General features: G+C 48.9%; 54 protein-coding genes (2 of these 54 only partly in view). 38 read left to right on the top strand and 16 right to left on the bottom strand.

The window, feature by feature from the left end:
* The 7 genes in view from KW060_RS11660 to KW060_RS11630 are tightly spaced (at most 28 nt apart) and all read left to right on the top strand, a layout consistent with a single transcriptional unit that may run on beyond the window.
* A protein-coding gene (locus tag KW060_RS11660; protein WP_249037122.1) for a baseplate hub domain-containing protein crosses the window boundary here: on the top strand, positions 1-819 show its 3' portion. The gene continues 789 nt to the left of window position 1, outside the view; the window shows 819 of its 1,608 coding nt (coding positions 790-1,608); the start codon falls outside the window, past its left edge; it ends in the stop codon at positions 817-819.
* On the top strand, positions 809-1,231 hold the full coding sequence (locus tag KW060_RS11655) for a C40 family peptidase (RefSeq protein WP_274757269.1): 423 nt from the start codon (positions 809-811) through the stop codon (positions 1,229-1,231). The genes KW060_RS11660 and KW060_RS11655 overlap by 11 nt, the downstream gene beginning before the upstream one ends.
* Positions 1,231-4,716 (top strand): phage tail protein, encoded by a 3,486-nt coding sequence (locus KW060_RS11650; protein WP_249037123.1) that lies wholly within the window; start codon positions 1,231-1,233, stop codon positions 4,714-4,716. The genes KW060_RS11655 and KW060_RS11650 overlap by 1 nt, the downstream gene beginning before the upstream one ends.
* Entirely contained in the window at positions 4,717-6,012 is a 1,296-nt protein-coding gene (locus tag KW060_RS11645; protein ID WP_249037124.1) for a hypothetical protein, read from the top strand.
* A 28-nt stretch (positions 6,013-6,040) separates the two neighbouring features.
* Positions 6,041-6,331 (top strand): DUF6127 family protein, encoded by a 291-nt coding sequence (locus KW060_RS11640; RefSeq protein ID WP_249037125.1) that lies wholly within the window; start codon positions 6,041-6,043, stop codon positions 6,329-6,331.
* Positions 6,331-6,735, top strand: a complete 405-nt coding sequence (locus KW060_RS11635) for a M15 family metallopeptidase domain-containing protein (protein ID WP_249037126.1) — start codon at positions 6,331-6,333, stop codon at positions 6,733-6,735. Before KW060_RS11640 ends, KW060_RS11635 begins: the two co-directional genes overlap by 1 nt.
* Positions 6,728-7,150, top strand: coding sequence for a 3TM-type holin (locus KW060_RS11630; RefSeq protein WP_249037127.1), 423 nt, complete (start codon positions 6,728-6,730; stop codon positions 7,148-7,150). Before KW060_RS11635 ends, KW060_RS11630 begins: the two co-directional genes overlap by 8 nt.
* Before the next feature lie 22 nt (positions 7,151-7,172).
* Here the strand turns inward: KW060_RS11630 and KW060_RS11625 are convergent, their stop codons facing one another.
* The 11 genes from KW060_RS11625 to KW060_RS11575 all read right to left on the bottom strand — a co-directional run bounded on the left by KW060_RS11625 (position 7,173) and on the right by KW060_RS11575 (position 28,466).
* Positions 7,173-12,674 (bottom strand): DUF4011 domain-containing protein, encoded by a 5,502-nt coding sequence (locus tag KW060_RS11625; protein WP_249037128.1) that lies wholly within the window; start codon positions 12,672-12,674, stop codon positions 7,173-7,175.
* A 101-nt stretch (positions 12,675-12,775) separates the two neighbouring features.
* A complete protein-coding gene (locus KW060_RS11620; RefSeq protein ID WP_249037129.1) occupies positions 12,776-15,877 on the bottom strand; it encodes an HsdR family type I site-specific deoxyribonuclease in 3,102 nt (1,033 codons plus the stop codon).
* Positions 15,874-17,022, bottom strand: coding sequence for a restriction endonuclease subunit S (locus KW060_RS11615; RefSeq protein WP_249037130.1), 1,149 nt, complete (start codon positions 17,020-17,022; stop codon positions 15,874-15,876). The genes KW060_RS11620 and KW060_RS11615 overlap by 4 nt, the downstream gene beginning before the upstream one ends.
* Positions 17,019-18,566: a type I restriction-modification system subunit M gene (locus KW060_RS11610; protein WP_249037131.1), complete on the bottom strand. Its 1,548-nt coding sequence runs from the start codon at positions 18,564-18,566 to the stop codon at positions 17,019-17,021. Before KW060_RS11610 ends, KW060_RS11615 begins: the two co-directional genes overlap by 4 nt.
* 70 nt (positions 18,567-18,636) lie before the next feature.
* Positions 18,637-19,542 carry a WYL domain-containing protein gene (locus KW060_RS11605; RefSeq protein ID WP_476704315.1) on the bottom strand — a complete coding sequence of 302 codons (906 nt, stop codon included), beginning with the start codon at positions 19,540-19,542 and terminating at the stop codon, positions 18,637-18,639.
* Positions 19,543-19,675: 133 nt separating this feature from the next.
* Complete coding sequence (locus KW060_RS11600; protein ID WP_249037133.1) at positions 19,676-21,079, bottom strand: tyrosine-type recombinase/integrase; 1,404 nt, start codon at positions 21,077-21,079, stop codon at positions 19,676-19,678.
* Between the two features lie 540 nt (positions 21,080-21,619).
* The gene (locus KW060_RS11595; RefSeq protein WP_249037134.1) at positions 21,620-23,515 is read right to left on the bottom strand and encodes a DUF7017 domain-containing protein; all 1,896 of its coding nucleotides are present in this window, start codon (positions 23,513-23,515) and stop codon (positions 21,620-21,622) included.
* Positions 23,515-26,322 (bottom strand): ATP-dependent DNA helicase, encoded by a 2,808-nt coding sequence (locus KW060_RS11590; protein ID WP_249037135.1) that lies wholly within the window; start codon positions 26,320-26,322, stop codon positions 23,515-23,517. The genes KW060_RS11595 and KW060_RS11590 overlap by 1 nt, the downstream gene beginning before the upstream one ends.
* A 117-nt stretch (positions 26,323-26,439) precedes the next feature.
* Positions 26,440-27,117, bottom strand: a complete 678-nt coding sequence (locus KW060_RS11585; protein WP_249037136.1) for a thermonuclease family protein — start codon at positions 27,115-27,117, stop codon at positions 26,440-26,442.
* The gene (locus KW060_RS11580) at positions 27,114-27,797 is read right to left on the bottom strand and encodes a hypothetical protein (RefSeq protein ID WP_249037137.1); all 684 of its coding nucleotides are present in this window, start codon (positions 27,795-27,797) and stop codon (positions 27,114-27,116) included. Before KW060_RS11580 ends, KW060_RS11585 begins: the two co-directional genes overlap by 4 nt.
* Positions 27,798-28,466: an XRE family transcriptional regulator gene (locus tag KW060_RS11575; RefSeq protein WP_249037138.1), complete on the bottom strand. Its 669-nt coding sequence runs from the start codon at positions 28,464-28,466 to the stop codon at positions 27,798-27,800. It abuts the gene before it with no gap.
* A gap of 69 nt (positions 28,467-28,535) precedes the next feature.
* Between KW060_RS11575 and KW060_RS11570 the strand changes: the two genes are divergently transcribed.
* The 12 genes from KW060_RS11570 to KW060_RS11515 all read left to right on the top strand — a co-directional run bounded on the left by KW060_RS11570 (position 28,536) and on the right by KW060_RS11515 (position 39,133).
* Positions 28,536-29,273: a hypothetical protein gene (locus KW060_RS11570; RefSeq protein WP_274757268.1), complete on the top strand. Its 738-nt coding sequence runs from the start codon at positions 28,536-28,538 to the stop codon at positions 29,271-29,273.
* Positions 29,274-29,467: 194 nt separating this feature from the next.
* Positions 29,468-29,683 (top strand): helix-turn-helix transcriptional regulator, encoded by a 216-nt coding sequence (locus tag KW060_RS11565; protein WP_274757267.1) that lies wholly within the window; start codon positions 29,468-29,470, stop codon positions 29,681-29,683.
* On the top strand, positions 29,680-30,555 hold the full coding sequence (locus tag KW060_RS11560) for an ATP-binding protein (RefSeq protein WP_274757266.1): 876 nt from the start codon (positions 29,680-29,682) through the stop codon (positions 30,553-30,555). Before KW060_RS11565 ends, KW060_RS11560 begins: the two co-directional genes overlap by 4 nt.
* A 2-nt stretch (positions 30,556-30,557) precedes the next feature.
* Complete coding sequence (locus tag KW060_RS11555; RefSeq protein ID WP_249037179.1) at positions 30,558-31,130, top strand: hypothetical protein; 573 nt, start codon at positions 30,558-30,560, stop codon at positions 31,128-31,130.
* A gap of 9 nt (positions 31,131-31,139) precedes the next feature.
* Positions 31,140-32,807, top strand: a complete 1,668-nt coding sequence (locus KW060_RS11550; RefSeq protein ID WP_249037178.1) for a DEAD/DEAH box helicase — start codon at positions 31,140-31,142, stop codon at positions 32,805-32,807.
* 179 nt (positions 32,808-32,986) lie between these two features.
* The gene (locus KW060_RS11545) at positions 32,987-33,190 is read left to right on the top strand and encodes a DUF6511 domain-containing protein (RefSeq protein WP_274757265.1); all 204 of its coding nucleotides are present in this window, start codon (positions 32,987-32,989) and stop codon (positions 33,188-33,190) included.
* Positions 33,190-33,945, top strand: coding sequence for a hypothetical protein (locus tag KW060_RS11540; RefSeq protein ID WP_274757264.1), 756 nt, complete (start codon positions 33,190-33,192; stop codon positions 33,943-33,945). Before KW060_RS11545 ends, KW060_RS11540 begins: the two co-directional genes overlap by 1 nt.
* Complete coding sequence (locus KW060_RS11535; protein ID WP_274757263.1) at positions 33,945-36,116, top strand: AAA family ATPase; 2,172 nt, start codon at positions 33,945-33,947, stop codon at positions 36,114-36,116. Before KW060_RS11540 ends, KW060_RS11535 begins: the two co-directional genes overlap by 1 nt.
* Positions 36,117-36,448: 332 nt before the next feature.
* On the top strand, positions 36,449-36,913 hold the full coding sequence (locus KW060_RS15970; protein WP_420833192.1) for a RuvC family protein: 465 nt from the start codon (positions 36,449-36,451) through the stop codon (positions 36,911-36,913).
* Positions 36,910-37,182: a DUF6378 domain-containing protein gene (locus KW060_RS11525; RefSeq protein WP_249037168.1), complete on the top strand. Its 273-nt coding sequence runs from the start codon at positions 36,910-36,912 to the stop codon at positions 37,180-37,182. Before KW060_RS15970 ends, KW060_RS11525 begins: the two co-directional genes overlap by 4 nt.
* On the top strand, positions 37,179-37,616 hold the full coding sequence (locus KW060_RS11520; protein ID WP_249037167.1) for a DUF6362 family protein: 438 nt from the start codon (positions 37,179-37,181) through the stop codon (positions 37,614-37,616). Before KW060_RS11525 ends, KW060_RS11520 begins: the two co-directional genes overlap by 4 nt.
* A 269-nt stretch (positions 37,617-37,885) precedes the next feature.
* The gene (locus KW060_RS11515) at positions 37,886-39,133 is read left to right on the top strand and encodes a site-specific DNA-methyltransferase (RefSeq protein WP_274757262.1); all 1,248 of its coding nucleotides are present in this window, start codon (positions 37,886-37,888) and stop codon (positions 39,131-39,133) included.
* Positions 39,134-39,217: 84 nt separating this feature from the next.
* Here the strand turns inward: KW060_RS11515 and KW060_RS11510 are convergent, their stop codons facing one another.
* Positions 39,218-39,430 (bottom strand): hypothetical protein, encoded by a 213-nt coding sequence (locus tag KW060_RS11510; protein WP_249037152.1) that lies wholly within the window; start codon positions 39,428-39,430, stop codon positions 39,218-39,220.
* A 76-nt stretch (positions 39,431-39,506) separates the two neighbouring features.
* On the opposite strand from KW060_RS11510, the gene KW060_RS11505 reads away from it, so the two are divergent.
* The 3 genes from KW060_RS11505 to gpW are packed head-to-tail and all read left to right on the top strand — an operon-like array spanning position 39,507 to position 42,246.
* Positions 39,507-40,037, top strand: coding sequence for an elements of external origin (locus tag KW060_RS11505; RefSeq protein ID WP_274757261.1), 531 nt, complete (start codon positions 39,507-39,509; stop codon positions 40,035-40,037).
* The gene (locus KW060_RS11500) at positions 39,982-42,009 is read left to right on the top strand and encodes a phage terminase large subunit family protein (RefSeq protein ID WP_274757260.1); all 2,028 of its coding nucleotides are present in this window, start codon (positions 39,982-39,984) and stop codon (positions 42,007-42,009) included. Before KW060_RS11505 ends, KW060_RS11500 begins: the two co-directional genes overlap by 56 nt.
* A 9-nt stretch (positions 42,010-42,018) precedes the next feature.
* A complete protein-coding gene (gpW, locus tag KW060_RS11495) occupies positions 42,019-42,246 on the top strand; it encodes a gpW family head-tail joining protein (protein ID WP_249037155.1) in 228 nt (75 codons plus the stop codon).
* Here the strand turns inward: gpW and KW060_RS11490 are convergent.
* Together KW060_RS11490 and KW060_RS11485 are read right to left on the bottom strand one after the other, a co-directional pair.
* Positions 42,243-42,521 carry a type II toxin-antitoxin system RelE/ParE family toxin gene (locus KW060_RS11490; RefSeq protein WP_249037156.1) on the bottom strand — a complete coding sequence of 93 codons (279 nt, stop codon included), beginning with the start codon at positions 42,519-42,521 and terminating at the stop codon, positions 42,243-42,245. The genes gpW and KW060_RS11490 overlap by 4 nt on opposite strands.
* 3 nt (positions 42,522-42,524) lie before the next feature.
* Complete coding sequence (locus KW060_RS11485; protein ID WP_249037157.1) at positions 42,525-42,737, bottom strand: ParD-like family protein; 213 nt, start codon at positions 42,735-42,737, stop codon at positions 42,525-42,527.
* Between the two features lie 56 nt (positions 42,738-42,793).
* Here KW060_RS11485 and KW060_RS11480 point away from each other — a divergent pair, with 56 nt between their 5' ends.
* From KW060_RS11480 to KW060_RS11420, 13 genes are all read left to right on the top strand, one after another.
* Positions 42,794-44,314, top strand: a complete 1,521-nt coding sequence (locus KW060_RS11480) for a phage portal protein (protein ID WP_274757259.1) — start codon at positions 42,794-42,796, stop codon at positions 44,312-44,314.
* Positions 44,265-45,491 carry a S49 family peptidase gene (locus KW060_RS11475; protein WP_338050534.1) on the top strand — a complete coding sequence of 409 codons (1,227 nt, stop codon included), beginning with the start codon at positions 44,265-44,267 and terminating at the stop codon, positions 45,489-45,491. Before KW060_RS11480 ends, KW060_RS11475 begins: the two co-directional genes overlap by 50 nt.
* 17 nt (positions 45,492-45,508) lie before the next feature.
* Positions 45,509-45,892 (top strand): head decoration protein, encoded by a 384-nt coding sequence (locus KW060_RS11470; protein ID WP_274757258.1) that lies wholly within the window; start codon positions 45,509-45,511, stop codon positions 45,890-45,892.
* Positions 45,893-45,895: 3 nt separating this feature from the next.
* Positions 45,896-46,930 (top strand): major capsid protein, encoded by a 1,035-nt coding sequence (locus tag KW060_RS11465; RefSeq protein WP_274757257.1) that lies wholly within the window; start codon positions 45,896-45,898, stop codon positions 46,928-46,930.
* An 11-nt stretch (positions 46,931-46,941) separates the two neighbouring features.
* Positions 46,942-47,268 carry a hypothetical protein gene (locus KW060_RS11460; protein ID WP_249037181.1) on the top strand — a complete coding sequence of 109 codons (327 nt, stop codon included), beginning with the start codon at positions 46,942-46,944 and terminating at the stop codon, positions 47,266-47,268.
* Positions 47,265-47,573, top strand: coding sequence for a head-tail joining protein (locus tag KW060_RS11455; RefSeq protein WP_249037182.1), 309 nt, complete (start codon positions 47,265-47,267; stop codon positions 47,571-47,573). The genes KW060_RS11460 and KW060_RS11455 overlap by 4 nt, the downstream gene beginning before the upstream one ends.
* The gene (locus tag KW060_RS11450) at positions 47,570-48,229 is read left to right on the top strand and encodes a DUF6441 family protein (protein ID WP_274757256.1); all 660 of its coding nucleotides are present in this window, start codon (positions 47,570-47,572) and stop codon (positions 48,227-48,229) included. The genes KW060_RS11455 and KW060_RS11450 overlap by 4 nt, the downstream gene beginning before the upstream one ends.
* Positions 48,230-48,246: 17 nt before the next feature.
* Entirely contained in the window at positions 48,247-48,681 is a 435-nt protein-coding gene (locus tag KW060_RS11445) for a hypothetical protein (RefSeq protein WP_249037199.1), read from the top strand.
* An 11-nt stretch (positions 48,682-48,692) separates the two neighbouring features.
* Complete coding sequence (locus tag KW060_RS11440; protein WP_274757255.1) at positions 48,693-49,637, top strand: phage tail tube protein; 945 nt, start codon at positions 48,693-48,695, stop codon at positions 49,635-49,637.
* A gap of 110 nt (positions 49,638-49,747) precedes the next feature.
* Positions 49,748-50,269 carry a hypothetical protein gene (locus KW060_RS11435; RefSeq protein WP_249037067.1) on the top strand — a complete coding sequence of 174 codons (522 nt, stop codon included), beginning with the start codon at positions 49,748-49,750 and terminating at the stop codon, positions 50,267-50,269.
* 32 nt (positions 50,270-50,301) lie between these two features.
* Positions 50,302-50,496: a hypothetical protein gene (locus tag KW060_RS11430; protein ID WP_249037066.1), complete on the top strand. Its 195-nt coding sequence runs from the start codon at positions 50,302-50,304 to the stop codon at positions 50,494-50,496.
* 24 nt (positions 50,497-50,520) lie between these two features.
* A complete protein-coding gene (locus KW060_RS11425; protein WP_249037065.1) occupies positions 50,521-53,343 on the top strand; it encodes a phage tail tape measure C-terminal domain-containing protein in 2,823 nt (940 codons plus the stop codon).
* Positions 53,344-53,351: 8 nt separating this feature from the next.
* A complete protein-coding gene (locus KW060_RS11420) occupies positions 53,352-53,954 on the top strand; it encodes a DUF2460 domain-containing protein (protein WP_249037064.1) in 603 nt (200 codons plus the stop codon).
* A 1-nt stretch (position 53,955) separates the two neighbouring features.
* On the opposite strand, the gene KW060_RS11415 is transcribed toward KW060_RS11420, so the two are convergent.
* Positions 53,956-54,456 (bottom strand): GNAT family N-acetyltransferase, encoded by a 501-nt coding sequence (locus KW060_RS11415; protein WP_274757254.1) that lies wholly within the window; start codon positions 54,454-54,456, stop codon positions 53,956-53,958.
* Entirely contained in the window at positions 54,453-54,743 is a 291-nt protein-coding gene (locus KW060_RS11410) for a type II toxin-antitoxin system TacA family antitoxin (protein WP_274757253.1), read from the bottom strand. The genes KW060_RS11415 and KW060_RS11410 overlap by 4 nt, the downstream gene beginning before the upstream one ends.
* Before the next feature lie 59 nt (positions 54,744-54,802).
* Between KW060_RS11410 and KW060_RS11405 the strand changes: the two genes are divergently transcribed.
* The 3 genes in view from KW060_RS11405 to KW060_RS11395 are tightly spaced (each overlapping or abutting the next) and all read left to right on the top strand, a layout consistent with a single transcriptional unit that may run on beyond the window.
* Positions 54,803-56,410, top strand: coding sequence for a DUF2163 domain-containing protein (locus KW060_RS11405; RefSeq protein ID WP_249037061.1), 1,608 nt, complete (start codon positions 54,803-54,805; stop codon positions 56,408-56,410).
* Positions 56,400-56,822: a C40 family peptidase gene (locus KW060_RS11400; protein WP_274757252.1), complete on the top strand. Its 423-nt coding sequence runs from the start codon at positions 56,400-56,402 to the stop codon at positions 56,820-56,822. Before KW060_RS11405 ends, KW060_RS11400 begins: the two co-directional genes overlap by 11 nt.
* Positions 56,822-57,671: the 5' end (the start) of a phage tail protein gene (locus tag KW060_RS11395; RefSeq protein ID WP_274757251.1), read on the top strand. 2,636 nt of this gene lie beyond the right edge of the window; the window shows 850 of its 3,486 coding nt (coding positions 1-850); the start codon lies at positions 56,822-56,824; its stop codon lies beyond the right edge, outside the window. The genes KW060_RS11400 and KW060_RS11395 overlap by 1 nt, the downstream gene beginning before the upstream one ends.

The raw sequence follows: 57,671 nt of genomic DNA, 5'->3' as shown, positions 1-57,671 counted from the left end.
ACCATTGACGAGGCCAAGATTGACGCACTTGCCTATGAGCTGGATGTCTCCATTGCCCGGGGTAATAGTTATGACAGTGATATGGGGCGGGTGGTTGTTGAATTGTTGGATGCATCTGATCAGCTTGTCTCGACCATTCTGGATACGGGCTTTGAAGTTATTTTGCCAACAGGTAGCTGGGAGCTTAGGCAGGCCCTTGCCGTGACTATACCGGCAACAGCGCGGAAGATTAAAGTGTCTCTGTTGCATCAACGCGGGGCGGGTACCCAGTCTAATGCTGCCTTTGACGCACTGAGCATACTTGCGCGGGATATGACCGAAGGTTTGAGTTCCAGTGCGGATTTTGAAAATCGGGTTTATCGCTGTGTGACCGCAGGTGTGACGGCCACCACCCAGCCTGCCTTTGATATTATTGTTGGCACTCAAACCACAGACGGCACAGCCATCTTTGAAGCGGAAGAAGCATGGTTCCGAGGCGGTGAGATTTTAAGCCTCAGCGATGCGCGTCAGGTAAACATTTCTCTCGCTGACCCGAGAGCCGATAATAGCTGGTTTGCAGGCGGGCTGCTTGTCTGGGAAAGCGGCTCCAACAAAGGTCGTGCTTCCGAAGTGAAATCCTTTGATCCGGTAACGGGCGATCTGTCCTTTTTTATCCCGCAGCCCTTTATGCCAGAGATCGGTGATCGGTTCCGTATGGCTCCGGGGTGTGACAAGCGTTTTGCCACCTGCCGGGACAAGTTTGCAAATGTCTTAAACTTCCGGGGAGAGCCTTATCTGCCCGGCCAAGATGAATTGATGAGATACCCCGATGCAAAATAGAGACGATATTATTATGGCTGCCCGCAGTTGGCTTGGCAGGCCGTGGCGACATCAGGGACGCTCATCAACCGGGATTGACTGTGCTGGGCTTGTGGTTCTGGTTGCCCGCTCCCTTGGTCTTGCTGACCATGATGTAAGCGGTTATCGGCGCACACCTCATGCCGGGCGTTTTGTTGCAGCTTTCCGTGAGGCCATGGAAGAGATCAGGATCGCGGACCTAAAGACAGGCGACGTGATCCTTTTTGCAGACGGCACCAGTCCCTGTCATGTGGCCTTTTATGCGGCGGGTGAAGACCAGCCTCGGATCATCCATGCGCACGCCTTACGGCGCAAAGTCGTTGAAGAAATTTACACAGCGGATTGGCAGAAGAAGGCCATCCATGCCTTTCGTTTTTATGGAGTAGCAGACTAATGGCCATATTGGTTGCAGCAGGCGGAGCCGCCCTTGGTTCTGCCATTGGCATTGGGGCCAGTGCCGGATGGCTCATTGGTGCGGCTGCAGGTAGTCTTTTGTTTCCAACGAAAGGTCCCAATATCACACAGGAAGGTCCCCGGCTTGGGGATTTGACAGTGACAGGCTCCGCCTATGGCTCTCCCATCGCCGTTGGTTATGGGACTGTGCGTATGGCAGGCCAGATGATCTGGTCGTCAGGTATTCGGGAACAGAAGAATGTTTCTACCACGCGCACTGGCGGTAAAGGTGGCGGCGGTGGATCACAGACCAGTGTCACCTATAGCTATTTTGCAAGCTTTGCCCTTGGTTTCGCTCAAGGCGTGGCAGAAGATGTGCTGCGGCTCTGGGCTGACGGCAAATTGATCTTTGATAAGACAGGCACAGGAGATCGAACTAAAAAGGATGGGCTTAACTTTCGCTTTTATCCCGGGGACGAACACCAACTGCCAGACCCTTTGATGGAAAGTGATCTGGGGGCTGCCAATACGCCTGCTCATCGCGGGCTTTGCTATCTGGTCTTTGAGGATCTGGCGCTTGCTGATTTTGGCAACCGTATTCCCAATATCACTGCCGAGATTACCTTTAAGAAAACAAACCTGCAGCCTTATCAGCTGTTGGACTTTATCACGACAGGGGAAGGCGCTCCCCTTGATAGTTACCAGATTGATGAACTGGCCATCGATAGGGATCGCGCTGTTGGTTATTTTGTCGATAGCAGCAGTAACCCGTCGCTAGCGGGCATTCGCCGGTTTAACCTGCAAACTATGAAGGAAGACCGCCAGGTTCTGATGTCGGATGTGACATCCACTGAACCCAATAATTTTCCTTCACGCCTATTTGCTGGGCGAGATGGTCATATTTATCTGGTGACGGGTTCCAGCAATAGCAGACCTATTTTGCGGATTGATCCGAATTCTATGCGCGAGGTTGGACGGTTCGGGTTTCTTTCAACGGGTCTCAGCAATAGCACCAGTCGCTTTGTGGCAGGCAGTTGGCTTGCCATGATCAGCGCTTATGGGGCCACGGGCCGTGAAGATTTTTTGCTCACAGGATCTGTCTTTGATGATGTGGGACTGCTCCGCGCCAAAGATATGGCTTATGTTTGGGGTAGCGGACAATCGGTGGCGGATGCCCGGGTGCGAGGGTTGGTCTCAGGCATTGTGGCAGAAGGTTACGGTGATGGTTGGATACTCTCAAGCCACACAAGCACCAATCATACGGGGTTGGCGCTTTATCGCCTGCGGGTTCAAACAGGTGCGAGTTATGAAAGCCTGATGGGTCAAAGCATTGGTGTAATGTTTGAAGAAATGGTGCGCTTTAGCCCTGCGGATATTGAAGCTGGTGCGACTGGCTTTTATGGAACAGCAGGAGGTCTCACCTATGATGCCAGTGACGATAGCGTCATTTTCCAGTGCCGCATCTCGAACAGTGGATCTGGCGGGAATATCTATACGATCAAATGGCGCGAAGCTCTGGGTATCGTCTGGAAAACTATTGTCCCTCATCAGATCAATTATGAGGGGCCGGGTTTTAACGGCTCTTATGTTTCAAACAGCCGTTGGGCTTTGATGCGCAGTAGCCGTGTCATTGAACTTGATACCCGCACCGGCGAGATCATCCTCGATGAATCATGGCCATTAAGCGAAAGCGGTGCCCAATATTTTGATGGGGCCAATGAAACCATTCTTGTGCGCTCCACATCCGGCTGGGCCAAGCTTTATCTGGGGCGCGGCGGCGGTGACGGTGATCCCCTTGCTTCCATCGTTGAGGACCTATGCTTGAAGGCGGGCTTTGGTCTGGCTGATATTGAAACCACTGCGCTCACTGGGAGTGTGCCGGGATATGTACTTGGCCGCCAAACCACCATCAGAGGGGCGCTTGAGCCGCTTGCCAGCACCTTCTTCTTTGATGTGGTGGAAAGCGACAATCTCCTCAAATTCATCCCAAGAGGCAACCCTTCCGCGCTCACAGTGTCCGGTGACGAACTGGGTGCTGTTGAAGAAGAGCCTGCACTGCGTCTTTCTGAAACCCGTATTCAGGCTATTGAATTGCCGGGTCGGGTATCGGTACTTTATATGGATAAGGCGCGGGACTATGTGCAAGGCACAGCAGCCGCAAAGCGTATTCAAAATCCGGTGGCAACCACAAGCTCGGATAATCAAGTCAGTCTGGATCTGCCCATGGTTTTGAAAGCTGGGAGTGCCAAGCAAGTGGCTGAGAAAACCCTCTATGCCAACTGGGTGGAACGATCCCGCTATGAGGCCGCCTTTGACCAGAAATATCTGGGCCTTGATCCAGCTGACGTGATCACCATCGAGCTTGCAAACGGCTCGCGCTTTCCAAGCCGCATTGAACGGCTGGATATAGGCGGGGATTATAGCATAAAGCTCAAGCTGATTGCTTCTGAGCCTGCCACTTATGTATCAGATGTGGTTGCGGATAGCGGGCAGATCATCCAGCAGCAAATTGCCAGCAATCGCTTCACGGAGCTTATTTTACTCACTATACCTTTGCTGCAGGATACGGATGATTTAGGCGGGACAGGTTCCCGCCTTTATTATTTGATGGGCAGTCCTCTGGAAAACCCATGGACGGGCGGCAGTCTTTATAAAAGCGCTGACGAGCTGACCTGGGATCAGGTAGGACGCAGTCTTTATGAGATGGCTTATGGGGTGCTCGCCGCACCCCTTGAGGTGCCCACATCTCCATTTGCGACCGATGAGGTGAACAGTCTCAAGATCTATATGACCAGCGGCGCAGATCGCCTTGAGAGCATCACCCAAGCAGAAATGTTAAGTGGTGCTAATGGTGCCGTTATCATCCCGGAAAGCGGCGGGACTGAGATTGTCCAGTTTAGGGACGTGACCCTGCAGGGGGATGGTTCCTATTTGCTCACCGGCTTGCTTCGCGGCAGGCGCGGCACAGACGCTGAGATTGCAACACATGCAGTGGGCAGCAAGTTTGTGCTGCTGGACAGGGAAAGCATTCAAGCGCTCAGTCTTGCCCTTGGTGAGGTGGGTGTATCCCGTTCATGGCGAGCAGTGGGTTTTGGAGCGCTTTTTGATGAGACAGAACTGCACCGTTTTAGCGCTGCAGGTAATGACCTCAAGCCTTATGCCCCGGTTCATGTGACAGGCAATCGGGATGGTGGCGGTAATCTCTCTATGAGCTGGCAGCGCCGCACCCGTCTTGGCGGTGACTGGCGTGATGGCACAGGTGTTGTCCCCTTGGGCGAAACATCTGAGGGTTATGAAGTGGATATTTTATCCGCTGATGGCCTGTCGGTCGTTCGCACCCTTGATGGGCTTACAAGTGAGACAGCCAGTTATTCAGCCAGTGATCAAATAGCGGATTTTGGGATGGCTCAGGCCAGCCTTCAAATCCGGGTCTATCAACTTTCAGAAACAATCGGGCGGGGTTTTCCTGCCAAAGCGGAGGTGTAAATGTCATCCCCCAATCTTGCTATTCCCCATATTGCAGCAGGCCAAAACCAGAAAGAGGTTACAGCCAATGATGCTTTCAACAAGATCGATGGGCGTATCACGTCCACGCTTGGTAAAAGCTGGCAGGCTGGTGATAGTCTAACCTGGACATTGACCACAGAAGAGTTCCAAAGCAATGCCCGCTTTTATGCGGATGGGACGCCGGACGGTGATATAACCCTCAGCATTCCGTCAGTGCGAGCGCCGTTCCTTTGTCGTAATGCTACAAGCGTCAATATGCTGGTGACCACGGGCAGTGGAACAGCAACGGTAACGCTAGCCCCAGGTGATCATGCGCTTATATACGCCACGGGGGCCAACACGCTTTATGTGGTGGGGCAAACGGGTGATGCGGCATCGGCGCTCGTTGATCTCACGGACGTGACTGCGCCGTCTCCGGTCAGTGGTGACTTCCTGCGCTTTGATGGAACAAGCTGGTCAAACCAATCAGCAGGCATTTACAGCCGTACGCTATTGCCGTTCAAGGGAGCGTTGCTCAGGCTAAACAGCAATTATGTCATCCCGAGTACGGGCGCTTATGCGGCGATCCCATGGGAGGCCGCATCCTATGATACCGATAGCTTTTGGGATGGCGGTACGCCCAGCCGTTTGACAGTGCCTGCAGGTGTGACCCGAGTGCGTTTGACGGCAAATCTGGAATGGCAAACCTCACCAACCAATCAACTCATTGAGATCAGAAAAAATGGTACCTCTGTCCTTGGCGGAGGTTCCTTCATTGTGCGGGGCGACAGCGGTTACAGCAATCAGATGCGCAATATCACAAGCGCGGTGATGGAGGTGATGGCAGGCGATTATTTTGAGCTGATGGTCTATGTGGGATCGTCAGCCGAGGTGAAAAACCTGGACCGCACTTGGATCTGCCTTGAGGTTGTCGAAACCACAGATCAACAGGCACCGTCGCTAGATGTTGCTTTTGCAAAAACAGGCACCCCATCAGCAGAGGAACTACTGCACAGTCAGATATTCACCCGCGCCGCAGTCTTACCAATCGGACTGACTGGATCACAGGCTTATGCTGATATTACAGCCACGGCAGCGACCTCTCTGGACCTTCAAAAGAACGGCGTGTCCTTTGGCAGTATCGACTTTGCCATTGGCAGCAATGTTGGGACCTTCACAAATGCTAGTGAGGTGAGCTTTGCCGCAGGCGACAGGATCAGTGTGATTGCACCAAACCCGGCAGACGCCACGCTGGCTGATCTGACCATTGCCCTGAGCGCGGCGCTCGGCACCTAAACTCAATACACCAAATAAGGAAAAGACTATGACACCACCTGATCATGAGGGCGGGCATATCGTCATGCCCGAAGAAGACTTTGAAGCATTGCTTGAGCGTGCAGCCCGTAAGGGAGCCTTACAGGCCCTCAAGAATGTTGGGCTCGACGGCGAAGATGCTGCCGACGACATTCATGAACTTCGCTCGCTCTTAAGCGCCCTGCGCCTTGCTAAACGCACAGCATGGGCAACGGCAGTCAGGTTAATCACCACAGGACTGTTGCTCGCCTTGATGGCGGGGGTGGCGATCAAATTTAAACTTTTTGGAGGAGGTTCATAATGCCCGCCTTTTCCGAGAAATCGTTGAATAACCTTGCCACCTGCCACTCACTCTTGCAGCGGGTTTTTCATGAGGTGATCCGAGAGTTTGATTGCACCATCCTTGAAGGGCATCGTGACAAGGCCCGCCAGAACCAGATGGTCGCTGAAGGTAAAAGTCAGGTCGGTTGGCCAAACGGGAAGCATAATGCAGTTCCGTCTCTGGCCGTGGATGTGGCGGCCTATCCCATCAATTGGAATGACAGGGAGCGCCAGACATTGTTTGCGGGCTATGTAATTGGCCTAGCCAGATCTATGGGTATCAATTTGCGCTGGGGCGGTGACTGGGACCGGGATACAGAAGTCCGGGACAATAATTTTGATGATCTGGTTCACTTTGAATTGGTGGAGGTGACAGATGCTTAAAAAACTATTCGGGTCTATCATCGGTGGCGGCGTCATCACTGCAGCAGAAGGGGTCGCCAATGTCATCGACCGTTTTGTTGAAACCGACGAAGAAAAACAGGCAGCGCAGATTATAAAAGCCAAATTGATGATGCAGCCGAGCCTCGCCCAAATCGAACTTAACAAGATTGAAGCCGGTCACAGATCCATATTTGTTGCGGGGTGGCGACCTTTCATCGGCTGGGTGTGTGGTTTTGCGTTACTGTGGCATTTTATATTGTTTGATCTGCTCAGCTGGATAACGGTTAACTTCTTCCCGCATGTGACTGAGCTGCCGGAGCTGACAGGCACAGAAACATTGGTCACTGTGCTGCTGTCTCTGCTGGGGCTTGGAGCTATGCGAACAGTTGAGAAGTTTGGGGGGAAGGCGAAATAGTTCATTCAACCTTGTAATTTAATTATTTTGTCGAGGTGATTTTCAATATTTGGGCATTCCTCTTTTGGCCACCAATCCACACTTCGACATCCTCTCCTTCCATTGCGCCAAGGACAGCCTCTCCTAGAGGTTCATCAATATGAACAATTCTTTTTGACGGTATGTTTTCTGTGTCACTTAATGTGATTTCAAATTCACTTTTCGTGCCTTCCAAGTATTTCACCAAAACTTTGTCACCAATCTTTGCAGCTCCTTCATCTATATCATTAGATGAATTTTGAGGTGGCGTTGGGTTTGGTAGTTTTGCCTGTGAAATTATTTGGGACTTTTGTTTAGCGTTCGATGAAAATTGTTTTTCCCTAGTTGAAGAAACTGCTTTCTTTGTCTTTGAGGCATCTACTTTTGATGTCGCAGGCTTTACAAACTTATTCTCATTTTCCTTAAGGTATTTTAGCCTCTTTAATACAACTTCACGCAATTTACTGACTTCAGATTGAGCGTCGCTAAACCAATCGGTAGACCAAATTCTATGAAAGTGCCAACCTAAACCTTCAAGCACTTCTTGTCTCAAACGGTCTCTATCACGAGCGGACTTTGAAGAATGATATGTGGCCCCATCACACTCTACTCCCAGTATGAAGCCATGAGGCCACTCTGGATGCTTAACACCTATGTCAATAAAGTAACCTGCAACACCCACTTGAGGAACAGGTTCACAACCAATAGATTTTAACTGTTCAATAACATGAATTTCAAAATCTGAATCTGGTTCCTTATTTGTTTGACTTCCAGCATGGAGTACGCCTGTTGCCGAATACTCGAGCCAGCGCTTCAACATGTATACCCCTTGATTACCATCTTCCTCTGCTTTGATGTCACTACTTTTCATTGATGAAAATGTAACAATTTGTTCCTTGGCTCTTGAGAAGAGAACATTCAATCGCCTTTTTCCTGCCACTCCATTGATAGGACCAAATCTCTGCATTACAGGCCCGCCAATTTTTTCCGGACCATAAACTGTGCCGATAAATATGACATCTCTTTCATCCCCCTGAACGTTCTCTAGGTTTTTAATGAAAAAAGATTCAAGTCCCTCATTTTGTTCATCCCACTTGTCTAGGTAACGTGCGGCTTTTATGTCATCCTTCAGTGCATATTCAAATTCTTCTTGAATTAGGTCTCTTTGTTTTTGATTTAAAGTTACCACACCGAGGGATCGCTCTGGGGAGTGGCGCATAAACTTGATTATTTGATCAACCATTACTTTGGCTTCATCAGCGTTAGTTCCTGATGAATAACGACCTTCCACTGCTACAAGTTTAACACCCATATTAATGGCATCTTCAGATGCAGATGGAAAAACGATGAGGTCATCGTTATAAACATGATGATTAGAGAACGCGATAAGTCCAGAATGCCTTGAGCGATAGTGCCAGCGTAGGCGGCGAGCAGGCCTGAAAGCAGAATTTGCCATTTCGAGAATTGATTCCTCAGTTACACTTTCATCTTCATCAGCATCTTCATCTTCGAATATTTTATGAAAAAAGCTTGTTGGTGGTAATTGATTTGTGTCACCTACTACCATTGCTTTTTTACCTCTAAGAATGGCTCCAACAGCATCCTCAGGCGTCATTTGAGATGCTTCATCGATAATTACCAGATCAAAATCAATAGCCCCTTGCTGTATGTATTGAGCAACAGCTAAGGGAGACATCATCCAACAAGGTTTAAGCTCAATCAGAGCTTTTCCAGCCCTCTTCGTAAGGTCTCTTACAGGAACATATCGCCTCGTCTTGCTAATTTCATTGTGTATCAATGAATACTCTGTCCAAGTTGACTTGCGACCAGAACCAATGCCCATCGGAGGGTATGATGAATTAAATATTTTATTGCGCAAATGTTGCTTAGATAAATTGATCAATTCTCTATCAATTTTTGCTATTTTTGAGCGCAAGTCATCAAGTTTAATGCCGTTGAATTGTGCAAGTGTGTCACCGTAAGAAGAGTAAACGCTTTTTGCCAATGACCGAGATATGATTGATCTCATAATTTTAGCAAAATCTTTGAATCCGTTTTCGCTATCCATAAGTTGGTCAATGATTATATCGTATTTGTGGTCCCTCAACTTTTCGATACTTGAATGCAGGTTAGAATAGATTATCAAACCCTCTTTATCTTCTGAGGCCTTTTCAAGAAACTCTGCTGTTTCAAGAAGTCCATTTTCTTGCATAAAGCAATCTGTATCTATGCCTGTGAGTTCTGATAGGTTATTGATACTATTTTCAGATTCTGCTTCTAGGTGAACTAATTTCTCTAGATTTTTGTGAAGTTCCTTGTAATTTTTGTCGTCGATCGAATGTTGTATGATTTCTCTATTCTCGGAACTAGTAGCAAGCATAGACTCTGCTAGCTTTAGTTCAGATTCGATTTCTTGAGATTCGAACTCAAAGCCTTTAAATTGTTCTCTAAGAATGTCTTTTATTTCATGGTTGTTATTGATGGAATCAATAGAATCTTGAGTTTTTTCGAGTTCCTTTGTTATTTTTGTTAGCCAGCTGGTGTTAGCAATCTTTTTGTATTTAATAAAATTTGACAACTCTTCTATTTCACTAGCTATCGCATCGAAATCTACTAGTTTGTTGTCAATTAATTTTAACTCTTTCTCAGCTTCACTATATGTGGAATTGAGGTTTTTTCTAATATCAGCATCAAGCTCCACCTTTGGAAAAGATAGTAATATATCAAGATCTCCATCCTTAAGGAACTTTCTTAAGCTAATATTGTCTCCGCCGGAGAAACTTTCATCTACATGCTTATAATAGTTGAAAATTTTCTCTATGGCTTGGAAGTCGGTATCTAAACCAGCATATTTGACTCCCATAAGCCCTATTAGCTGATGGTCCTTTTCAAATTTTTCTTTTTCAGCCAACCATTCAGATAACTCTTTTAACTTTGTAGAAGCTCTTACTTTATCAAAATCTTTGTCCTTGGAATGCGAGACGTAAAAACGCTTTGATCTTCTGAAGTCGGAAGATAAAAAGGAAAATATGCCGCTAGATTCAATTATCGCAGCGTGGTCGGATATGTCCGAATAGCTTGGTAGAGCATTTGTCGAAATATTTTGTTCTAATTCTACCTTTTTTTCACGTAACTGATTTGCTCTTTCAAGCCCCTTCTGGAAAATAGTAAAGGCAGAAGGGTCAGAAAATGTGTTGTTTCTAAGTGACAGTGTTTCTCGTGATGTTGAATGAATGTGATCGCAGGCATCTAATATTGAATTTAGGCTCCAGCTTTTACTCTCTGGGAGCAATTTTACCATAGGCCCTACAAACTCGATAATTGCCTTGTAATTGATTTTTTGGTTTTCATTTTCTTCACGAGTTTTTTTGATTTGTTCATAAGAAACGCCAGGAGTTGAAATTTTATCTACTAGCTTGGTCAGTGTCTTTAGTTCCTCAATGCGCGATGACTTTAGAGGTTTTTCAAGGTTAGATTCTAGAGAGTTAATTTCGGATTGAATTATGTTACATTGTTCTATGTAGTTTTTGACTAACGAAAGAGCTTGATTGTTTAATATGCGCTTTAAAAGTGGTAAGTTCATTTCCTCAATAGTGGATAGGTGGTTAGTAAAAATGGAAATGATATCTTCTGCTTGGCATACAGGTAAATCTTCATCCACCCGATAACTTGGCAATTCTTGACGAATAAGGAGCAAGCTCTGAAAAAGTTCTGCAGTAGTTTTTGAGCGTTCAAGAATTTCTTCTGTTATAAAAGGGTCGATGTTGACAATAGTTGACTTTTTCCAATAAATGTCTGCTCCTGATGCCGTCGCCCATGCTTCTTCAATATGGGTGCATATTTCTTCGATTTCCTCGATTTTTTCATGCGTAAATTGTTCTGTATTTTTGAATGTTATTGATTGAAGTTGTTTGGGAAGGGATCGAAGAGTTTCATTGGTAGCTATTGATTTCCCAAGTATGTCATACACAGTTAGGCCTGTGTTTCCATGTTCGGTAGCAATCACATCAATATAAGAAGAAATTTCTGAACGAAGTTTTCGAAATTCGGCAACTTTAGACTCGTAGTTATATGGGGCTTCTCCTGATTCCATTTCCACTCGGTCGCGCAATGAGTTAATCACTTGCTCTTTAGTGGATCGACTTGCCTGAAGAGAAAGTAAAAATTCTCCTAAGCCTACGGCCTCTAACCGTGATTTCACTACGTCAAGAGCAGCCATTTTTTCGGCAACGAAAAGGACTTTTTTGCCGTCTGCCAAAGCGGCTGCAATCGTATTAACAATAGTTTGGGATTTGCCCGAACCTGGTGGACCTTCGACAGCTAGATTTTTGCCATCCGCTACATCAACGATTGCACTAAATTGTGAGGAATCAGCGTCTCTTACTAAATAAGGAACTTTCTTTTCAATATGAGGAGCATCTACCTCATATTCTTCCCCAAAAGGTGATTCTCCAGCTTGTACTGGTGTGCCTCCAAATAATTCAGCAATAACCTCATGATTGTCATAACGGCCAGAATTTGTATCTAGGTCATGGTACATTGCCATGCGAGCTGAGGGAAAAACACCGACTGCAATTTGTCGTCTTACTCTCCATCCTAAGTTTTTGGGTGAAAGTTCTGCTATTTCTTTCAGATAGCTTTCAATAGTATTGCCATTCAACTCAGGTAACTCGATGCCAAAATCAATTCGTAATTTTTCAGCTAGAACGGTGTTTATTTCAGCTTCATCCCCTATGCCGTTTATCCAAAACTCAAGCCCGTCTTTCGTTTTGTTACGTTTGAGCTCTACAGGAAGGAGAACTAATGGTGAATACGATGTTTTACTAACTTTTGCTTCAGTCCATTCTAAAAAGCCAAATGCAATATGTAATACATTAATGCCAGTCTCCTGCACCCAGGTCCTGCATTTGGTCATGAGCGCGTTCATTCGACGCTCTAGAATGTCGGGTAATAGTAGTGTTTGAATGTCGGCATCAGTATGTCGCCCATCTTCATGTAGAACACTAGGATCAGGCAATTCATATGATGGTGAAATTCCATTGTTAATGGCATGTTGCGATAGAGAGAGGTCAGATGAAGTTTGTCTAACTGGCATATTTAGAGTTTCTCTAACTCTATCTTTTAAATCTCTCTCTGCGCGAAAACTATCCTCAATATATGTGTCACTATTTTGATCGATGTTTTCTAAGAAAGTAATATAGACTTCATCTGTTAAACGCGCATCGGAAAGAGCGTTTTGAAATTCCCTAGTTTGTTCATCTTTAGGGTCATCCTCCAAGGCAGGTAAAGGAGAGAGACGCATGCTTTTCCCAGACGAAATATCATCAAAAACGTTACCAGGAAGCTCATCTACAACGCGAACAATAGCATTAGATCGCGTGGAGAAACGGGTGGATAAGAGAGGGTTTCTGCGACTTAAATCAAGCAGCTTAGGTCGTAAATTTTCAATCTTTGAACGAATCAATGATAGAAATTCATCATTCTTCTTTTGATCACCATCAGGCATTTTGCGACCCCCCGTATACTGAATTATTGCTTGCCTTAACCTCGTGGTGTACAGGCCTTCTCTTTACAATGGTTTTCCTACATGTATCGTGGAAAAACTTTCTATATTTCACCGCCAACCCCTTTAAACTTTTCAACAAAGGCAGCAATTTTCTGAAAAACATTCTGCTTCTTGGTCAAATATTGAGGATTTAAAGGACTCATTTTCGGCAAAAGTGCATTCAACTCTGTCCCATTTTCACTGGCGTATTCTCTTTTGATCGAAGTGGTTAAATATCGCTTGGCAGCGTCACTATTTAAATTCTCATCATTGATGAGTGCTTCGGCTTCACGCTTTTGCTCAGCTTGAGCAAATGTGAAAAAGGCGTCAATGACGGTGGCTTTATCACCAATTCCATCAAGGTCGGTTTGATTGATAAAGTCGACAAGAAGGCTTTCTTTAGCCCTGTTGCCAAGGCTGGCACGAATAACCCGACGCACCTCATCGACCAATTCTGATTTGTTTTTGGTTTTCTTGTTTTTTTCAAAAATTAGTTCAAGGATATAATCCAGATTAATTTCCTGAGATTTAAGTAGGTCAACCTCAAAGACAACATCATCCCAATCAATAGTGGCTTGATCCTTCTCGTCAGCAGCTTTCTCCCGGCGAAGCCAATCACGAATATCGTTATAAGAGGACCGATAATCTTGTACCTTGCGATCGGCAGGTAATTTAATAGCCTGAAGTGCTGATAACTCATCATCACTTAGATGGTGCTCTTCTTGAAATGCTTTAAGGGCGTCCGCGTCTGTGGCATCCACATCCTGAAGAGCCTTGAGACTGGCAAATTCATCATAGTTTTGCAGTACATTTTCAACGCGTAGATATTCCCCGAAAAGTTTAGCAAAGGCTTTTTTGTCTGCCTCTTTTACTATTTCTTCAGGGTTCGGGAACCTTTCTTCCAGCTCCTTTACAACTTCAATAAAACCTCTCCGAGCTTCACCTGTAGCATTGTCCGTGAAGCCGTCCATATATTCTTTATAGCTTTTTTCCAGCACCACGTTTTTTGTGTTTCTGTCACCAAATAGGGTAATGGCATCAATGGTTGCTGTCTCAAGATCGCGGAATGTCACAATGTTGCCAAAGGTCTTGGTGGCATCATAAATGCGGTTAGTGCGCGAGAATGCCTGCATTAACCCGTGATAGCGAAGGTTTTTATCTACAAACAAAGTGTTCATAGTTGGGGCGTCAAAACCAGTCAGGAACATACCGACCACAATGAGTAAATCAATTTCTTTTGTCTTAACCCGTTTAGCCAAATCGCGGTAGTAGTTCTGGAACCCGTTACTGTCGACGCTGAAGTTGGTCTTAAAAAATCCGTTATAATCTTTGATCGCAGCGCTCAAGAACTCCTTTGCACTACTGTTCATCGCTGAGACATCAAAGCTTTCATCCGGGATTGCACCGACAGAATCTTGTTCCTCATTCGCTGCAAAAGAAAAGATCGTAGCAATTTTTAAAGGCTTTTCACTCTCAGCCTGCAAATTATTAAGGGTCTCATAGTATGACTTTGCAGCGTCTACACTGCTGACAGCAAACATGGCATTAAAGCCGTTATTGCCACCATGCAATCTGTGCGTTTTCTGCCTGAAGTTAGTCAGAATATACTGTGATATTTCGTTGATGCGTTCTGGATGCAATAAGGCTAATTTGTTCTCAGCCGCACTTAGTTTTTGAAGGTCTTGCTCAGTTTCAATAGCCTTAAATTGTGGGCGCACATCATTATAGTCGACCTTGAACTTCAACACCTTCTCATCGCGAATGGCATCCGTTATCACATAGGAATGCAGCTCACGCCCAAAGACGCTTGCTGTTGTCTCTGAGCCCAGTGCATTTTGCGGGAAGATAGGTGTACCTGTGAAGCCAAACTGGTAATAGCGCTTGAAGTTCTTTTGAAGGTTCTTTTGTGCTTCACCAAACTGGCTTCTGTGGCATTCATCAAAGATAAACACGACCTGTTTGTTGTAGATGGCTAAGTCACCTTCGCTTTTCATCAGGTTATTAAGCTTTTGGATGGTGGTGACGATAATTTTGTTGTCTTGCTTTTCAATGTTGCGCTTTAAGCCTGCAGTACTGTCAGACCCATTCACGCTATCAGGTGAAAATCGCTGATATTCCTTCATTGTCTGAAAATCGAGGTCTTTACGGTCCACAACAAAGAAAACCTTGTCGATAAAGTCTAATTCTGTGGCCAGTCGTGCCGCCTTAAAGCTGGTGAGCGTTTTCCCTGATCCAGTGGTGTGCCAGATATAACCGCCACTTTCTGGCTTGCTCCAGCTTTTGCTTTCAAAAGAACTCTTGATTTTCCACATGATGCGTTCAGTGGCAGCGATCTGATAGGGGCGCATGACCAACAGGGTATCGCTAACGTCATAAACGGAATAATGAAGCAACACATTCAATAGTACATTTTTCTGGAAGAAGGTGGCTGTAAAATCCTTCAGGTCTTTAATCAGACTGTTATCAGACTTGGCCCAGTTCATGGTGAAATCAAAACTGTTTTTATTACGCTGAACTGTGTTGGCGAAATAGCGACTGTCCGTGCCGTTAGAGATCACGAATAGCTGCAAGTACTTATAAAGCGAATTATCGCTGTTAAAGCTTTCTTTGCTGTAACGGTGTATCTGATTAAAGGCTTCGCGGATTGCCACGCCGCGTTTTTTTAGCTCAATCTGCACCAGTGGCAAACCGTTCACAAGGATCGTGACATCATAACGGTTGGCGTGACTTCCTGTTTGCTCAAACTGTTTGATCACCTGCACTTTGTTGCGTGCAATATTCTTCTTATCCACCAAATAGATGTTCTGGATACGCCCATCATCAAAAACAAAATCATGAATATAGTCGTCATGAATTTTACGGGTTTTATCCACAATGCCATCGCTGGGTTTGTCGAGGTAGGTTTCGACAAAGCGCGCCCATTCACCGTCAGCAAATTCAATACCATTTAGCGTTTGAAGTTGCAGCCGAACATTGGCGAGCATGGCTTCAGGTGTGGTGAGCGCGGGTAAAAACTCATAGCCTTGATTGACAAGGTCCTGAACAAGCTCTCGCTCTAGATCATTTTCGCTTTGATAGCTCTCAGTCGCTTCCCATTCCTTGGTATATTTATCAAGAACGATGAAATTATTGCCTTCAGCAATGGGCTTAGTCACCTCAGTCATGCCGCTACCTCCTCAGACTTTGGGAAGCTCAGCAACAAGTCACGGTAATATTCATATTGCTTCTGGCGCAGCTCGATTTCACGTGGCAGGCCTTCGCTAATGGAATTGGTTAGTGCATCAAACTTATCTAGAATGGCCACAATGCGGGCTTGTTCTTCTAATGATGGAACTAAAACTTCAGGGGCTTCTAGAATATGATATGAAACAAAAGGCTGTGATGCACTGTTGGATTTCGAACCATAGTCTTGAAGCAATAAAAGATAGTAAGCATATTTTGGCAGCACTTTTTCTGATTTATGTCTGCAGATAACCCCATTGTAAGTTACAAAATGCTTACCCTCTCCCCAATTAACAATACCAGCATATGCGCCAATATGACCAATGACTGGAGAGTCTTCGCTATTATATTGATCATGGCTGCCGACAACGCCATTGCTGCCGTAAACGGGGTATTGACCACCTTTAGATGGAATGGTGTTACCTTTACCGTATTGAAAACCGTAAACTTCCCCCATTGACATTTTTATAATGTCTTCACCCTCATCAAAAGTTAGCAGTTGATCGCGGTAGTAGTTGTATTGTTTTTTGCGGGCTGTAAGCTCGGCTGTAAGCTCGGCTGTAAGCTCGGCTGTAAGCTCGGTGAAAGCGTCGAGGATGCGCACAATCTCCGCCTGTATTGCCAACGACTTTTCTGGATCATCTGGGCAGGGGATGGGGATTTTTTTATTGCAAAAGTTACTGATCCATTGTCGTTTATGATCGCCGTCAACAAGGTCACTTGGTAAAGTGTTCATCCAATAATAAACATATTTTAGAATGAATTTGTTGTCATCACTTGATGAAATCATTTTCATGGCGGATGATTTTGCTTTGAAGTCAAAATCAACCCATTTGTTTGCTGTAGTAAAGTCGTCAAAAATTATCACAGGATTTTTGGAGGCTTTATTTATGCCGTCAGTTTCATCTGTATATCCGAGAATAAAAGTTTTCCCTGCTGTTAAAACGGGTGTTTTAAACGCATCATCATAATTCTTTGTTTTCACAAGATACCTAGTAGGTTGCTCATATTGGGTCACATCACCTAAAGGCAACCACCCAACCTCAGCACCATCAAGCAGCTTTTCCAGATAGTTTAGATCGCTCATGCTTCTATCTCCGCGATGATGGCGTCAATATCGGTGCGTAGCTTGTTGATATTCCCTACGGTAGTTTCGATTTCTGCATTTAGCTCTGTGATGTTGATGACTTCGCGAGTATCTTTAGGTTCCACGTAGCTGCTGACTGACAGGTTATAATCATTGGCTGCGATTTTGTCGTAAGGCACAGTTTCAGCCACATGGTCGACTTTTTCTTTGCTGTCGAACATATCCATCACCTTTTGGATATGCTCATCCTTCATCACATTGTTATTGGTTTCTTTTTTGAAGAAGTCTTCCCCGCTGGCATCGATAAACTGAATATCTGTGTTCTGTTTATTTTTCGCCAAAACCAAAATAGTCACCGCAATGGTGGTGCCAAAAAACAAGTTAGGGGCAAGGGAAATCACCGTTTCAACATAGTTGTTGTCAACCAGATATTTACGGATTTTTTGTTCTGCGCCACCACGATAGAAAATGCCAGGGAAGCAAACAATGGCTGCACGCCCCTTGCTGGATAGATAGCTGAGCGCATGCAGCACAAAGGCAAAATCAGCCTTTGATTTCGGTGCCAGCACCCCCGCAGGGGCAAAACGGTCATCATTGATCAGGGTAGGATCATCGGACCCGATCCATTTCACCGAATATGGGGGGTTAGAGACAATAGCATCAAAGGGTTTGTCATCGCCGAAATGGGGTTCTGTCAGCGTATTGCCCAGTTCAATCTCAAACTTGTCATAGTTGATATTGTGCAGGAACATATTCATACGCGCCAAGTTATAGGTGGTATGGTTGATCTCTTGTCCGTAAAAGCCATCTTCAACGATATGGGCATCAAAATGCTTTTTGGCTTGCAACAATAGGGAGCCAGACCCACAGGCAGGGTCATAGATTTTGTTGACCTTGTCTTGCTTGTGCATGGCAAGCTGGGCGATCAGTTTTGATACATGCTGCGGGGTAAAGAACTCCCCGCCTGATTTCCCCGCATTGGCAGCATAGTTTGAGATCAAAAACTCATAGGCATCCCCGAACAGATCAATCTGGCTTCCCTGAAAATCACCAAAGTCCAAACCAGCCACGCCCTTTAGCACATGGGCCAAACGAACATTCTTGTCTTTCACTGTATTACCAAGGCGGTTGCTGGTTGTGTCGAAGTCAGCAAACAGGCCTTTGATGTCACCTTCAGACTGATAGCCACTGGCTGAGGCCTCAATAGCCGCAAAGATAGCTGCGAGGTCAGTGTTTAGGCTTTCATTGGTGTTAGCACCTTTGGTAATAGTGGCGAACAATTGGCTAGGATAGATGAAGTAGCCTTTAGTTTTGATGGCGTCATCTTTGATCTCTGGCGTGATAACGTCATCAGACAGGGCGGCGTAATTGACGCTTTCGTCACCTGCCTCAATGTAGCTGGCAAAATTCTCACTGATAAACCGATAGAATAATGTGCCAAGGACATATTGCTTAAAGTCCCAGCCATCAACAGCCCCACGGACATCATTGGCGATTTGCCAGATTTGGCGTTGTAATGCTGCACGTTGTTCGCTGCTACTCATACGGAATTCCTCTTATTATTCGTTTTAAATCGATATGCCATTAATTGTGTTTCATAAAATATTGACGTTTTCATGGATCATTCCTTGTATAACCCGGTGCAATCGCAAGGTTTTCAACGCCGTAAAGGGTTGGGGTGTTTTTCAGCCATAGATGATACTCTGGCCCGTCTAATTTGTGATTTTCGGTGCAGTCTACATTCCACTTGCGTAGAAGGTAGCCAGCAACAGCTGCCCGAACCTCCACGTTTAACAACCCTTCATCCATGCCATATTCAAGGCTGATGGCTTCTGGATGCTTAAGGGCAGGATGTGGAACGATATGCATCTCAACAATGCGGTTCCACTGTTTGTCCGCGTCTTTTGTCTCGTGAGACAATATTGATGTGTTCTTTGCACGTTTAGCGCTGGCGATCCTGTTAATGACAAAATCAGAAAAGCGCTCTCTTGCTCGATCAAAACCACGCACATGCCAGCGAAGACCATTGTCAACTAATGCGAATGGAACAAACTCTCGTTTCGAGCTGCCACTTGATAAAGATAGGTAAGTGACCTCAAGCGGTGTTTCATTGTGAATGGCGCGGGTTATCGCAGCCAAAATATCGATGTTCGGGAAGTTTAATTCTGTTGGTGCTTCTGCAGGGACCAAAGAGTGCTCAGGGCTAACATAGTCGTCACCAAAGCCATGAAGAAGTGCTGCCAGTGTTTGGCTGCCGGAATACTCAAAAAGCGGCTTAAAGCCCTTACGCTGAATATAGGTTTTAACCTTGGTGTCATATTCAAGGTTTTCAGGAGATAGTTCTTTATATTGGGATAGATCCCGAGAAGCTGCGGCTTCTTTGATCCCGAATCGCTCGACCAAATCAGACCTGTTTATCGAGCCCAGAAAATAGAGTTTGAAGTCTATATGAAATAGACGCTCTTTCTGTGCTTGGCTGATTTCTGCCAGTTTTGCTTTGGTGTTATCCCCTGCAGCCATATTGCTCCCCGATTTATAGCTTGCCATTAGCGGCTATAAAGTAGTGTATAGGGGTATATGATATTTATGTGTGTGTCAATATGATAACCACCAATGGTGCAGAGGGTGGTTGTTTTTGCGTGTGAAGTTGCGTCTAATTATTAGAAATGAATGACTTCAGATCATCCAGCTCATACCGGACCCGATTACCCACCTTGACGAATTTAGGGCCTACCTTGCGCCACCGCCAGTTTTCCATAAGTCGAGGGGCGACATTAAGATATTTAGCGGCTTGATCGGAAGATAGGAAAGTTGGGGCTTTAATGTTGGTGCCAGCAATAACGCCCTTTGGCTTGCAGCATCGAGGTTTTTGCTCCTTCACCTCAGTGTCCAGGTTCATTAGCTCTCCAAGAACATCTGTCACCTGGCTGGCTGCCTCTGTCATAGGCGCTGCCATGAGATGTGCATATCGGGCGGTGGTTTGAACTTGGGTATGTCCTAGAAGTCGCCCAATCATCGCAAGGCTCATGCCCTTGCTGACAGCAAAAGATGCAAAACTGTGGCGTAGGTCGTGAATACGAACATCTTCTATCCCAGCCATCTTACGGAACCGCCGCCATGGCTTTTGGACGTTGTCGAGATGACAGCCATCATTCAGGCCCCAGATAACATATGGGTTGTCTGCAGGACGCGCTGGATGGTCGTATATCTCGTCCAGAAGATTGAAGACGGTGTTACCGACATATACATATTTGGCACCAGTCTTTGAATCCGGCAGTTTGAGCACTTGCAGCTTGCGATCAACATAGTCCCACTTGAGAGAACGGATTTCACCCAGACGGCAACCGGTCAGCAGGAGCAACTGAATACAGTAGGCTGCAGCTAGGTTTTCGTCTGGGTAGCGTTTGACCTCTTCAAGGACTGTGCTCAGGCGTTTTACCTCTGCCTCGCTCAGGTACCGCTCACGCGCCTTTGATGGGTATTTCTTGATATGGCGTCTTGGGTTGGTGTGGTCGTCACGTAATCCCCACATCTCAGCGAGGTTGAACATTTTGGAAATCACCTCAAGGCAACGATTGGCCTCATAAGGAATGTGTCGAAGCGAGTGGTGAAACTCAGCCACATCAGAACGCTGGACGTCACGGATCTTCATGTCGCCAAAGAATGGAAGGATGTGCTTGTCCAGGTAACGACGGTAGCCGTCACGGGTAGAAGGCTTACAATGTTGAGCAACATGTTCATCCATGTACCGTTCAGCAAGCTGAGTGACATATAGCTCTTGACGGCGTTGAGACTTTTCTTTCTGGGGATCTGCGCCAGCTTTAATTTCACCAAGCAAAACAATTGCCTGATTGCGTGCGCGCTCGGTGGTGAAGATGCCGTGTCTGCCGATAATCACACGCTTGATCTTCTTGTTCACCATATACTGAACGTAATATGTTTTCTTGCCGTTCGGGGTAATACGCAGGCAGAAACCGCTCAAGCTGTCATCAAACAAGAAGTAGGGCTTGTCTTTTGGTTGGGCTCTTTCGACATATGTTTTGGTTAGTTTTGGCATAAGCATCTACACAAATTTGAATTTCTATGCGTACAAGGATGCTTGGAACGACGTTATTATCAAGTTATATCAAGGGGATAATCAAGCAGCGCGAAAACAAAATTAGCCCAGAGAATTGCTGCGTATGGCCCTTAAAAACGTGCACTAAAAGTGCACTAAAGGGAGCAAATGTTCCTGATAATCGGTAAGAAGCGGAGCGAAAACAGTTGGGCCCCGACTCATAAAACTAAGTGCCACATATCAAAAGGTTAGGGTGCTATTTCGCAATTCTAAAGGGTGTAAAGAACAATAAAAACAGTTTCTTAGCATCCGCTCATAACCTGAAGGCCGCAGGTTCAAATCCTGCCCCCGCAACCAAAATTCTCTTTGTATATCAAAGAGATACGAAAGTCAGAAAACCGTCCCTTTGGGGCGGTTTTTTGCTTAGTGCACTAAAAATGCACTAAAGAGACAGCGAAGCCCTTATAATTAAAGGGAAAATCGTTCTGGACAGTGGACTCGTTGTGATTGGGCAATGGGTGGAATTATCCAAATCATATTTTATTCAACACTATGAATTTCTAATGCTCGCCAGCCCCATTCGGAGCGTTTCTTGTTGTAGCTTAATATTGCCGTACCATTGACTGTACATTGATCGTATATAGAGTGCTGCTCCATTAATGGGGGCGGGATGAATATATTGTCATCAGTAAAGCCCATTCCCCTGTCTGCGGAAACATTACTTTCAAACTGTTTAATTAACTCGGAAGGGGGAGATTTGTCAGTTTTGGATGCTGTCAGAACGCGAAAGCCAGTTCCCTTCTTTGATTTATACGTTGCTAGTCGTAGCTCGATTGCTGCGCCAAGTGAGAAGATAGATTCTAATTCAGAGAAATGAATGATTCCATCAATTTGGCGGCTAACCATAAAATGTAATAACTTTTTCTGATGGTTAACGTTGTCTACAACGCCGATATATTTTCCGAAGATATCCCAGTCCTCAGCTTCTCTTGGCTGTAGAGAATAGATCTGAAAGCGACCATCTAGATCTTCTTCGCCTTTCAGCGCGATAGAAAGACCATGTCTCTTTTGGGGCAAATTTATTCTGGATTCAGGAATCGAAATTTCAATAGGGTGATTATGATCTTCAATATATATTTTGCGACGAGGTTTGTTTGGATTTGATTTTGTTGTGAACTTCTCGCCTAATACCGCTTTCTTCCAAGGCATATCAGATATTAGCAATTCATCAGCGTTGACGGAATATTTCAGGTAAAGGGCTTCGTTGGATTTCAGCTCTTTTTGACCTTCAAACCAGGGCAGATTAATGATTTCGGTTAACTCGTCTGGGACCTTTTGGCCTTTTTCTTGTTTGAATTTCGAGATTTCTTGAACTTCAAATTTTGCTTCGGCAAGGAGGTTACGTGCAATCAAAATATTCGTGAGCTTAAGTTTAACCTTTGTTATGAAGTTTATGTCTTTCTCACAAAGCAAGGATTTGCAGTAGCAGGAAAGGCTGATATCGGGCTCATCTCCGGCGTAGATGTCACCAAGCAGCTCCCAGGTCCAATAATTGTTTGGCTTGTTCTTTACAACCTGTAAGCCAACAGAACGTGCTTTGTCACTTTGACCAATTCCTAAATATATTTTTGTTTGGCTGAGTTTTAGCCATAAGTTTTCAGGAAATTGGCTGATGCAGTTTTCAACGAATGGCAATAGGTAAATTAGTTCGCTTTTAGCTTCACGACTAAAAGAATCTTTGCAGGCGTGCTGTAAGACTTTTTCAGCTAGGGAAGGATAGGTTTCTCCATCATTCGTAATGAACGGTTCATAGTCTTCATAACGAAGGTTTTCTAAGTTCCATATGCTAACGAACGCACCCATGTTTAGTTTGCCCGCTATAGCAATCTTGTCAGCTAGTTGTAGGAAACAAGAATGCAGCAGCGAGGGCTTTTCAGTATTGAGGTGAAGGTACTCGTTCAATAATCTTTTTGCGCCATGATGATTAGCAGGATCTTGGCTAATCATGGACTTTGCAGTCTTATAAAGCTCCCAAGCCGCACTGGTATGTGTTTCTGCGGAATTATCCCCCCTATGAATTAGATCCCGATATATATTTAACGCCTGCTGATGATTGCCGTTTTTGCTGTGACTTTTGGCTTCAAGAATAATTTTGGCATTCGGGTTACATAGTTTGAGAGCGTATTCCTTTTGATCCCTGAATACTTTGTCAGAAGGGTCTACCTTCAAGGGTCTTAGTTGATTTCCATAAATTTCAATTTTGCTGAAATCGCTTAACTTGGTATCACGTTTGATAAGATCAATAAGGCACCATCCGAAAGCTTTTCTATCCCAATCATCAATTTCAGAATTCTTCATTAATTGGAGTGCCATTTGATAGGCTTCGTCAATTTCGCCTTCCTTGCGCTTGGCAAATACATCTCGACTGGAAAGCATTAGCCTAACTCTTCCATTATTAATTTCAGAACGGAGTTTGAAAAGGCAGTGGATGTGCATGCGGTTTTAACCAATGCGCATTTAGTAAATTGTTTTTTCCCATTATAGAATATATCAACAACGGCTCTCTCATTTCCAGAAGTGAAATGGTACCTTTGGTTCCAATCCAATGGTTCAACACTGCTAATTATCAAACCGTTTTCGCTGGCAATTGGGCTAAGTCTTTCGTGAAAGGCGTTGAGAAAATCTTCACCAAAATCCATGAGTTCATTCTGGGGTTCTGACGCGGCGAGAATAATTTCTCCCTTTAGAGGCGAGAGCATTTCCAACAGTTCAAGGCTGAAGGCTGTTTGCTTAGGCGTTGTGATAGCGGTAATTTTTTGCTTTCCATTGTATCTGATATCTATCCTTGCAGCATCGTCGTCGTTCTTAAAGAAATAGATGTCTTGGTATTGTTTGAGCTCAATATCTTGGATTGTTTCGCTCTTGTCTTTAATGGTGGCTTGAACTCGTTTTAGAAGATTGTTTGAAAAGTGCGCATTAGGCGGAATTCCATATAGCGGTTCTGTTGCTGTGAAGCTGTTCTGAGTTTGGTTTGTCTTGTGCGTATTAAGAACAGTTGCTTCCGGGATTTCCCGATGTGAATTGGGAGACGATACAACTTTGATCCCTGAACCGATTTTAATTTTTGGTGGATCTAGGAGAAACAAGTTCTGCTTTGTCCGCGTGATAGCAGTGTATATCCATCTAAAATAATCTGAGGTAAGTTGGCTTTGGTGTGTTCGGCATTTTACAAATACGTTGTTCCATTCACTGCCTTGAGCTTTGTGACAAGTGATAGCATATCCAAACTTCACTCTTAGAGCATTGAAGTATAGGTCTGATCTAAGCGCTTCTTTGAATTCTAACGTATTTGGCTTTAGCTTCGGGTTTCGTATGCAGAAATCAAGGTAGAGAGCCTTGTTCTCATCAGATGTTAGACTAGGGTGATCGCTGTAGATTAAATTTTCGACCACTTTAGCATTAAAAAAATGTGCTCGACCATCAAGGTCTTTGAAACCAATATTAACGTTTCTGAAGGTGATTGGGACTTCAATTTCCTCGACAACATCAGTCTCTGAGTTCTTTCTCTTTATAACTTGTGTCCGCGTTTCAGGTGAACCGAGTACTTCCCGTATCAAGCCAAAATCACCATTAAAAATGTCGACGCCGTATGCATAGTTATTGCTTACTGCCATCACCTTGTCGCCGCTTGCTATATCGGACTGTTCAGGGAAGAAGTGTTCACGCACCCTTCGATTGTATGCAGCGACGTCTGCGTTCGAATGGGCTAGTATAATTGACTCAGCATTGATTTTTGCATTACAGCTGTCTAAGTAGCAGGATATCAGATCGGAGTAATCAACTTCTTTAATGTCTGGATACTCGCAGTTAAAGTCTAATTGGTTGAATACAGATTTATCAATTGAGTCTCTTAACTTAATTGAATTTGCAATTACTCCACTATCAGCCTTCTGGCGAACGACTTCTCTTAACTCAAAACTCAAAGAAATCTTATTATATTTCTTTTGAAGATGCTGGGGGTTTAATGCAGGGGAATACTTCATGCCGACTGGCGGAAGCTGAGCGTTGTCGCCTATGAAAATAACTTTCTTGTTATGGTCATTATGATCAAGGTTCACAAAATCCATGAAATCTTGGAGTAAATAGCCGGAACCAAATCGAAAGAATTCCTCTTCACTATAGATATCTGACACCATTGAGGCCTCATCGACAATAAATACGGTATCCGCAGAATGGTCGTTAACAGCCAGTTGAGCATAATATTTGTATGTCTGAGACCCGTCTAAACCGTCCTCCCGGTATTCAGAAATGTCCTTGAAGGAATAAATAGCTTTGTGAATAGTAGATGCTTGGCACTTAGTTTTATCAGCGATTACTTTAGAAGCCTTACCTGTCGGAGCCGCTAAGACAAAATTTCGTCCAATCGCGCGAAAATATTCTGTTAGTCCTTTTGTAATAAAAGTTTTCCCTGTTCCCGCATAACCTTGCAATAAGAATAGCTTTTCGTTTGACCCATTCAGAAAACTCTCAAGTCGACTAACCAGTTTCTGTTGGTCGTTAGTTAATGTGTAGGATGCAAAAATGTCCTTTAAATCAATGTCGTTTTGGTAGGGGTGAGAACGGGTATCAATGGTTTCAATCGCACGGGTTGAGGCGTTTTTGAATCTTTGAAGCTCTGCTTCGTTAAGAGAATGTTGCAATTCTCTATTTTTTATCTGTGCTTCAAGTTCAGACTTCTGAAGCTGAGCCAACTCAGCTTTCACATCTTCAAGCTGGCTATTCAATAATTTGTTTTTTTCGAGCAGCGCATCGCCAACATTAGATGGCGGAAGTGGTTCCTCAAAAGCCGGATATTGTTCTTCAAAGGAACCGCTGTAAGTTTTGAAGATCCACTGGCCGATCACATAAGCATCATACAGCAGTGACAGGGCACCGTCTGTCTCCACTTGCTCACCATGAGCTGCTTTGTTCCCAAGAATACGAATTGTATGTAGTTTTTGAAGAATAGCTTCGTCCACTACTTCGACACATGCTTTAGCTGTTAACTTTTCGAAGAACGCATCATTTCTATCACATGGAAGGTTTAGTTCTCTGTATAGTGTGCCCACTAGCTGTTCGGCAAAACATCTTAGCTTGATAATTGCAGTGTGGGGGTCAGAGTGAACGTACTGTTCTGCGTGGTGGGCATACTCATATAATTGAGGCCAGCGCACTTTTAGTGGCTTAAAATTATCTATTTTCATACTATCTGCTCGTAGCGCCGATTGACGGCCCTATAGTTTCGTCTAAAAGTTACAGGTAGTTTAGACTACGCACTGATAGATAGAATGTCTAGAATTAATAGGCGAGTGTTTAGGCGCTTAATAAGAGGATTTCCTCCACCCTGCGGCTTTGGCTTCCTGCTCTGAACAAAAAAAGCGCTCGCCTTTGCTCTCGTCGATCCGAGTCTTCTCATACCAACGACCACCCGGGACATGATAAATTTTCTTACCTTTACTGCTGATATTGCCCTTAATTTTGCATTCGCCGTTTCGGTCGGATGACACCACCTGAGTTAATCGCTTTCCTCGACGCCATTCCCAAGGCAGCACAAAGTCACCTGCCCATATGCCAGCTTTATTACTTTTGGCGGACTGTTCCTGAGACACATAATCTTTAGAATATCGACGATATGCGACTGCCCACCCCTGAGAAACCATCCATGAGTTCAAGTCTTCGCCGTTCTTGTAACAAACAGCTATTGAGCGGCCATATCGATCAGTGTCCTTCACTGTACAACGGATAGGTGATCTTTGGATCTTGTCAGAAAGAGCGAGGGCTGCTTTCTGGCCGCACCGGTACGTTGACCCATTGGCCACACAGGTTTGTTTGCTCTCTGGTGTGTCGATGCCATGCAACCTGATGCGTGTGCCGTGGATTTCGAGTGTGTCTCCATCAATCACGGAGGCTGTGCCTTGGAGGTCTTCTGCCTGACATACAGTTGATAGGACGAGTAATGAGAATGCGGTTGCCGTTGTATGGATGAGTTTCTGCTTCATAGCTCAAGAGCCTCATCCCACAGCAGTGTTTTTACGAATAGGCTCGTTTCATTTCTTCTGAGCTTTTCACCTTCTTTTTCGAGGAGAAGGCCAGTCCAGCACAGGGGACGCAGGACATGCACATATAAATTGCTCAGAGTGTAATCGAAGTCTGTGCCCTCATGCTCGCCGTATAAGGCCCTTCTGATCTGGCCGCCCGTGGCCCCATTGGTTGTGAGGTCGCCTATTACATTTAGAAAAATGTCCCAGTTTCCCATTAGGCTATCGGAGCGTCTGGAAAAGCGGTGATGATCCACCTCAAACAAATAGATGGGGATCATCACTCCAAACAAGCGACCGGGCTGTTTAAACAGTTCCTTGCCTGTCTTCGTGAGTTTGAACTTGCCTTTGTAGTGGCGGCCAATTTTAAGGGTAATCAATAGGTCATGGAGATCCATGAGTGGGGGAAAGTCGATTTCATTCAGCACTTTGTTGAACTTGAACAGCTCGTCTTTCGAATAGCCCGGCCAGTTAAACTCACCTGCAGCCCATTCCACAAAGACCCGTTTGAAAGCCTTCGACGGCGTCAGGCCAATCCCATCATGTTCTTCAATGTAGGAGAGTAGCCTCTCCGACGCATTCATCATAGGAGAGAGCTTCAGGGCATCAGATGCATCTGGTATCGGCTTGAACCTGATCAACTATATCTCCCGCGCATACCATCGAACCTTGCCAATGATATTTACTTCATCAAGCGTGCGTTCATATGGGGAGTAAAAGTTATTGTCTGAGATCACCCGAACCATTGGGGGATCATTATTTGGAATGTTCTCGAGCCTCTTGGCAACCAGCCCCATGCCATCATGAAGAATAAATATGCCTGGAGGGGTGGGTGACTTTCGCCCTACGTCAACAAGTACCACATCGCCGTCATGCAGTGTGGGCATCATGCTGTCACCTTCCACATGCATGATCTTCAGGTTCTTGGGGTCGGCTTGTAATTTATGTTTTATCCACGAGCTCTGAAAATGATAGGGCTCACCGTGCTCGACGTCTTCAATGACTTCACGCCCTCCGCCCATAGAGGCTGTCAGCTTGACTGATGGCACGGCGACAAAGGCTTCATCCGGATCTTCCATGATGGGGTTTTCACCCTCAACATCTCCCATACCATGGAGCAGCCAGTTTCGCTCTACCTTGATAGCATCTGAGAGTTTGTCGAGTTTCTCTAGGTTTGGATTACCAGATCGACCACGCATAATATCATAGACAAATGATCTGTTGATATTAGCCATCTCTGCGACTTGACCAGCGTTGAGACCCAATTGGCGGGTCCGCGCTTTCAATCTATCAGCCATCGTATATTTCATAACTTATCCTCATGGTGTGGATATTGTGGATTAAAAAGGATTGATTAGTCTGTGTCAAGCGTTTATGGTATGGCGCTTGATTGCAGGGTTAATATTTTGATGAGCTTCATTGAGAAAGACTACTTCACGCTCGAAGAAATTGAAGCCCGTTGGGGGATGCCCCGGCGGGATTTGGTTTATTTGGCTGAAAACGGTCTGCTCAAGGTTTCAATTCGTTTGTTCGGCGTTGTCATTGAAACCGGATACATTGAAGAAGATGCAGAAACAGGTCAGGGCTTTACTGTGCCCTGTTCTCAGGATCGGTTTAAGGGGCTGCAAGATCTGAGAGACTTCGATGCTTATAAGATTTTCACAAATGGCTCTTCTGTCATCTCAGCTTTTGACGCGCCCCACATGGAATATTCGCACCTGCTTTCCCCCGAAGCTGGATTGCATGTAACGACCAAAGAGCTTGTAATTCGCCGGGAAGAGCGTGACCGCGTTGAGTTGAAACACAATTTGACGGGGGATGTGGATCATCCATCAAATCATGGATTCAAGCATAACAAGGATTTCACAGAGGTTTCCCTGAGTGGCAAAACCTATACCCTTGGGCCTATTCAGGCGGAGGTCGTCGCTCGCTTGCATCAATCTATGCTGGATGGGGGGATGTGGCGATCCGGCAAGCAGGTTCTGGCAGAAGCTGGTTCTCAATCCCATCGCATGCAGGATGTCTTTAAATCCCAGAAAAACCCGTCATGGCGTGATTTGATCGTCTCAAACAAACGTGGTCTTTACCGTTTAAACGTGGATGTGCGTAAAAGCTGATCCCCCGCTCTTTTTCCTTCATCTGTGCCGTGTTCGGCATCAGTCATCCCCCAGACATCCCTTCCTCACCCCTCATTCGTCCCCTTTGATGTGGGTTATATATCCACCAATCATCCACATTTAGTCCCCACGACGAATTTCGAATAACAGGCCATTCTTTCTTTGCAATTTGAAGCAAGCGAAAGGAATGGCAGATGTCCATTAAGCATTTAAATCAGATCGAGCTCGCCGATCGTTGGAACTTGAGCGAGCGCACCTTGGAACGGTGGCGTTGGTTGGGCGAAGGCCCTGCCTTTATGAAACTCGGTGGTCGGGTTGTTTACCGTGTTGAGGACATTGAAGCATTTGAGGCCAATCAAATGCGTCAAAGCACCACAGAAAACACCTACATTCAGGGAGGCGCAAAATGAGCCTTCCTATTATTTCTGCGGATGAACGCCTGAATGAGACCCGTGGGGTCAAAGGCGTGATCTTCGGCAAGTCTGGCATTGGCAAGACATCCTTGCTCTGGACGCTGCCAGCCAATGAAACCCTCTTCATGGATCTGGAAGCCGGTGACCTGGCTATTGAAGGCTGGACGGGTGATAGCATCCGTCCGCGCACTTGGCAGGAATGTCGGGACTTTGCTGTCTTTATTGGCGGACCCAACCCCTCGCTGCGTGATGATCAGCCATATAGTCAGGCGCACTTTGATGCCGTGTGTGAACAGTTCGGCAGCGCGGATGTTTTGAGCAAATACAAGACAGTTTTCATTGATAGCATCACTGTCGCCGGACGGCTGTGTTTCAACTGGTGCAAGGGGCAACCCCAAGCCATGTCTGATCGCACAGGCAAGCCTGATACTCGGGGGGCTTACGGCCTTCATGGTCAGGAGATGATCGCATGGCTTACGCATCTCCAGCATACCAGAGACAAAAACATCTGGTTTGTCGGCATCCTTGATGAGCGTCTGGATGACTTCAATCGCAAGGTCTTTGCCCCACAGATTGAGGGTGCAAAAACCGGATTGGAGCTGCCTGGCATCGTGGATCAGGTGATTACGATGGCTGAGATCAAGCCAGAAGAAGGCCCGGCCTACCGCGCATTCATCACACATACCATCAACCCTTATGGCTATCCGGCAAAGGACCGCTCTGGCCGCCTTGAGATGATGGAAGAGCCACGGCTCGACAGTTTGATGGGCAAAATTCATCAGCCGGTTCAGCCAGCAGCAGAGCGCCTGCAGCATCACTTCCCACAGCAATCCCAAGATAACGGCCCACAGCAGGGCGAGGAGCAATAATCATGACATGGAATGATTTCAACTCTGCTGATGAGCAGAATAATTACGACCTGATCCCAAAGGGAACCTTGGCGAAAGTGAGAATGACCATCCGTCCGGGCGGTTATGATGACCATACACATGGCTGGACTGGTGGCTACGCAACACGCAGTGACACTACCGGATCAATCTATCTGTCCTGCGAGTTTGTTGTGACAGATGGTCCCTATGCCCGTCGCAAGGTCTGGAGCCTGATTGGCCTCTACAGTCCAAAGGGGCCTGATTGGGCCAACATGGGCCGCTCTTTCATCAAGGGCATCCTGAACTCTTCGCGCAAGTTGCTGCCAAAAGACACGTCACCAGAAGCGCAAAACAAGCGGCGCATCTCCGGTTTGGCTGACCTGGATGGCATTGAGTTTCTGGCGAAGATTGATGTGGGCAAAGATCAAAACGGTGATGACAAAAACGAGATCCGTTTGGCGATCACACCGGACAACAAGGATTATGCCGCGTTGATGGGTAATCATGTTGCCCCGGCTCCCGATGCGCCTGCTGCAGCCCCTGCTAATCCGAACCGCCCGAGCTGGGCGCAGTAGGAGGCGGTCATGATTTTACGTCCCAGACAAAAGACCTTTGTGGAGCGCTGCACGGCGGCGCTCCATGAACACGGCAACACGCTCGGTGTGGCCCCGACAGGTGCGGGCAAGACCATCATGCTATCGGGTGTCGCAGGCGGCTATGTGGCAGACAGTGATGCCAAGGTATGTGTGCTCGCACACCGTGATGAGCTGACAGGTCAAAATGAAGCCAAGTTCAAGCGCGTCAATAGAGGGGCCAGGACGTCCCGTTTTGATGCGACCAACAAAGACTGGTCCGGCCAGACAACCTTCGCCATGGTCCAGACGCTCTCCAGACAGGCAAATGTCAAAGCCATGCCGAAGCTTGATCTGTTGGTTATTGATGAAGCGCATCATGCGGCAGCAGATAGCTATCGACGGGTAATAGATCAGGCATATGACCAGAACCCGGATCTCAAACTCTTCGGTGTTACCGCGACACCTAACAGGGGAGACAAGCAGGGGCTCAGACCTGTTTTCTCCAATGTAGGTGATCAAATCGCCATTGGGGAATTGATCGCATCGGGGCATTTGGTGCCGCCGCGCACCTTCGTCATTGATGTGGGCGCACAGAAAGAGCTTACCCAAGTCCGCAAGTCTGTCGATGATTTCGATATGGCACAAGTGGATGCCATCATGAACCGCTCGCCCATTACTGATGCGGTAATCAAGCACTGGCAGGATAAAGCCCATGATCGTCCGACAGTGGTCTTTTGTTCGACCATCAGCCATGCACAGAATGTGAGCGATGCCTTTAATGCGCATGGCGTGGCAGCAGCCGCTATTCACGGCGAGTTGTCTTCAAAAAGCCGTGCTGCAATCTTGAAGGCTTATGGTGATGGAGACATTCAGGTTGTCGTCAATGTGGCAGTTCTGACGGAGGGTTGGGACCATCCCCCAACTTCATGTGTGATCCTGCTGCGGCCTTCCTCATACAAATCGACTATGATTCAAATGGTAGGCAGGGGGCTTAGGACCGTTGATCCTGAAGAGTTTCCGGGTGTTGTCAAAACCGACTGTATCGTTTTGGACTTCGGCACATCCAGCTTGCTGCATGGGTCTCTTGAACAGGATGTAGATTTGGATCTGCGCACTGGCGACGGTGAGGCTCCCCAAAAGGAATGTCCGGAATGCCATGCGATGGTGCCGATCAGCAGTCGTGAATGTTCCATTTGCTCCCACGTGTTCGAGACAGAAACCACAGAAGGCACCCCTTTGTCGGACTTTATCATGTCTGAGGTGGATCTTTTGAAGCGATCTTCTTTCCGCTGGGTTGATCTGTTCGGTGATGACTTGGCCTTGATGGCCTGTGGGTTCAAAGCATGGGCTGGCATCTTTTATCTGGGCGGGCGTTGGTATGCTGTTGGTGGGGTGGACGGAAAGATCGTGCGTCTCCTCAGTGTGGGTGAACGCACAATATGTCTGGCGTCCGCAGATGACTGGCTCAATGACTATGAAAGTGATGAGACGGCTCACAAGACCAAAGGCTGGCTCAATCAGTCCGCCACGGCAAAACAGCTCGCCTTGCTGCCCGCTGACTACCGGATGGACTTTAGTCTGACACGCTATCAGGCATCAGCCCTGCTCAAGTTCCAATTTAACCGTGGCTCTATCCAGCAGCTCGTCATGCGCTCGGCAGAAGACCTGGCGGCATGACACGCGTCTCGTCCGGGCCAGTCTTTTGTGCGGTGTGCGACAGGCAAGCCCGAGGCTTCGGATGGTTTGATGCACGGAGCGCCCGAGGCAGCAAAGCGCGAGAAACAAGTTACAGAAAATTCTGCTCCATCCCTTGCCAGAGGGCTTGGTCCGCATGGAAGAAGAAAGGAAATAACCGGATGATTGATCCGACAAAAAATGAGAGTGCAGCCATGGAAGCTGCCTTGGTGCCGCTCGGCGAATATGTGGCCAGCATCGGAATGAACCGTCCTTTGGCTGACTATCAAAAAGACGAAGTCTTGGCCCTCATCGAAACCGTGGTTACGGCCTATCAGGATAATTTGCGCCAGCAGTTTCCTACATCAGAGGAGATCCCTTTCTGATGTTAGATTTTAATTCAAAAGAAAGCTTTGCAGATCGCGTCAACGATAAGATCGATGTGGCGCTGACCACAAAGTCCGCAAGCGAAACACCGCGTAGCTATCTCGGTGCGTCCCGTTTGGGTGTTGAATGCGCCCGCGCTTTGCAGTTCGAGTTTCAGAATGCCCCGAAGGATGAAGGGCGGGATTTCTCCGGGCAGTTGCTGCGGATTTTTGCGGCAGGCCACCTGTTCGAAGATTTAGCCATTGATTGGTTGCGTCAGGCAGGCTTTGAGATTTTCACGGAAAAACCAAACGGCCAGCAGTTTGGCTTCTCGGTTGCGGGTGGCCGTATCAAAGGTCATGTGGACGGGATTATCACCGCTGCTCCGCCGAGCTTGAAGCTTACATTTCCGATGCTCTGGGAGTGCAAGTCTATGAATGCCAAGTCATGGGCAGACACTGTCAAAAAAGGTGTCGTCAAATCCAAACCAATCTATGCGGCTCAGATGGCTATTTATCAGGCCTATATGGAAGGATCGGTTGAAGGGATTTCTTCCAACCCAGCTTTCTTCACGGCGGTCAATAAAGACACCGCAGAAATCCACCATGAGCTGGTGCCGTTTAATGCTGAGCTTGCGCAAAAGATGAGCGACAAGGCGGTGAACATTATCAAAGCCTGTGAGGCTGGAGAACTTCTGCCGCGCATCAGTGATGCGCCGACATTTTATCTCTGCCGTTTTTGTGACTGGCAGGATCGATGTTGGAAGGAGGCATAATGCAAGCGTCTTCTCCAACATCACCGTGGTTTGATTTTAATTCAGCCAATGACCAAACCGAGGCGGTTCATACCGACCAGCCGGATCGCAAGGCACCCGTTAAGGCACAGTTGCTTGGCAGCCTTGAAGGCTATCTGTTCCAGTTGTTCCCGGCTGGCAGCAAAAGGCATGGGCGGTTTGTTGTTGGGGATACGAGCGGGAGCAAAGGTCAAAGCTTAAGCGTTGATCTCACGGGCAGCAAAGCCGGGATGTGGCATGACTTTGCCACAGGAGAAGGCGGTGATGTCTTTGATCTGTTTGCATCTGTATGGGGTTTGAACAGCCATCATGACTTTGGCGAACTGCTGCAAAGGCTTGAAGACTGGCTGGGCATTGCGCCCGAGCGTTCGAGTGATACCAAACCTGCCGCACCCATTGTGGATGAGCTGGGAGCCTATAGTGCTAAATGGGATTATCTGGATGCGGACGGCCAGTTATTAGCCTGCGTCTATCGCTATGACACAGAGGCAGGCAAGGAGTTTAGGCCGTGGGATGTGCAGAGCCGCAAGATGAAAGCGCCTGACATTCGGCCCCTCTATAATTTGCCGGAGATACTCCAGTCAGGCCGGGTGGTTCTGGTGGAAGGAGAAAAATGCGCTGATGCTTTAGCTTCTATCGGTATCGCAGCAACAACGGCCATGTTTGGTGCTAAGGCCCCTCTGGATAAAACCGACTGGTCTCCGCTGAAGGGTAAGCAGGTTATCATCTGGCCTGATAATGATGAGGCTGGATATGCCTATGCCCAGAAGCTCTTGGCGGCACTGCCAAGATTCGGTGCAGCCAGTGTAACAGTTCTCTCCATCCCATCAGGCAAACCAGAAAAGTGGGATGCGGCTGACGCGGTTGCTGAAGGTTTTGATGTGCCCACGCTTTTGGAGGGGGATGTGCGCCCGGCCATTCCATCCTTCGCGCTTGAAGAGCTGATTGCTGACACGAGCCCAATGCCTGCAGACCTGGTCGCACCGCGTGTGATGACGCCTGGTAGTATTCTGGTTTTTGGCGGCGCACCCAAAGTGGGCAAGAGTGATTTCCTGTTGTCGTGGTTTATCCATTTGGCAGCGGGCGAGGAATTTCTCGGTATGTCGCCCTCTGGGGCACTGAAGATTTTCTATTTTCAGGCTGAGGTTCAATATCATTACTTGCGAGAACGTGTGCAGACGCTGGCTGTCTCCAGTGAGCTGAGAGCCCGCGCTGGGCGCAATCTCATTCTCACGCCGCAACTGCGCTTGCTTCTGAACAGTGAGGGTGTGGAGCAGTTGGCAAGAGCCATCCTGTCCAGATTCCCGGACGGGCCAGACATCATTGCCATTGATCCCATTCGTAATGTCTTTGATGGCGGCAGTGATGGCGGCGGCGAAAATGACAACGCAGCCATGATGTTCTTCTTGACCGAACGGGTCGAGAGGCTTGCCAAAATGGTCAATCCAGACGCAGCGGTTATTCTCGTTCATCACACAAGAAAGCTTCCTAAAAAGCAGCTGGAAGAAGATCCGTTTCAGGCACTATCGGGTGCCAGTGCTATGCGGGGATTTTATTCGTCCGGTCTTCTGCTGTTCAGGCCCGATGAAAGCAGGACTGAGCGTAACCTCTATTTTGAACTGCGCAACGGTCCAGCTCTCCCATACAAGCTCGTTGATAAGCTCGATGGGCGCTGGATGGAGCTCGACAAAAACAGCGAGCGTTTGGTCAATCAGGACTACGGGGAGAAGCTGGACGCTGAGCGCAGGCGCAAGCATGACGTGATCCTTCAGATCCTCTTTGAAGAGGCAAAGTCTGGGCGCGTCTACACTATGAACCAGTTTTGTCAGGCATTTGAGAATAGTGCTGGACTGGGCGGGGAGACCACCATTCGCAGGCGCTTGGATGTCTTGTCGACCAAAGGCTACATCAAGTTCTTCAGAGATGCTGAGCAATATGGGATCGCCCAGTCTGCCAGAACCAAATACGGCTTCATGTGTGTGGAAGATATGCGCATCGCTGGTGGTGATGATGTTGTCGATCCTGAAACCGGTGAGGTCACCTCAAGTGTTATTCCAGTTCTGCCATCACACTATAAATGCAGGTCCACGGCTGCAGCTTTGCCTGTCGAAGACCCTCTTGTCTGGCTCTATTACGAGGAGGGTAATCCATGATTTTTGCCCTCAAAATGTCTGCCAAACAGGGTGACAAACTGGACCAGTTTTTTGACAAACTGACCGATGTGACAAACTGGATTGGTGATCAATATCTCAATATTTACAGTCACTTAGGTGAAAAAATCCAGTTTGTCATGACGAACTGGATGACAAACTTGACGGACTGGAAATTCGTCAATGATTACAGTCTGTTATCAGTTTTTCCAGTTTGTCACACAACCCCCTCTCCCTACGGGAGAGAGTGCCCCTGTGGGTGGCACTCATCCCGTGCGGGAAGGGAGTGTCGTTCACCGTTCATCAATCACCATGAAAAAGAAGGAGAGAATTGCATGATCATTCTTGCACTCGATCTGGGCACCACCACGGGGTGGGCGCTCAGTCAATCAACCAACATCACTAGCGGCTCACAGTCGTTTAAGCCGGGCCGCTTTGAAGGGGGTGGAATGCGCTATTTGCGTTTCCAGTCATGGCTTCAGGAAATGAACACGCTGGCAGGCGGCATTGAGATGGTCTGCTTTGAGGAAGTACGCCGTCACATGGGCGTAGATGCCGCTCATGCCTATGGGGGCTTTTTAAGCCAGCTGAGCAGCTGGTGTGAGGCCGAAGAAATTCCCTATCAGGGCATCCCGGTCGGCACGATCAAGAAACACATCACAGGCAAAGGCAATGCAACTAAGGCCCAAATAATCAAGGCAGTTGAGGTGCTGGGATTTAATCCCGTTGATGACAATGAGGCTGATGCGCTGGCTTTGCTGAACCTGGCAAAGTCACAGTTTGAAGGAGGAGCGGCATGAGTGGGGAATTTTTGTTGAAACGCGCCGCTGAGACATTTGCGGAGCGTAAAGCTGCCTACGGCAACGCATCAGAGCTCTTCGATTGCATAGCAAAGCGCTGGACCATAGCACTGGGCACACAGGTGACAGCTGACCAGGTCGCCATGTGCATGATTGATCTCAAGATGGCCCGGCTCGCACATGATCCCTGTCATGCAGATAGCATTCTGGATGTCGCTGGTTATGCGGCTTGTCTCCATGAGGTCACCAGCAAGGGAGGTCAGACATGAAGAAATGGACGATCACCGAAGTTGAAGAGCGCTTGGCAGAAGCAGCATCAGTCTTAAGGCGGCTGCCTGAGAAGAAGCTGCAGGGATATTACACCGTGTGGCCAGAGATCACCCCGGAGTTTTCTGATCTGGTGGGGCAGAAGGATGTGAAGCCGCTGAAGCCATGGCCGTTGCCTGATGCCATCACCCGCATGGAAGAGTGTCTATCGTGGACAGTGGGGCTTGAGCCTGTAGACGGTAAGATCGTCTGGCTCAGGGCATCTGGGGCTCGCTGGAAGACTGTCTGCTGGACGGTTGGTCTCAAACGATCCGCTGCCCACGAACACTGGCTCTACGGCCTGTGCCTGATCACGCTCAAGCTCAACAGACAGCACGCCCCGACCAAGCGGTCCCGTCGGCATATCATTGACCTGGCAAGGGAGAGTAGCAGATAGAAAGGTGTCCGCCGGACACTTTTCGCTGAGACAAAACGGGCTGTTTTAGGCTATATTTTGATCAAGCTCGGGAGACTTGCGGGCACAGGGTGTTCCAGCAGTCGTTTCGAGAGATTCAAGCGAAATCCATAGCACATCTGAGAGCCACGGGTCCTTCCTGCGCACCAACCCTATGCGGGGGGGCTGCGCCCGGGACTTTTCTAGCGTCAGAACAAAAAATCAGGTTCGCAGTTCGCGGACAGGTTTGCAGATATCCAAAAGAGAAGAATATGAGTTTGCAGGTTGAGCAAATTGCGACCGAGCAGTTAATCCCCTATGCCCGGAACGCCAGAACCCATGGCCCGGAACAGGTGGCTCAAATTGCAGCCTCCATTGCGGAGTTCGGTTTTGTAAATCCAGTCTTGATTGGCGGCGATGATATTTTGATCGCGGGCCACGGACGTTTGCTCGCAGCCCAGAAACTGGGCTTGGATCAGGTGCCAGCTATTCGCCTTGATTATCTCACGGAAAGTCAGCGCAGGGCTTTGGTGATTGCAGATAACCGGATTGCAGAGAATGCGGGCTGGGATGAAGAAATGCTGCGCCTTGAACTGGCTGAGTTGTCTGAAGATGATTTCGATCTGGACCTACTTGGTTTTGATGGATCAGAAATCGATGACCTCTTGGTGGCGTTGGATGAAGACGGCGCTGAGGATCTGGACGGTGATATTCCTGAAGCAGAAGAAAATCCTGTAAGCAAAACAGGTGATCTCTGGATTTTGGGAGACCATAAACTGCTCTGCGGTAATGCGACTAAAGCGGAAGATATGGCCCTGCTCATGGGCAGCGAGTTTGCTGACATGACCTTCACTGACCCGCCTTACAATGTGAACTATGGCGACACGCCCAAAGACAAGTTGTCGAGCAAAGGTGGTTCCAAGGCCGGTCGCAAGATCATGAATGATAACCTGGGCGATGATTTTGAGGCATTCCTTACAGCTGCCTGCGAAAATATGCTGAAGGTCACCAAAGGTGGGCTTTATATCTGCATGAGTTCAAGCGAGCTAGACACTTTGCAAAGCGCTTTTAGAAGCGCTGGCGGGAAATGGTCCACTTTTATCATTTGGGCCAAAAACACTTTCACGCTCGGGCGCTCAGATTATCAGCGTCAGTATGAGCCGATCCTCTATGGCTGGAAGGAAGGCAATGAGCGCTATTGGTGCGGGGCTCGCGATCAGGGCGATGTCTGGTTCTATAACAAGCCACGCAAAAACGATCTCCACCCAACCATGAAACCCGTGGATCTGGTGGTGAGAGCCATCAAGAACTCCAGCAAAACCAAAGATATTATTCTGGACCCCTTTGGTGGGTCTGGCTCAACACTGATTGGTGCTGAGCATACAGGCCGTCAGGCAAGATTGATTGAACTTGATCCGCAATATGTAGATGTAATCATCAAGCGATGGCAGGAGATGACGGGATTGGATGCAATCCACGCAGAACACCAAAAAACATATGCGGAGCTGGCTGAAGAATAAAAAACCTCCGAAGAGGCGCTTCTTTGAGAGGCGTGGGAGGTGTTGTTGTAGTCCTTTTAGCGTCTGCCCGGCCCGTTGGGAAGTCTATTTTTTGTGAAGCACAAGGCAGGCGGCTTGCAGGGCTTTGGCAGCCTCTAGCATTTTGTCCAGATCAGCGATGGTGCCGATAGCGCCGTTGCGATTGTCTTCAACCATATTTCCGTGGCCCTCACTTGCCAGTTCAGCGGCAATTGCGAGGATATCCTTGAGGGCTTCCATATTGGCTTTGACCGCTGCGTTGATTGTTTTTGTATCCATGTTTTGTCTCCATTTCCTGAATTCATGAATGCTTGGAAGGGGCTGGATATCAAGTAAATAGAGGCGGTTAGAGAAGATGGGCGTATCCATTCGGGAATATGCGCGAAGGCGCGGTGTGAGTGATACGGCAGTGCGCAAAGCGATCAAGCAAGGACGCATTACGGCTGAGGCTGATGGCAGCATTGATGTTGAAAAAGCCAATGCCGATTGGAAGCGCAACACCTCAACCGTGCGGCAAAAAGTTAAAGCCGTCCCAAAGTCTGCTGTAGAGGCCGTTGAAGAAACGCTGAAAGAATCTGGCAGTCATGCAGGTGGAACCACCTTCATGCAGGCACGAACAGCTAATGAAGTCCTGAAGGCTCAAACGGGCCGCGTCAAACTCAAACAGCTCAAGGGAGAATTGATCGACCGGGATGCGGCGATAGCCCATGTGTTTCGGCTGGCCCGGCAGGAGCGGGATGCCTGGACATCATGGCCTTCTCGAATTTCCAGCCAGATGGCAGCGGATCTGGAAGTGGATGCCCATAAGCTACATGTAATGTTGGAAAGATATGTCCGAGAGCACCTCAGCGAGCTTGCCGCCGTCAAACCCAATTTCCGGGAATGATGCAGGGAGCACAGAATTTTATGACGGTGCGGATGCTGTTGAGCAAGCATGGCTTGGCGGGCTGGAGCCTGATCCCTTTTTGACGATTTCTGAATGGTCTGATCGCTATCGCTACCTGTCACCTAAATCAGCGGCAGAACCCGGGCGATGGCGCACAGAACGTACACCTTATCTGCGTGAGATTATGGACATGCTGTCCAGCCATGAGCCGGTACAGCGTGTGATTTTCATGAAGGGTGCCCAGATCGGTGGAACCGAGGCGGGTAACAATTGGATTGGTTATGTGATCCATATGGCACCCGGGCCGATGATGGCAGTTGCCCCAACGGTGGAGATGGCCAAAAGGAACTCCAAGCAGCGGATTGATCCTCTTCTTGAGGATTCAAAAGAATTAAAGGCACGGGTGAAGCCGTCCAGGTCACGGGATTCCGGCAATACGGTGCTGTCTAAAGAGTTTCCGGGCGGTGTGCTCGTTATGACGGGCGCAAACTCGGCAGTTGGACTGCGGTCCATGCCTGCTCGGTATCTCTTTATGGATGAAGTGGACGGTTATCCCGGCGATGTTGAAGGTGAAGGCGATCCTATTTTGCTGGCAGAGCGCCGAAGTGCGACCTTTCAGGGGCGCAGGAAGGTTCTGCTGGTGAGTACGCCGACATTAAAGGGATTGTCCCGCATAGCGCGGGAATTTGAGCATTCAGATCAACGCTATTTCCATGTGCCTTGCCCACACTGCGACCATATGCAGCCTTTGCGCTTCAGTCAGCTTCGCTGGAAAGAAGGGCAGCCAAAGGATGTGGTTTATGAGTGTGAATCTTGTGAAGAACATATCGCAGAACATCACAAAACAGCCATGTTGGCGGCAGGGCGCTGGGTGGCATCAAAAGAGGGTGATGGCAGAACAGTCGGATATCACCTGTCCTCGCTCTATAGCCCAGTTGGCTGGTTTAGCTGGTCAGAGGCGGCTCATATGTTTGAGCAGGCAGGCGAACACCCTGAATTAATGAAAAGCTTCGTCAATACGGTTCTAGGTGAGCCGTTTGAAGAAGAACATGAAGCCCCAGATTGGCACCGGCTATATGAACGCCGTGAAACCTATACAGAAAATACTATCCCAAAAGGCGGTTTGTTTCTGACGGCTGGTGTCGATGTGCAAAAAGATCGCCTTGAATGCGAGATTGTTGCATGGGGCCGAAACAAAGAAAGCTGGTCAGTCGGCTATGAGGTTATTGCTGGCGATACGGCAAGGCGTGAGGTCTGGCAGGAACTTGAAAAACTTCTGAATAGAGACTGGCTCCACGAAACCGGACATACCATGCCCATTCGCGTGATGGCGGTGGACTCCGGCTATGCCACACAGGATGTTTATGGCTGGGTGAAGGGCCACCCCCAAGCCGTTTGGGGCGCAGGCGGTGCGCGTGCCAGCCAACCACGCACTGTGGTGGCAATCAAGGGTCAGGACCGGGATACGGCGCTGATCTTGAGCGTGTCGAAAGCTGATGTTGGAGGTCGCAGACGCGGCCTTCGGGTCTGGAATGTTTCTGGTCCCGTGGCCAAAGTTGAACTTTACCGCTGGCTCAAACTGGATTGGCCCACAGAAAAAGAGCTGGAACTGGGTGAAACTTATCCGGCTGGTAGCTGTCATTTTCCGCAATATGGGGAAGAATATTTTAAGCAGCTGACAGCGGAAAAACGGATCATCCGTATTCACAAAGGGTATCCCCGCGCTGTGTGGGAGAAAGACCCCACACGCAATAATGAGGCGCTGGACTGCCGGGTTTATGCCCGAGCGGCAGCGAGCATTTACGGCCTTGATCGATTTATGGAGCGTCATTGGCTTCAGCTTGAAGAAAGCTTGGGCAAGCCTGTGCCGACGGCTCCGGTAGTTGATCAGCCGCAGGTGTCTGAGCCTGTTCATTTAAGTGATCGGTTAAAGCAGCGTCCGGTTCAAATGGCTGATGATCCGTATTTATAAGGAAACCTGATGACAGATTTAGCCATATTGCAATCACGGCTGACAGAAGCCGAGGATGCTTACCATTTACTGATGACCGGAGCGAAAGAAGTCTCGGTCAATATCGGCGGTTATGGCGCGGTGTCCTATCAGTCGGCTGATGTCGCAAATCTGGAAAAATATATCGCACACCTGAAGTTTGACATTCAGCGCAAGCAGGGAGGTGTCAGGCGTAAGCCCATCTATGTGGAGTTTTAAATGGTTTTCTTTAGGTCGCGGTAGAAGTTTTCGTGGGAACCCAGTGCAACGAGTGTCAACGTGATTGTTTGATCCTCGTAGCTGTAAGCCAGTAAAGTGAGCTGGTTTACCATTTTAAATTTATAGACAAGGATATCTGATAATTCGCCAGTCTTGAGCTGCCCAAGTTCAGGATCAGCTATGATCGCCCGGATTGCATCATCCATGTCGGCTTTTTGGTTGGGCTTTAATTTCTTATAGGCCTTTTTGAACGACGGTTTTTGTAAGATTTTCATAGTTTAGTCTTGGGAAAACTCAAACGGCTCTGTTTCTTCTTGTTTGGCAAGGAGAATTTCCTGAATGAAGCTATAGGGTAAGTCAGGGTTTTCTTCTGCAATCTTTCCAATGCGTGACCAATATTCGATCTGTTTGGGTGTTGAGCGACTGTAAACAGCAGCATATCGCTTTGCTTCACTGATTAACTCGTCTGAAAGCTTGATTGTAGTTGGCATTTTGATGTCTCTCTTCATGGCGCTTATGATTATATAATAGGTAATATGGAGTAAAAATGCAACCTAATAAAACATCAAGCCAGCCAGATACGGCGCACCGCGCTGCATCAACGACGGCTCGAGAGTTGGCCTCATGGCTCCCTCATGCCGGATCTGCTGACAGTGATCTAATTCCTGAGCTGGGGACTTTGGTCTCCAGATCGCGGGACCTTGTCCGCAATCACGGCGTTGCCTCTGGCGCAATCCAGACACTGACAGATAATGTGGTGGGGACTGGGCTCCGTTTGGCCGCTCAGCCTGACTATAAGTCACTTGGGAAGGATAAGGCGTGGGCTGATGAATGGTCCCGCCAGGTTGAATCCCAGTGGCGCAGTTGGGCGGAGACAACCGACTGTGATGCCGCCAGATCCTTGACCTTTGCAGGCATGACCTCGCAGGTGTTTCGATCTTCCATGTTAAACGGGGAAGCACTGGCTTTACCCTTATGGTTAAAAGGTCGCAGCTTCTCAACGGTCATCCAGCTTGTGGAACCAGACCGCTTGAGCAATCCGGACGGGAAGCAGGACGGTAAGCGCCTGCGCGGCGGTATTGAGATCGATCAATATGGTGCGCCAAAAGCCTATTGGATCAGAAAGAACCATCCTGGGGATGTGCTGATCTCTCTCGGTGTTGAAGATGATTGGCAGCGCATACCCATTCAGACGGCCTTTGGTCGCAGGCGGGTGTTGCATATCGCAGATTTTGAGCGCAGCGGTCAAAAGCGAGGCAAACCGCTTTTAACAAGTGTCATGCCGCTCTTTAAAATGCTTGATCATTATGAGCGTAGTGAGCTGCAGGCCGCTGTGGTCAACGCCATGATCGCTGCCTTTATTGAAACCCCGCTGGACGGCGAGGCCATCGGAGAAATGTTCGGCGGCAGCGTGGATGATTATATCGCAGCGCGTAATGAGTGGAAGGTGCGACTTCAGGGCGGTGCCATCATTCCGGTCTTTCCGGGGGATAAGGTCTCGCCCTTTACACCAAGCCGTCCTAATAGCGGATACGGCCAGTTTGTGGAGAATGTCCTGAGGCATGTCGGAACGGGATTGAACATTCCGTATGAACTGCTGATGAAGGACTTTTCCAAGACCAATTATTCCAGTGCGCGAGCCGCACTCATGGAAGCATGGCGCTATTTCATGGGCCGCAGGCAGTGGCTTGCAACCTATTGGGCACGGCCTGTCTATGAGCTGTGGCTGGAGGAAGCCATAAGTAAGGGCTTGGTGGAAGCTCCGGGCTTTTATCAAAACCGGGCGGCATGGACGCGCTCTAAATGGATTGGCCCCGGTCGCGGCTGGATTGATCCGGTCAAGGAAGCGGAAGCCTCCCGCATTCGCATGGAAAACGGTCTTTCCACACTGGAAGAGGAATGTGCCTCCCAAGGGTTGGACTGGGAAGAAGTGCTCGAGCAGCGTGCACGAGAACAAGCGAAGATGCGCGAACTTGGTCTTTCCACTCCGACTATGGCAGCTGAGGACAAACAGGATAATGATGATGAAACTATGGAACAGGATGGCTTGGAACAAGGCAGCCGGTGAACCTTGGGCAATAACGCCAGCGGGCCTTGAGACCATATTGGATATTGCCGCAAGGCAGAATGAGCCCCCGGAAGCGGTGGCCGCCAAGCTGGGACGGGAACTCCAAAATACGCACCGTCTGGAAATGAGAGAGAATATAGCGGTCCTGCCTTTGGTTGGGCCGCTTTTTCGTTATGCCAACCTGTTTACGCAGGTAAGCGGCGCATCCTCTTATGAACTGCTGGCCAAGGATTTTACCGCAGCGCTGGAGAACCCCGAGGTTCAGGCAATTGTCCTTAATATCGACTCTCCGGGCGGTGAGGTAAATGGCTGCGCTGAGCTTGCCGACATGATCTATGAGGCACGCGGCAGAAAACCCGTCATTGCTTATGCATCCGGCGATGCGGCCTCTGGTGCCTATTGGATTGCTGCAGCAGCAGACGAAATTGTGGTTTCAAAGACCAGTGCCCTTGGCTCCATCGGTGTGGTGGGCGTTTATCAAGGCGGCAAGGATACAGACACGGTTGAAGTGGTGTCTTCGCAGAGCCCCTTTAAGCGATTAGATCCCGGCTCCGATGAGGGGCGCGCCAGATTGCAAAAGCGCATTGATGCCATGGCAGGTGTCTTTGTTGACGCGGTCGCCAAATATCGCGGCGCAACTGCGGCCCATGTCCAGGAATATTACGGCAGCGGCGATGTGTTCATCGGCGGTGATGCGGTGAGCCAAGGTCTGGCTGACCGTGTTGGCTCTTTTGAAAAACTCCTGAGTGAACTTGGGGGTAATGGTGGAGGTGAGCGCATGCAGGCGTCTTCCTCAAATTCGATAAGTCCACAGGAGAAAAATATGGATGACATCAAAAGCCTGCGGGAGGCTTATCCCGACCTGACGGCCAGTCTTGAACAAGAAGCTCAAGGGGGCGGTATTAAAGCGGAACGAGATCGCTTGAAAGAGATCTTATCGCACACAGAAGCAGCGGATCGCAGCGAGCTTGCCAAGCATCTTGCTTTTGAAACCGACATGACGGTGGAGGCTGCTGTGGCACTGCTTTCAAAAGCGCCCAAAGAGCAGCAGTCACATGCTGAGGCATCAGGGTTTCAGGCCGCCATGGATGAAATTCCAAACCCAACAATCACCCCAAGCCGGGAAGAAGACGAAGAAGCGGATGAAGATGTCGCCAAACGTCTCGCTTCTTATTAATCAACAGGAGACATCCTATGACCGCACAAGGTTTTACAGATCAGGGTGCCTATACGCCCGACAATCTTCACTCCGGGGAATTCCCCTCCATTCAGCGCACAGAAACCATCACGGGAGCGATTACCCTTCATCGCGGCGCTGTTCTTGGCCGGATTACAGCAAATGGCTTTTACACGCTTAGTGATGCAGCTGCTGTGGACGGTTCAGAAAAGCCTGTCGCCATTCTCGCCGAAGACATCGATGTGACGGCGGGTGATGCAGACGCTGTCGTCTATCACGCGGGTGAATTTAACATCACTGCCTTGCTCTTTGGCTCTGGCCATAGCGCGGCAACCTTTGAAGAGTCCCTCAAAACATTGGGACCTGACAGCATCTTCTTGCGCAAAAATCAGGAGGCTTAAAAGATGGTCGATATTTTCTCTACCTTTGTCCTGAACCGGACCGTTGAATATTTGGAGCGACCGGCTTCCTTTTTGCTGGATACATTCTTTGGGCAGATGCAGACGGAAGAGTCTGAAGAAATCCACTTCGATGTAGATCAGTCCAAGCCGCGCATCGCGCCTTTCGTGTCCCCTTTGGTGGCAGGCCGCGTTGTTGATCAGGAAGGCTTTAGCACTCAGAGCTTCAAGCCTGCCTATGTAAAAGACAAGCGCCGCTTTGATGCGAATACGCCGATCAAACGCCTGATCGGTGAAAAGATTGGCGGCAGCTTGCCAGCCAGTCGGCGCATGGAAGCAGCCGTGAACCGCTCTTTGCGTAACCAGCTTGAGAACCTGACGCGCCGCGAAGAAGTAATGGCAACGGAAGCCTTGCTGAGCGGTCGTGTGACCGTGAGCGGTGAGGATTATCCAACCCAGGTGGTGGACTTTAAGCGTGATGCGGCTTTGACCGTGGCACTCACAGGCACAGCCAAATGGGATGATGTGACGGCACCAGCCCTTGACCAGCTTGAAGACTGGGCGGGGCTCATTCAGGAAAAATCCGGTGCTGTAGCTCGAACGGTCATCATGGACCCGAAAGCATGGCGTTTGTTCCGCAACAATAATCAGGTGAAGGGACAGCTTGAAATCCGTCGCGGTACCAATGCCAGCATCTCCACTGATCCGATGGTGCGCGGTCAAGGCAGCGAAAAAGCGCGGTATGTGGGCTCCATCGGGGATTTTGACTTCTATGTCTATAACGATGTCTACATCGCCGACAATGGCACGCTGACAAATCTCTTGCCGGACAATACGGTGCTGCTGGTCAGCCGCAATCAGCTGGAAGGCACGCGCTGCTACGGCATGATTATGGATGAAAAGGCGGGCTTTAAGGCTCAGCGCTATTTCTCCAAGTCATGGCTCGAAGAAGATCCTGCTGTGCGCTGGCTTTTGATGCAGTCTGCACCGCTGGTGGTGCCTTATCGCCCGAACGCCTCTCTCGCTGCAACTGTGGCATAAGGGAGGGTGATATGAAGGTAATTGCAATTTCTAGCCTGCAGGGCCGCCAATTTACCGTTAAACCCGGTGAGACCACTGACCTTGAAAAGGCAGATGCGGAGCGTTTGATCAAGCTTGGTTTTGTCAAAGCAGCCACGTCTGCCTCTTCGATTGAAACGACAGCCTCTGATGATGGTGACATGTCAGCTATGCTGGATGCCATCTCTGTTTTGGACGCAGATGGTTTTGGCAAGGACGGCAAGCCGCTCGTTAAAGCTCTGGAAGATATTCTTGATAAGGATATAACAAGTCAGCAGCGTGATCTTGCTTGGGAGCAGTTTAATAAGGCGGAGACATGATCCCCGCCTTTGAACGGGCTGCGCTTAAACTCTTTGAAAAGCTAGCTGTCGATGCGACCTATCAGCCAACTGTTGGCGATCCAATTCCCTGCAAAGCAGTGCTCAAGATCCCTGATCAGATTTATGACTTTCGGGAAACCCAAATTCATACAGGCAGCCAAATGGCGGAGCTGTTGGTCTCGGTTGTCCCGAATCCGAAAGCCGGAGATGGGCTCACTATTGGTGCGGTGTCCTACAGCATTCAGGGTGAACCACAAAAAGATCAGCACGGTCTGATCTGGAAATTGGATCTGGTGAAAGCATGAGACTAAAGGCTGCGCTTGAAGGCAATCTGGATGCTTATTTGAAGAAAGAACTTCTGATGGGCGAAAGAGCTGTCACCAAGGCAGTGCGTCAAGCCACGTCTGGTTTGAAACAATCCATGCGATCCCAAGTGGTTGCCAGTGGTCTTGGGCCGAGGCTGGCGAGGACATGGCGCGGGGACGTTTATCCCCGTCGCGGTGAAAGCCTCAAGGCTGCTGGGCTGGTTTACACCAAAGCCCAGAAGATCATGGAAGGTTTTGAAGAGGGACAAGTGATCCGCGCCAAGGACGGCTTCTGGCTGGCTATTCCCACACCTAATGCGCCAAAGCGGGTAATGGGCAAACGGGTCACGCCGGGTAATCTGGAAAAAGCCAGAGGTATGAGGCTGCAGTTTGTTTATCGCAAACGAGGCCCCAGTCTGTTGGTTGCCCAAAATATGCGGGCATCCTATTCCCGAAAAACTGGGGAACTGCGCGGGTTTAGAAAAGCCAGTCAGAGAGCCCTTAAAACCGGTAATGGCTTGTCATCTGTGGTGATGTTCTGGCTCGTGCCGCAGGTCAAATTGCCCAAACTGATCCGTTTTGAACCGGAAGCCATCAAATGGCACAGCCGTTTGCCGGAGTTTGTGCTGCGGCATTGGAAAGACAGTATCAAATAGTCCTTACTGGAGAAGTTATGACCTCAGCTCGCGAACAGGCCCTTCAGGGTCTTTTTTTGTGCCTGCAATCGGGCGTGACAGGCCCGGTAGTACTCCGCAGTGAGATCCTGCCAACGGCTATTCCAAATACGGGTCTGTTGATCTTGCGCGATGGTGATCTAGGCAGTCCGGAAATCACATTATCTCCTGTGCGCTATCACTTTGAGCACCGCGCTGAGATTGAGGTGATTGTGCAGGACAAGGACGCGCCCTCTCGGGATCTTCTGATCGATGGCCTGCTTGCTCAAATCGCAGCGGCTGTTCTTGGTGACCAGACATTATCTGGCGCGGTGGACTTTGCCCGTCTCGGCAGTCCCGAGTTTATGGACGAAGCCATTGAAGGGGCTCCGGCCCTCAAGGCGGCAGTCATCCCTGTTTATCTCGAATATTCAACATCTAATCCCTTAACCTGAAGGAGCCAGCTATGGCGAGAGCTTATGGATGGAATGTCAGGCTGTTGCTTGGCTTTGAAACAACATATGGAGAAGCGCCTCTGGCAGGCAGCTTCATGAAAGTCCCCTTTATTTCTTCGACACTGGATTCTGAGCAAGGTTTGCTTGAAACCAGTGTGCTTGGCCTTGGTCGTGACCCAACCGCACCTTTTCAGGATGTGATCAATGTGGAAGGTGATCTGGTCGTGCCAGTGGACCTCAGAAACATCGGTTATTGGCTGAAAGGAGCCTTTGGTGTTCCCGTATCTGTCGGTGCAGGTCCTTATACCCATGATTTTGAATCTGGCGGTATCAGTCTGCCGAGCCTGAGTTTGGAGCTAGGGATGCCCGAAGTGCCAGACTTTCCGCTCTTTGCAGGCGTCAGGGTCAATAGCATGGCCTTCAACTTTCAAAGATCAGGGGAAGCCCAGGTGACGCTCGGTCTTATTGGTCAGGGCGAGATTGCAGCTGCTGCAACCCGCGATGCTTCGCCGGGTGAGGCGATCTATACGCGCTTTTCTCAGTTTCAGGGATCAATCAAACAAGGCGGTGCAGATCTTGGGGATGTGACCACAGCATCGATCACTTACAGCAATAATCTGGAGAAAGTGGAAACTATCCGGGATGACGGCATGGTGGCAGCTATTGAGCCGGGCATGTCCAGCCTCTCAGGCTCAATCACTGTGCGCTACAGTGACACCACGCTCATGGATGCAGCCCGTGCTGGTACGCCCATTGACCTGGAGCTCAGCTATACCATCGATGCCAATCAGAAACTGCAGATCATCGCCCATGAGGTCTATCTGCCAAAGCCAAAGCGCAGTGTCAGCGGACCGGGCGGCATTGAAGCCACCTATGATTTCCAAGGGGCCAAGGATGATGTGCTTGGCAAGATGCTCACCATCACACTCACCAACGATATGACGGATTACGCTTAAAAAAGCAGAGGCCCCATAATCGGGGCCTCGCGGTCTGTGAACGAATTCAACAGATGGGATTGGCTACAGCTTAATGCTGTTTGAACGCTGGTCAACAGAAAGAGACAAAAATGCTTAAACTCAATCTTCCCAAGGAACCTTATTGGATTGACCTTGGTGCAGGCGTGCGCGTGAAGGTGCGCCCCTGTACCAGTGCTGTATTTTATCAGGCGCGCGCCGAGATGAACCAGAAACTCCAGAAGCTGGGTGAAGAATATCGCTCGCTTAAAGATGTGGGAGCTACAATCACGGATCTGCCTGATCTTGAAAACCCAAGCATCCGCGAGGCCCTTGCAGAGCAATATCTCACGCTCGGTTTGGCGCAGTCAGCTATTATCGAATGGGAAGGTGTGCTGGAAGCTGATGATGACCAGAATGCTCCTGCAACGCCTGAGAAAATCGAAGAGCTATTTTCTGCTTACTGGGTAATTGCAGAAACCTTCCGACAGCAATACACGGGATTGAAGGAATTGCTGGAAGCGGAAAAAAACGGCTCAAGGCCCGCGCCAGGTGGCACGCCAGCGACGGGTCAGCCTACTGTGCTAGCTGCAGAGAAAGCGACAGCCCCTGCGCAAAAGGTCAAAAAGGCATAGAGGGCAAACGCTGCCCTTATCATGAACATGAGATGCAAAGTCTGGAAGGCTGGCAGGCTTGGGATCTCCTCATTAAACTATCTCCCACGATTGAACGTAAATTCCCGGTAACAGAAGCTCTGAAGTTGGGCGAGACGCTGGGATATGACACTCAAGCTATGGCGGAGTTTCTGCCAGAAGTCGCCCTTGGCGTCGCTCTTGGTTTTAAGGACCTGGAGCAAAACTAACCCCAAATATCCGGAACAAGAATAATGGCTCGAGAGAAAAAACTCTCCATTCGTTTGCAGGCGACTGGAGGCGATAAACTGCGCCGTGAGTTCGGGCGCTTGGGGCAGGAAGGCACCGCTGCCTTTAACCGGATTTCGGGGGCGACCAAACCCGCAAGTGCGGGCATTCGGGCGGTTGATGCGTCAGCGCGTGCCCTCAATGGCGTTTTTCGACAGGCCGCTGGTTTGATCGGGGCCTATGCAGGTATTCAGGGGATCAGCAGAACCCTTGGCTTTATTGTCTCGACCAACCGTGAATTTGAGAAACTGAATGCCAGTTTGAAAACAGTGACCGGATCAGCAGAAGCCGCTGATCGGGCTTTCAAGCTGATTGAGGATTTTGCCAGTGAAACGCCCTTCAATGTGGAGCAGATCACCGAAGCCTTTATCAAATTAAAGGCGCTCGGTCTTGATCCCAGTGAGGAGGCGCTGCGTTCTTACGGTAATACAGCCTCTGCCATGGGCAAAAACCTCATGCAGTTTGTGGAGGCCATTGCTGACGCTGCGACCGGTGAATTTGAGCGACTGAAAGAGTTTGGCATCAAGGCGAAAAGCCAAGGTGATCAAGTCTCCTTCACCTTTCAGGGGATCACCACAACGGTTGGCAAGAATGCCGAAGAAATAGAAGCCTATCTACGCCGGATCGGGAATGTGCAATTTGCGGGAGCCATGTCCGAGCAGATGAAGACCCTTGGCGGGGTTTTCTCAAACATTCAGGATAACTTTGCTCGCCTTGCCCGGGAGGTTGGTGCGGGCGGGCTGAATGACGCCATCCGCGATGTGGCCTTGAGCCTCAAGGATGCCACGGACAGTGGCAGTGAAGCCGCTCGTTCCCTTGGTGAAACATTGGGTGCTGCACTTCGTGTGGCAGCTGACGGTCTCGGCCTTCTTATTACGCATATGGATGTGGTCGTAGAAGGCTTGGGGGCGCTCCTCATTGCTCGAACCGTAGGCGGGGCCATTACAGCTATGAATGTTGCTATGCTCGGTAACGCGGGCACAGTGGTCGGTTTCAAAATGCTGGCCCAGGTCTCCAGTTTGGCGGCAGCTCGTATGGTGATTATGGAAGGGGCTGCAAAGCTTGCGACCCTTGCCATGGCAGGTTTGCGCAATGTGATGCTGCTTCTCGGCGGTCCTGCGGGTATTGCCATTTTGGCTGGAGTTGCACTTTATAAATTGGCTGAAGGTCATGACGCAGCAGGTAAGGCTGCAAAAGACCATGCCAATGAGATGGAAGAGCTTCGCGCCAAAATCTCCGAGACCACAGATGATATTGAAAGCCTGAATGCGGCCTCGCGCAATGAAGCCTTGGCCCGCTGGACAGAAAAGCTGGGTATTGCGAACGACAATGTCAAAGCGGTTACCCAGCAGCTTAGAACTGGAGGCATTGGAGATTTTTGGGACCAATTTTCTCGCTTTGGCACAAAGTTGCAGGCCGATCTTTATCAAGTCAGACGGGCTTTCCAGACGGGCCGCATCAATGCAGACCAATACCGGGAAGCCATCTGGAAATTGGCGGTAAAATATCCTGAGTTCACGGAAAACGCCAAAGAAATCCAGGAGCAGGTTCTTGCCCTAAAAGCCGCTGAACTTGCAGCCAGTCGTGCCCGGGCGGAGATTGAACGTATTCGTACTAGCGTAACAGCACCAGCCAATAACAATAACTCAGCGGTGCCCAATCAAACTGGGGGTGCGAGCCAACCTGCCACGGTTCCAAAGCCAAAGGAAGACAAGCAGACTAAGCGTATTCAGGATTACATTGCAGAGCTGGAGCAGGAAGAAGTCGCTTTAAGGCGCTTGATGCTGGCGAGGCAAGAAGGCGGGGCTGCTCTTCAGGACGCTCTTTTGTTGGAAGAGCAGGAACAAGAGCTGCGCAGGCTTGGTATTGATCTAACAGCAAAAGCGGGAAGTGCGGAAGCCGCCTATGCCGATAAAATACGGGCCTTGATTGCCAGTCGCATGTCTTTGGCCAAGGTGGAGGACGAACAGGAAGAACGCAACCGCCGCCACATCGAAACGGTTGAAGAGATCACGGAGGCTTATGCCGCCCTCGGTTCAGAAACCGAGCAGGCAATCCAGTCAGCCATTCGCTGGCGCAAGGAGGCGCTTGAGGGCTTGGATGCGACCAAAGGGGGGTATGCAGGGTTTAAAGCCCAGATTGAAGAAATCTTCAGTCATATGATGGCGGATGCTCGGGAGCGGGATCTGCAAAACTCCATCCACTGGGCAGACGGCGTAAAACGTGGTCTTCAGTCTGTCATGTCTGAGGCCGAAGATATGGCGCTGATGACAGAAGATATTACCCGTAAAGCTTTCCAAGGCATTGAAGACGGGATTGTCCAGATGGTCACCACGGGAAAAATCTCCTTCTCCTCACTGGTTGATAGCATCATGGCAGATATCACTCGGATTGCTGTGCGCCAAGCCATCACAGCCCCTCTTGCTGGAATGCTAGGCGGGATGTTTGGCGGCGGCGCAGGCCTTTTTGGAATGTTCCATGAAGGCGGTATGATCGGTGGCTCTGCTCCCATGAAACTTGCCCCAGTGGGCGCATTTGACGGCGCACCGCGTTTCCATACAGGCGGTATCGCGGGCGGTGGGTTGTTGCCGGATGAAGTGCCCATTATCGCAAGGCGCGGTGAGCTCGTAATCCCGCCTGAGAGGATCAAACGGGAACCCATGAGTGCGGCTCCTGTTACTGTGGTGATGAATATCAAAACCAATGATGCGGGTAGTTTCAGAGCAAGCCAGAACCAGATAGCAGCCGATGCCGCTCGGGCCATTGAGCGGGCCAACAGAAATAGATAGGAGGAAGAATGGGCGGATTTCATGATGTTCAGTTCCCCAGCGATATTTCTTATGGGGCGAGCGGTGGGCCGGGGTTTTCAACAAGTGTGATTGCCTCAGTTTCCGGTTTTGAACGCCGCAATGTGAACTGGTCAAAAGCACGAGGCCGCTGGAATGTGGCCCATGGCCTTAAACGGCGAGAACAAATCGCAGCGCTGATTGCTTTTTTCCGGGCACGTTACGGTCGGGCTTACGGTTTTCGGTTTAAGGATTGGAGCGACTTTCAGGCGACAAGCAGTTTGATCGGTACAGGCGACGGTACCACCAAGACCTTTAACCTCCAGAAAGTCTATAGCAGCGGGGCGGAGAGTTTTACCCGTAAGATCACGCGGCCTGTTCAGGGCACGCTCAAGATTTACCGGGACGGTGTAGAGGCATCAACGGGCTGGAGCTTGGATTATGCGACCGGCCTTGTCACCTTCACCTCAGCGCCAGCCGTTGACGTGGCGGTGACCGCAGACTTTGAATTTGATGTGCCAGCACGCTTCGATACGGATCAGATGGATATTTCCATTGAAACCTATGATCTGGCCCGTTGGTCAGAAATCCCCATTGTGGAGATCAGAGAATGATTTAGCTGAGTGATTTGAGAGGCAGGAAGAGCCGGTCCGGGTTGTCTTCAAATGCGGTAAAACCGAACTTTGTATAATAGGCAGCTGCTTTATCATCAATGGCAGCAACGACCATTGCGTATATGGCCATGTCTCCTTGAATGCCCATGGTGCGTTTGATTGCATCAGCAAGGAGAAGTTTGCCGATACCTGTGCCGTGTGCGCTTTCAGAGACTGCGAGACGGCCCAAAAGGGCTGCAGGCAGCGGGTGGCGTGGCAGCTTACGCTTAACGGCTTCTGGTAATGTATCAACGTTAATTGAAAGGGCACTCAAGGTGTAAAAACCAACCACGATTTCTGGTGAGCCAGCTTCGCTCAGTATGAAAACCCGGGAGACATTGCGCTTTATATCTTGAGAGGCTTGCTTTTGCAGGTACCGATCCAGAGCCTCATTGCCACAAGAAAAAGCCGCTCGATTATGGTGCTTGTCGAGCGGCTCGATAACATATGGGGAGGAACTCATTTTGCAGTAACTTTCTCACCATGTTGCTGCAAGGCATCTTGTATAGCGCTGTTGAAAACAACAGGCTTGGACAGGGCATCTAGGAAGCTGTCAGCGTCCAGTCGACTCAGCGCCATTGTTTCATGTTTGCTGATGGTTTCCGCAGAGGTGCGGGCAATGGTGTCGACTATGTAACGGCTCACAGTCTTGCCTTCAAGCGAGGCCGCTTTTTCGACACGGGTCTTCACATCTGAATTCAATCGTAAATTCAGCCGGTCTGCTTTTGTCTCTGCTGCACTAATCATCATTTTGCTCCTTCTTGCGTCTAAATGTACGTCAAAATGGTGCCTTTATCAAGGAAAATCATATGAAAACCATGTCATCGGCCTTTGCTATGCATCTGGCAGGGGATGTCTCTAGCTTGGCCACTTGCTGGAAAATCATCCGCATTGACGGGGTTCGCTATCATTTTACGGATCATGATCAGGATATCAGTTTTGATGGTGATCTTTATAAAGCGCAAGCGGGCTATGAACGCTCAGCCATCAGCAGCGACAGCAGTATGAGTGTGGATAACCTTGATGTGTCTGGCGTTTTTGACAGTCAGGATATTCGGGAAGAATATTTGCGAGCAGGTCTCTTTGACGGAGCTGAGGTCTTTGTCTTCTTGGTCAACTGGGCTGATCTGTCCATGGGTCAGATTGCCCTGCGCCGAGGCTGGTTTGGGGAAGTGACCTTAAAAGAAAGCGGGGTCTTTCTCACAGAGCTGCGCGGTATGACGCAGGCGCTCTCCAAAACAATTGGCGGTCTCTTTACCCCTGAATGCCGGGCTGATCTCGGGGACGCGAGATGCAAGGTCGATCTGGAGCCACCAGAAATCTTGCGCGAGACCGCCTATAGTGTTGGCGACCTGGTGCGGGTTAGAACCAGCGGTGAGCAAGTGACCTTTGCTCTGCCTGTTATCAACGGTGACTTTGAAGCGGACGGCCTGCAGGATGCAAGTACCTTCACCCCAACAGGCTGGAGCCGCCTCTCTGGCCAGTGGGATACCCATGATGCCAGCAATGGGGCACTGCCGCTTTATAGTGGGAGTGTCTATCTGGAAGGCGGCAGTACAGCCTCTGGCGAGGTGACCCAGACCGTGGATCTGGTGCCAACCATTGACGACGCCAAGATTGACGCACTTGCCTATGAGCTGGATGTCTCCATTGCCCGGGGTAACAGTTATGACAGTGACATGGGGCGGGTCATCGTTGAATTGTTGGACGCATCCGATCAGCATGTATCAACCATTCTGGATACGGGCTTTGAAGTTATTTTGCCCACAGGCAGTTGGGAGCTCAGACAAGCCCTTGCCGTGACTATTCCTGCAGCAGCGCGGAAGGTTAAAATCTCTCTGTTGCACCAGCGCGGGGCGGGTACCCAGTCCAATGCTGCCTTTGATGCACTGAGCATCATTGCAAGGGATATGACCGAAGGTCTGAGCTCCAGTGCGGATTTTGAAGATCGGCTTTATCGCTGTGTCAGCGCAGGCATCACAGCCTCAAGCCAGCCAGTTTTTGATATTATTGTTGGCAATCAAACCACAGATGGCACTGCCATCTTTGAAGCAGAAGAAGCATGGTTTCGGGCGGGTGAAGTATTGAGCCTCACTGATGCACGTCAGGTAAATGCTTCTCTGACTGATCCGAGAGCCGATAGTAGCTGGTTTGCGGGTGGTCTGCTTGTCTGGGAAAGCGGGGCCAACAAAGGCCGGGCCTCGGAAGTGAAATCTTTTGATCCGGTAACGGGCGATCTGTCCTTTTTTATCCCGCAGCCCTTTATGCCAGAGATCGGTGATCGGTTCCGGATGGCTCCGGGCTGTGACAAGCGTTTTGCCACCTGCCGGGACAAATTTGCAAATGTCTTAAACTTTCGGGGAGAGCCTTATCTGCCCGGGCAAGATGAATTGATGAGATACCCTGATGCCAAATAGAGACGATATTATTCTGGCAGCCCGCAGTTGGCTCGGCAGGCCGTGGCGGCATCAGGGACGGTCATCTACCGGGGTTGACTGCGCTGGGCTTGTGGTTCTGGTTGCCCGATCCCTTGGTCTTGCTGACCATGATGTCAGTGGCTATCGGCGCACACCCCACGCTGGGCGTTTTGTTGCAGCTTTTCGCGAGGCCATGGAGGAGATCAGGATCGCGGACCTAAAAACAGGTGATGTGATCCTCTTTGCAGACGGCATCAGTCCCTGTCATGTGGCCTTTTATGTGGCGGGTGAAGACCAGCCCTGGATCATCCATGCCCATGCATTGCGGCGCAAAGTCGTTGAAGAAATTTACACAGCGGATTGGCAGAAAAAAGCCATCCATGCCTTTCGTTTTTATGGAGTAGCAGACTAATGGCCATATTGGTTGCAGCAGGCGGAGCCGCCCTTGGTTCAGCCATTGGTATCGGTGCCAGTGCAGGATGGCTCATTGGTGCGGCTGCAGGCAGTCTTTTGTTTCCAACGAAAGGACCTAATATCACGCAGGAAGGTCCCCGCCTTGGGGATTTGACTGTCACGGGGTCTGCCTATGGCTCTCCCATTGCTGTTGGCTATGGCACTGTGCGTATGGCAGGCCAGATGATCTGGTCTTCAGGTATTCGGGAACAAAAGAATGTCTCCACCACCCGCACAGGCGGTAAAGGGGGTGGCGGTGGATCACAGACTAGTGTGACCTATAGCTATTTTGCAAGCTTTGCCCTTGGTTTTGCTGAAGGTGTGGCAGAGGATGTGCTGCGTCTCTGGGCCGACGGCAAGCTAATCTTTGATAAGACAGGCACCGGAGACCGCACCAAGAAGGACGGGCTCGATTTTCGCTTTTACCCCGGGGATGAGCATCAAATGCCTGATCCTTTGATGGAGAGTGATCTGGGGGCTGCCAATACGCCTGCCCATAGGGGGCTTTGCTATCTGGTCTTTGAGGATCTGGCGCTTGCTGACTTTGGTAATCGTATTCCCAATATCACCGCCGAGATCACCTTCAAGAAAACAAACTTGCAGCCTTATCAGCTGCTGGACTTTATTACGACGGGGGAAGGCGCTCCCCTTGATAGCTATCAAATTGACGAACTGGCCATCGATAGGGATCGGGCCATTGGCTATTTTGTGGATAGCAGCAGTAATCCGTCGCTCGCTGGCATTCGCCGGTTTAACCTGCAGACTATGAAGGAAGACCGTCAGGTCCTGATGTCTGATGTGACATCCA

Source organism: Pseudemcibacter aquimaris, assembly GCF_028869115.1.
Taxonomy (GTDB): Bacteria; Pseudomonadota; Alphaproteobacteria; order Sphingomonadales; family Emcibacteraceae; genus Pseudemcibacter; species Pseudemcibacter aquimaris.
The sequence above is the reverse complement of the archived record's forward strand: the minus strand, read 5'-3'. Positions and strand labels throughout refer to the sequence as shown.

What these genes read in the sequence shown, in the direction of transcription:
- KW060_RS11405 (WP_249037061.1), top strand. Translation starts at nt 54,803, where the DNA reads ATGAAAACCATGTCATCGGCCTTTGCTATGCATCTGGCAGGGGATGTC.
- KW060_RS11615 (WP_249037130.1), bottom strand. Translation starts at nt 17,022, where the DNA reads ATGAGCGATCTAAACTATCTGGAAAAGCTGCTTGATGGTGCTGAGGTT.
- KW060_RS11505 (WP_274757261.1), top strand. Translation starts at nt 39,507, where the DNA reads ATGGGCGTATCCATTCGGGAATATGCGCGAAGGCGCGGTGTGAGTGAT.
- KW060_RS11470 (WP_274757258.1), top strand. Translation starts at nt 45,509, where the DNA reads ATGACCGCACAAGGTTTTACAGATCAGGGTGCCTATACGCCCGACAAT.
- KW060_RS11520 (WP_249037167.1), top strand. Translation starts at nt 37,179, where the DNA reads ATGAAGAAATGGACGATCACCGAAGTTGAAGAGCGCTTGGCAGAAGCA.
- KW060_RS11455 (WP_249037182.1), top strand. Translation starts at nt 47,265, where the DNA reads ATGATCCCCGCCTTTGAACGGGCTGCGCTTAAACTCTTTGAAAAGCTA.
- KW060_RS11550 (WP_249037178.1), top strand. Translation starts at nt 31,140, where the DNA reads ATGATTTTACGTCCCAGACAAAAGACCTTTGTGGAGCGCTGCACGGCG.
- KW060_RS11590 (WP_249037135.1), bottom strand. Translation starts at nt 26,322, where the DNA reads ATGAAAATAGATAATTTTAAGCCACTAAAAGTGCGCTGGCCTCAATTA.
- KW060_RS11575 (WP_249037138.1), bottom strand. Translation starts at nt 28,466, where the DNA reads ATGAAATATACGATGGCTGATAGATTGAAAGCGCGGACCCGCCAATTG.
- KW060_RS11570 (WP_274757268.1), top strand. Translation starts at nt 28,536, where the DNA reads ATGGCGCTTGATTGCAGGGTTAATATTTTGATGAGCTTCATTGAGAAA.
- KW060_RS11605 (WP_476704315.1), bottom strand. Translation starts at nt 19,542, where the DNA reads ATGGCTGCAGGGGATAACACCAAAGCAAAACTGGCAGAAATCAGCCAA.
- KW060_RS11400 (WP_274757252.1), top strand. Translation starts at nt 56,400, where the DNA reads ATGCCAAATAGAGACGATATTATTCTGGCAGCCCGCAGTTGGCTCGGC.
- KW060_RS11630 (WP_249037127.1), top strand. Translation starts at nt 6,728, where the DNA reads ATGCTTAAAAAACTATTCGGGTCTATCATCGGTGGCGGCGTCATCACT.
- KW060_RS11440 (WP_274757255.1), top strand. Translation starts at nt 48,693, where the DNA reads ATGGCGAGAGCTTATGGATGGAATGTCAGGCTGTTGCTTGGCTTTGAA.
- KW060_RS11595 (WP_249037134.1), bottom strand. Translation starts at nt 23,515, where the DNA reads ATGCTTTCCAGTCGAGATGTATTTGCCAAGCGCAAGGAAGGCGAAATT.
- KW060_RS11445 (WP_249037199.1), top strand. Translation starts at nt 48,247, where the DNA reads ATGACCTCAGCTCGCGAACAGGCCCTTCAGGGTCTTTTTTTGTGCCTG.
- KW060_RS11420 (WP_249037064.1), top strand. Translation starts at nt 53,352, where the DNA reads ATGGGCGGATTTCATGATGTTCAGTTCCCCAGCGATATTTCTTATGGG.
- KW060_RS11610 (WP_249037131.1), bottom strand. Translation starts at nt 18,566, where the DNA reads ATGAGTAGCAGCGAACAACGTGCAGCATTACAACGCCAAATCTGGCAA.
- KW060_RS11435 (WP_249037067.1), top strand. Translation starts at nt 49,748, where the DNA reads ATGCTTAAACTCAATCTTCCCAAGGAACCTTATTGGATTGACCTTGGT.
- KW060_RS11555 (WP_249037179.1), top strand. Translation starts at nt 30,558, where the DNA reads ATGACATGGAATGATTTCAACTCTGCTGATGAGCAGAATAATTACGAC.
- KW060_RS11540 (WP_274757264.1), top strand. Translation starts at nt 33,190, where the DNA reads ATGTTAGATTTTAATTCAAAAGAAAGCTTTGCAGATCGCGTCAACGAT.
- KW060_RS11560 (WP_274757266.1), top strand. Translation starts at nt 29,680, where the DNA reads ATGAGCCTTCCTATTATTTCTGCGGATGAACGCCTGAATGAGACCCGT.
- KW060_RS11485 (WP_249037157.1), bottom strand. Translation starts at nt 42,737, where the DNA reads ATGCCAACTACAATCAAGCTTTCAGACGAGTTAATCAGTGAAGCAAAG.
- KW060_RS11460 (WP_249037181.1), top strand. Translation starts at nt 46,942, where the DNA reads ATGAAGGTAATTGCAATTTCTAGCCTGCAGGGCCGCCAATTTACCGTT.
- KW060_RS11645 (WP_249037124.1), top strand. Translation starts at nt 4,717, where the DNA reads ATGTCATCCCCCAATCTTGCTATTCCCCATATTGCAGCAGGCCAAAAC.
- KW060_RS11545 (WP_274757265.1), top strand. Translation starts at nt 32,987, where the DNA reads ATGATTGATCCGACAAAAAATGAGAGTGCAGCCATGGAAGCTGCCTTG.
- KW060_RS11500 (WP_274757260.1), top strand. Translation starts at nt 39,982, where the DNA reads ATGTCCGAGAGCACCTCAGCGAGCTTGCCGCCGTCAAACCCAATTTCC.
- KW060_RS11510 (WP_249037152.1), bottom strand. Translation starts at nt 39,430, where the DNA reads ATGGATACAAAAACAATCAACGCAGCGGTCAAAGCCAATATGGAAGCC.
- KW060_RS11410 (WP_274757253.1), bottom strand. Translation starts at nt 54,743, where the DNA reads ATGATGATTAGTGCAGCAGAGACAAAAGCAGACCGGCTGAATTTACGA.
- KW060_RS11475 (WP_338050534.1), top strand. Translation starts at nt 44,265, where the DNA reads ATGATGATGAAACTATGGAACAGGATGGCTTGGAACAAGGCAGCCGGT.
- KW060_RS11635 (WP_249037126.1), top strand. Translation starts at nt 6,331, where the DNA reads ATGCCCGCCTTTTCCGAGAAATCGTTGAATAACCTTGCCACCTGCCAC.
- KW060_RS11535 (WP_274757263.1), top strand. Translation starts at nt 33,945, where the DNA reads ATGCAAGCGTCTTCTCCAACATCACCGTGGTTTGATTTTAATTCAGCC.
- KW060_RS11525 (WP_249037168.1), top strand. Translation starts at nt 36,910, where the DNA reads ATGAGTGGGGAATTTTTGTTGAAACGCGCCGCTGAGACATTTGCGGAG.
- KW060_RS11625 (WP_249037128.1), bottom strand. Translation starts at nt 12,674, where the DNA reads ATGCCTGATGGTGATCAAAAGAAGAATGATGAATTTCTATCATTGATT.
- KW060_RS11465 (WP_274757257.1), top strand. Translation starts at nt 45,896, where the DNA reads ATGGTCGATATTTTCTCTACCTTTGTCCTGAACCGGACCGTTGAATAT.
- KW060_RS11415 (WP_274757254.1), bottom strand. Translation starts at nt 54,456, where the DNA reads ATGAGTTCCTCCCCATATGTTATCGAGCCGCTCGACAAGCACCATAAT.
- KW060_RS11600 (WP_249037133.1), bottom strand. Translation starts at nt 21,079, where the DNA reads ATGCCAAAACTAACCAAAACATATGTCGAAAGAGCCCAACCAAAAGAC.
- KW060_RS11585 (WP_249037136.1), bottom strand. Translation starts at nt 27,117, where the DNA reads ATGAAGCAGAAACTCATCCATACAACGGCAACCGCATTCTCATTACTC.
- KW060_RS11655 (WP_274757269.1), top strand. Translation starts at nt 809, where the DNA reads ATGCAAAATAGAGACGATATTATTATGGCTGCCCGCAGTTGGCTTGGC.
- KW060_RS11565 (WP_274757267.1), top strand. Translation starts at nt 29,468, where the DNA reads ATGTCCATTAAGCATTTAAATCAGATCGAGCTCGCCGATCGTTGGAAC.
- KW060_RS11515 (WP_274757262.1), top strand. Translation starts at nt 37,886, where the DNA reads ATGAGTTTGCAGGTTGAGCAAATTGCGACCGAGCAGTTAATCCCCTAT.
- KW060_RS11430 (WP_249037066.1), top strand. Translation starts at nt 50,302, where the DNA reads ATGCAAAGTCTGGAAGGCTGGCAGGCTTGGGATCTCCTCATTAAACTA.
- gpW (WP_249037155.1), top strand. Translation starts at nt 42,019, where the DNA reads ATGACAGATTTAGCCATATTGCAATCACGGCTGACAGAAGCCGAGGAT.
- KW060_RS11650 (WP_249037123.1), top strand. Translation starts at nt 1,231, where the DNA reads ATGGCCATATTGGTTGCAGCAGGCGGAGCCGCCCTTGGTTCTGCCATT.
- KW060_RS11620 (WP_249037129.1), bottom strand. Translation starts at nt 15,877, where the DNA reads ATGACTGAGGTGACTAAGCCCATTGCTGAAGGCAATAATTTCATCGTT.
- KW060_RS15970 (WP_420833192.1), top strand. Translation starts at nt 36,449, where the DNA reads ATGATCATTCTTGCACTCGATCTGGGCACCACCACGGGGTGGGCGCTC.
- KW060_RS11425 (WP_249037065.1), top strand. Translation starts at nt 50,521, where the DNA reads ATGGCTCGAGAGAAAAAACTCTCCATTCGTTTGCAGGCGACTGGAGGC.
- KW060_RS11450 (WP_274757256.1), top strand. Translation starts at nt 47,570, where the DNA reads ATGAGACTAAAGGCTGCGCTTGAAGGCAATCTGGATGCTTATTTGAAG.
- KW060_RS11490 (WP_249037156.1), bottom strand. Translation starts at nt 42,521, where the DNA reads ATGAAAATCTTACAAAAACCGTCGTTCAAAAAGGCCTATAAGAAATTA.
- KW060_RS11640 (WP_249037125.1), top strand. Translation starts at nt 6,041, where the DNA reads ATGACACCACCTGATCATGAGGGCGGGCATATCGTCATGCCCGAAGAA.
- KW060_RS11480 (WP_274757259.1), top strand. Translation starts at nt 42,794, where the DNA reads ATGCAACCTAATAAAACATCAAGCCAGCCAGATACGGCGCACCGCGCT.